At 51.2% G+C, this 57,001-nt stretch carries 57 protein-coding genes and 2 rRNA genes (1 of these 59 cut by a window edge); 30 read left to right on the top strand and 29 right to left on the bottom strand.

The annotated features are described in order from the left end of the window. The 6 genes from hisC to EK22_RS04365 form a co-directional block, all read left to right on the top strand. Nucleotides 1-597 carry the 3' portion of a histidinol-phosphate transaminase gene (gene hisC, locus EK22_RS04390; protein WP_020159311.1) on the top strand. 492 nt of this gene lie to the left of the window's left edge, so the window shows 597 of its 1,089 coding nt (coding positions 493-1,089); its start codon lies off the left edge, out of view; its stop codon occupies nt 595-597. Nucleotides 598-862: 265 nt separating this feature from the next. Further along, on the top strand, nt 863-1,465 hold the full coding sequence (gene petA, locus EK22_RS04385) for a ubiquinol-cytochrome c reductase iron-sulfur subunit (protein WP_020159310.1): 603 nt from the start codon (nt 863-865) through the stop codon (nt 1,463-1,465). Further along, on the top strand, nt 1,462-2,862 hold the full coding sequence (locus tag EK22_RS04380; protein ID WP_027147268.1) for a cytochrome b: 1,401 nt from the start codon (nt 1,462-1,464) through the stop codon (nt 2,860-2,862). Before petA ends, EK22_RS04380 begins: the two co-directional genes overlap by 4 nt. Before the next feature lies 1 nt (nt 2,863). Beyond that, nucleotides 2,864-3,586, top strand: coding sequence for a cytochrome c1 (locus EK22_RS04375; protein WP_020159308.1), 723 nt, complete (start codon nt 2,864-2,866; stop codon nt 3,584-3,586). Between the two features lie 171 nt (nt 3,587-3,757). Further along, nucleotides 3,758-4,363 (top strand): glutathione S-transferase N-terminal domain-containing protein, encoded by a 606-nt coding sequence (locus tag EK22_RS04370; protein ID WP_200882564.1) that lies wholly within the window; start codon nt 3,758-3,760, stop codon nt 4,361-4,363. Continuing rightward, nucleotides 4,360-4,737, top strand: coding sequence for a ClpXP protease specificity-enhancing factor (locus EK22_RS04365; RefSeq protein ID WP_020159306.1), 378 nt, complete (start codon nt 4,360-4,362; stop codon nt 4,735-4,737). Before EK22_RS04370 ends, EK22_RS04365 begins: the two co-directional genes overlap by 4 nt. Before the next feature lie 40 nt (nt 4,738-4,777). On the opposite strand, the gene EK22_RS04360 is transcribed toward EK22_RS04365, so the two are convergent. Together EK22_RS04360 and EK22_RS04355 are read right to left on the bottom strand one after the other, a co-directional pair. Then, a complete protein-coding gene (locus EK22_RS04360) occupies nt 4,778-5,110 on the bottom strand; it encodes a DUF1820 family protein (RefSeq protein ID WP_020159305.1) in 333 nt (110 codons plus the stop codon). A 103-nt stretch (nt 5,111-5,213) separates the two neighbouring features. Next, nucleotides 5,214-5,714 (bottom strand): NUDIX hydrolase, encoded by a 501-nt coding sequence (locus EK22_RS04355; protein WP_152565000.1) that lies wholly within the window; start codon nt 5,712-5,714, stop codon nt 5,214-5,216. A gap of 212 nt (nt 5,715-5,926) precedes the next feature. On the opposite strand from EK22_RS04355, the gene EK22_RS04350 reads away from it, so the two are divergent. Together EK22_RS04350 and EK22_RS04345 are read left to right on the top strand one after the other, a co-directional pair. Continuing rightward, nucleotides 5,927-6,436: a c-type cytochrome gene (locus tag EK22_RS04350; protein WP_020159303.1), complete on the top strand. Its 510-nt coding sequence runs from the start codon at nt 5,927-5,929 to the stop codon at nt 6,434-6,436. Nucleotides 6,437-6,970: 534 nt separating this feature from the next. Further along, nucleotides 6,971-9,214, top strand: coding sequence for a fused MFS/spermidine synthase (locus tag EK22_RS04345; RefSeq protein ID WP_051961672.1), 2,244 nt, complete (start codon nt 6,971-6,973; stop codon nt 9,212-9,214). 62 nt (nt 9,215-9,276) lie between these two features. Here the strand turns inward: EK22_RS04345 and EK22_RS04340 are convergent, their stop codons facing one another. The 11 genes from EK22_RS04340 to def all read right to left on the bottom strand — a co-directional run bounded on the left by EK22_RS04340 (nt 9,277) and on the right by def (nt 19,808). Then, on the bottom strand, nt 9,277-10,848 hold the full coding sequence (locus EK22_RS04340; RefSeq protein ID WP_235209216.1) for an ArnT family glycosyltransferase: 1,572 nt from the start codon (nt 10,846-10,848) through the stop codon (nt 9,277-9,279). 79 nt (nt 10,849-10,927) lie between these two features. Beyond that, complete coding sequence (locus tag EK22_RS04335) at nt 10,928-11,206, bottom strand: lipid-A-disaccharide synthase N-terminal domain-containing protein (RefSeq protein WP_020159298.1); 279 nt, start codon at nt 11,204-11,206, stop codon at nt 10,928-10,930. Continuing rightward, nucleotides 11,196-11,930, bottom strand: a complete 735-nt coding sequence (locus EK22_RS04330; RefSeq protein WP_036248426.1) for a glycosyltransferase family 2 protein — start codon at nt 11,928-11,930, stop codon at nt 11,196-11,198. Before EK22_RS04330 ends, EK22_RS04335 begins: the two co-directional genes overlap by 11 nt. Nucleotides 11,931-12,047: 117 nt before the next feature. Next, nucleotides 12,048-12,440, bottom strand: a complete 393-nt coding sequence (gene rpsI / locus EK22_RS04325) for a 30S ribosomal protein S9 (protein WP_020159296.1) — start codon at nt 12,438-12,440, stop codon at nt 12,048-12,050. Nucleotides 12,441-12,451: 11 nt separating this feature from the next. Further along, nucleotides 12,452-12,880 (bottom strand): 50S ribosomal protein L13, encoded by a 429-nt coding sequence (rplM, locus tag EK22_RS04320; RefSeq protein ID WP_020159295.1) that lies wholly within the window; start codon nt 12,878-12,880, stop codon nt 12,452-12,454. Between the two features lie 129 nt (nt 12,881-13,009). Continuing rightward, complete coding sequence (locus EK22_RS04315; RefSeq protein ID WP_036248423.1) at nt 13,010-14,371, bottom strand: sigma-54-dependent transcriptional regulator; 1,362 nt, start codon at nt 14,369-14,371, stop codon at nt 13,010-13,012. A gap of 23 nt (nt 14,372-14,394) precedes the next feature. Further along, nucleotides 14,395-16,536, bottom strand: coding sequence for a sensor histidine kinase (locus tag EK22_RS04310; RefSeq protein WP_020159293.1), 2,142 nt, complete (start codon nt 16,534-16,536; stop codon nt 14,395-14,397). After that, nucleotides 16,518-17,102: a DUF4390 domain-containing protein gene (locus EK22_RS04305; RefSeq protein WP_027147265.1), complete on the bottom strand. Its 585-nt coding sequence runs from the start codon at nt 17,100-17,102 to the stop codon at nt 16,518-16,520. Before EK22_RS04305 ends, EK22_RS04310 begins: the two co-directional genes overlap by 19 nt. Beyond that, on the bottom strand, nt 17,080-18,366 hold the full coding sequence (gene rsmB / locus EK22_RS04300; protein ID WP_036248420.1) for a 16S rRNA (cytosine(967)-C(5))-methyltransferase RsmB: 1,287 nt from the start codon (nt 18,364-18,366) through the stop codon (nt 17,080-17,082). The genes EK22_RS04305 and rsmB overlap by 23 nt, the downstream gene beginning before the upstream one ends. A 6-nt stretch (nt 18,367-18,372) precedes the next feature. Further along, entirely contained in the window at nt 18,373-19,299 is a 927-nt protein-coding gene (gene fmt, locus EK22_RS04295) for a methionyl-tRNA formyltransferase (protein WP_036248418.1), read from the bottom strand. A 2-nt stretch (nt 19,300-19,301) separates the two neighbouring features. Further along, a complete protein-coding gene (gene def, locus EK22_RS04290) occupies nt 19,302-19,808 on the bottom strand; it encodes a peptide deformylase (RefSeq protein ID WP_020159289.1) in 507 nt (168 codons plus the stop codon). Nucleotides 19,809-20,646: 838 nt separating this feature from the next. Here def and EK22_RS04285 point away from each other — a divergent pair. The 9 genes from EK22_RS04285 (at nt 20,647) to EK22_RS04240 (ending at nt 32,684) form a co-directional block, all read left to right on the top strand. Continuing rightward, complete coding sequence (locus tag EK22_RS04285) at nt 20,647-21,132, top strand: hypothetical protein (protein WP_020159288.1); 486 nt, start codon at nt 20,647-20,649, stop codon at nt 21,130-21,132. 10 nt (nt 21,133-21,142) lie between these two features. Continuing rightward, a complete protein-coding gene (locus EK22_RS04280; protein WP_051961670.1) occupies nt 21,143-22,369 on the top strand; it encodes a hypothetical protein in 1,227 nt (408 codons plus the stop codon). A 28-nt stretch (nt 22,370-22,397) separates the two neighbouring features. Further along, nucleotides 22,398-25,253, top strand: coding sequence for a bifunctional diguanylate cyclase/phosphodiesterase (locus EK22_RS04275; protein WP_081917761.1), 2,856 nt, complete (start codon nt 22,398-22,400; stop codon nt 25,251-25,253). 77 nt (nt 25,254-25,330) lie between these two features. Beyond that, nucleotides 25,331-26,302 (top strand): terpene synthase family protein, encoded by a 972-nt coding sequence (locus EK22_RS04270; RefSeq protein WP_051961668.1) that lies wholly within the window; start codon nt 25,331-25,333, stop codon nt 26,300-26,302. A 715-nt stretch (nt 26,303-27,017) separates the two neighbouring features. Beyond that, nucleotides 27,018-28,130 (top strand): LysM peptidoglycan-binding domain-containing protein, encoded by a 1,113-nt coding sequence (locus EK22_RS04260; protein WP_027147262.1) that lies wholly within the window; start codon nt 27,018-27,020, stop codon nt 28,128-28,130. 50 nt (nt 28,131-28,180) lie between these two features. After that, nucleotides 28,181-29,233: a DNA-processing protein DprA gene (dprA, locus tag EK22_RS04255; RefSeq protein WP_020159282.1), complete on the top strand. Its 1,053-nt coding sequence runs from the start codon at nt 28,181-28,183 to the stop codon at nt 29,231-29,233. Nucleotides 29,234-29,246: 13 nt separating this feature from the next. After that, the gene (locus tag EK22_RS04250) at nt 29,247-29,714 is read left to right on the top strand and encodes a Smg family protein (RefSeq protein WP_020159281.1); all 468 of its coding nucleotides are present in this window, start codon (nt 29,247-29,249) and stop codon (nt 29,712-29,714) included. A 26-nt stretch (nt 29,715-29,740) separates the two neighbouring features. Further along, nucleotides 29,741-32,062 (top strand): type I DNA topoisomerase, encoded by a 2,322-nt coding sequence (gene topA, locus EK22_RS04245; RefSeq protein WP_036248415.1) that lies wholly within the window; start codon nt 29,741-29,743, stop codon nt 32,060-32,062. 64 nt (nt 32,063-32,126) lie between these two features. Further along, nucleotides 32,127-32,684, top strand: coding sequence for an L-threonylcarbamoyladenylate synthase type 1 TsaC (locus tag EK22_RS04240; protein ID WP_020159279.1), 558 nt, complete (start codon nt 32,127-32,129; stop codon nt 32,682-32,684). Here the strand turns inward: EK22_RS04240 and EK22_RS04235 are convergent. The 3 genes from EK22_RS04235 to ggt are packed head-to-tail and all read right to left on the bottom strand — an operon-like array spanning nt 32,662 to nt 35,874. Further along, nucleotides 32,662-33,498: an alpha/beta fold hydrolase gene (locus EK22_RS04235; RefSeq protein WP_036248412.1), complete on the bottom strand. Its 837-nt coding sequence runs from the start codon at nt 33,496-33,498 to the stop codon at nt 32,662-32,664. The genes EK22_RS04240 and EK22_RS04235 overlap by 23 nt on opposite strands. A gap of 1 nt (nt 33,499) precedes the next feature. Then, the gene (locus EK22_RS04230; protein ID WP_036248409.1) at nt 33,500-34,192 is read right to left on the bottom strand and encodes a 4'-phosphopantetheinyl transferase family protein; all 693 of its coding nucleotides are present in this window, start codon (nt 34,190-34,192) and stop codon (nt 33,500-33,502) included. Nucleotides 34,193-34,197: 5 nt separating this feature from the next. Then, on the bottom strand, nt 34,198-35,874 hold the full coding sequence (ggt, locus tag EK22_RS04225; protein ID WP_051961667.1) for a gamma-glutamyltransferase: 1,677 nt from the start codon (nt 35,872-35,874) through the stop codon (nt 34,198-34,200). Between the two features lie 274 nt (nt 35,875-36,148). Between ggt and smbP the strand changes: the two genes are divergently transcribed. The 3 genes from smbP (at nt 36,149) to EK22_RS04210 (ending at nt 38,283) form a co-directional block, all read left to right on the top strand. Beyond that, a complete protein-coding gene (smbP, locus tag EK22_RS04220; protein WP_020159275.1) occupies nt 36,149-36,493 on the top strand; it encodes a small metal-binding protein SmbP in 345 nt (114 codons plus the stop codon). Nucleotides 36,494-36,608: 115 nt separating this feature from the next. Next, nucleotides 36,609-37,493 (top strand): NAD(P)-dependent oxidoreductase, encoded by an 885-nt coding sequence (locus EK22_RS04215; RefSeq protein ID WP_020159274.1) that lies wholly within the window; start codon nt 36,609-36,611, stop codon nt 37,491-37,493. Beyond that, nucleotides 37,486-38,283, top strand: a complete 798-nt coding sequence (locus EK22_RS04210; RefSeq protein ID WP_020159273.1) for a hydroxypyruvate isomerase family protein — start codon at nt 37,486-37,488, stop codon at nt 38,281-38,283. Before EK22_RS04215 ends, EK22_RS04210 begins: the two co-directional genes overlap by 8 nt. Nucleotides 38,284-38,304: 21 nt before the next feature. On the opposite strand, the gene EK22_RS23505 is transcribed toward EK22_RS04210, so the two are convergent. The 5 genes from EK22_RS23505 to EK22_RS04185 are packed head-to-tail and all read right to left on the bottom strand — an operon-like array spanning nt 38,305 to nt 42,313. Continuing rightward, nucleotides 38,305-38,550, bottom strand: a complete 246-nt coding sequence (locus EK22_RS23505) for a YfhL family 4Fe-4S dicluster ferredoxin (protein ID WP_081917760.1) — start codon at nt 38,548-38,550, stop codon at nt 38,305-38,307. An 8-nt stretch (nt 38,551-38,558) separates the two neighbouring features. After that, nucleotides 38,559-39,038 (bottom strand): pantetheine-phosphate adenylyltransferase, encoded by a 480-nt coding sequence (coaD, locus tag EK22_RS04200; RefSeq protein WP_020159271.1) that lies wholly within the window; start codon nt 39,036-39,038, stop codon nt 38,559-38,561. A 57-nt stretch (nt 39,039-39,095) separates the two neighbouring features. Beyond that, nucleotides 39,096-39,650: a 16S rRNA (guanine(966)-N(2))-methyltransferase RsmD gene (gene rsmD, locus EK22_RS04195; protein WP_020159270.1), complete on the bottom strand. Its 555-nt coding sequence runs from the start codon at nt 39,648-39,650 to the stop codon at nt 39,096-39,098. Continuing rightward, nucleotides 39,640-40,953 carry a M16 family metallopeptidase gene (locus tag EK22_RS04190; RefSeq protein WP_036248609.1) on the bottom strand — a complete coding sequence of 438 codons (1,314 nt, stop codon included), beginning with the start codon at nt 40,951-40,953 and terminating at the stop codon, nt 39,640-39,642. Before EK22_RS04190 ends, rsmD begins: the two co-directional genes overlap by 11 nt. Further along, nucleotides 40,943-42,313, bottom strand: a complete 1,371-nt coding sequence (locus tag EK22_RS04185; RefSeq protein ID WP_020159268.1) for a M16 family metallopeptidase — start codon at nt 42,311-42,313, stop codon at nt 40,943-40,945. The genes EK22_RS04190 and EK22_RS04185 overlap by 11 nt, the downstream gene beginning before the upstream one ends. 100 nt (nt 42,314-42,413) lie before the next feature. Here EK22_RS04185 and cyoE point away from each other — a divergent pair, with 100 nt between their 5' ends. Genes cyoE through EK22_RS04170 form a run of 3 tightly spaced genes read left to right on the top strand, consistent with a single transcriptional unit; the run spans nt 42,414 to nt 45,184 of the window. Further along, nucleotides 42,414-43,301 carry a heme o synthase gene (gene cyoE, locus EK22_RS04180; protein WP_027147260.1) on the top strand — a complete coding sequence of 296 codons (888 nt, stop codon included), beginning with the start codon at nt 42,414-42,416 and terminating at the stop codon, nt 43,299-43,301. Beyond that, a complete protein-coding gene (locus EK22_RS04175; protein ID WP_036248403.1) occupies nt 43,298-44,323 on the top strand; it encodes a glycosyl transferase family protein in 1,026 nt (341 codons plus the stop codon). Before cyoE ends, EK22_RS04175 begins: the two co-directional genes overlap by 4 nt. A 12-nt stretch (nt 44,324-44,335) precedes the next feature. Further along, nucleotides 44,336-45,184: an alpha/beta hydrolase gene (locus tag EK22_RS04170; protein ID WP_036248401.1), complete on the top strand. Its 849-nt coding sequence runs from the start codon at nt 44,336-44,338 to the stop codon at nt 45,182-45,184. Here EK22_RS04170 and EK22_RS04165 read toward each other — a convergent pair. After that, on the bottom strand, nt 45,128-45,736 hold the full coding sequence (locus EK22_RS04165; protein ID WP_036248398.1) for a PilZ domain-containing protein: 609 nt from the start codon (nt 45,734-45,736) through the stop codon (nt 45,128-45,130). The two genes, EK22_RS04170 and EK22_RS04165, sit on opposite strands and share 57 nt — an antisense overlap. A 147-nt stretch (nt 45,737-45,883) precedes the next feature. Between EK22_RS04165 and EK22_RS04160 the strand changes: the two genes are divergently transcribed. The 4 genes from EK22_RS04160 to EK22_RS04145 all read left to right on the top strand — a co-directional run bounded on the left by EK22_RS04160 (nt 45,884) and on the right by EK22_RS04145 (nt 49,599). After that, nucleotides 45,884-46,456, top strand: a complete 573-nt coding sequence (locus EK22_RS04160; protein ID WP_036248395.1) for a transglycosylase SLT domain-containing protein — start codon at nt 45,884-45,886, stop codon at nt 46,454-46,456. 126 nt (nt 46,457-46,582) lie between these two features. Continuing rightward, the gene (locus EK22_RS04155) at nt 46,583-47,002 is read left to right on the top strand and encodes an FKBP-type peptidyl-prolyl cis-trans isomerase (RefSeq protein ID WP_020159262.1); all 420 of its coding nucleotides are present in this window, start codon (nt 46,583-46,585) and stop codon (nt 47,000-47,002) included. Nucleotides 47,003-47,134: 132 nt separating this feature from the next. Further along, nucleotides 47,135-49,330 carry a bifunctional 23S rRNA (guanine(2069)-N(7))-methyltransferase RlmK/23S rRNA (guanine(2445)-N(2))-methyltransferase RlmL gene (gene rlmKL, locus EK22_RS04150; RefSeq protein ID WP_036248393.1) on the top strand — a complete coding sequence of 732 codons (2,196 nt, stop codon included), beginning with the start codon at nt 47,135-47,137 and terminating at the stop codon, nt 49,328-49,330. Then, nucleotides 49,327-49,599 carry an acylphosphatase gene (locus EK22_RS04145; RefSeq protein WP_036248391.1) on the top strand — a complete coding sequence of 91 codons (273 nt, stop codon included), beginning with the start codon at nt 49,327-49,329 and terminating at the stop codon, nt 49,597-49,599. Before rlmKL ends, EK22_RS04145 begins: the two co-directional genes overlap by 4 nt. A gap of 23 nt (nt 49,600-49,622) precedes the next feature. Here EK22_RS04145 and EK22_RS04140 read toward each other — a convergent pair whose 3' ends face one another. From EK22_RS04140 to EK22_RS04120, 5 genes are all read right to left on the bottom strand, one after another. Then, on the bottom strand, nt 49,623-50,249 hold the full coding sequence (locus EK22_RS04140; RefSeq protein WP_036248389.1) for a protein-methionine-sulfoxide reductase heme-binding subunit MsrQ: 627 nt from the start codon (nt 50,247-50,249) through the stop codon (nt 49,623-49,625). Further along, a complete protein-coding gene (gene msrP / locus EK22_RS04135) occupies nt 50,249-51,193 on the bottom strand; it encodes a protein-methionine-sulfoxide reductase catalytic subunit MsrP (protein ID WP_036248386.1) in 945 nt (314 codons plus the stop codon). The genes EK22_RS04140 and msrP overlap by 1 nt, the downstream gene beginning before the upstream one ends. Nucleotides 51,194-51,210: 17 nt before the next feature. Then, nucleotides 51,211-51,843, bottom strand: coding sequence for an HvfX family Cu-binding RiPP maturation protein (locus EK22_RS04130; RefSeq protein ID WP_020159257.1), 633 nt, complete (start codon nt 51,841-51,843; stop codon nt 51,211-51,213). Nucleotides 51,844-52,228: 385 nt separating this feature from the next. Then, entirely contained in the window at nt 52,229-52,453 is a 225-nt protein-coding gene (locus EK22_RS04125; RefSeq protein ID WP_036248383.1) for an RIO1 family protein, read from the bottom strand. Between the two features lie 45 nt (nt 52,454-52,498). After that, nucleotides 52,499-53,779, bottom strand: coding sequence for a TIGR03862 family flavoprotein (locus tag EK22_RS04120; RefSeq protein WP_036248380.1), 1,281 nt, complete (start codon nt 53,777-53,779; stop codon nt 52,499-52,501). A 218-nt stretch (nt 53,780-53,997) separates the two neighbouring features. Between EK22_RS04120 and EK22_RS04115 the strand changes: the two genes are divergently transcribed. From EK22_RS04115 to EK22_RS04105, 3 genes are all read left to right on the top strand, one after another. Further along, nucleotides 53,998-54,327, top strand: a complete 330-nt coding sequence (locus EK22_RS04115; protein ID WP_036248377.1) for a cupin domain-containing protein — start codon at nt 53,998-54,000, stop codon at nt 54,325-54,327. Between the two features lie 14 nt (nt 54,328-54,341). Next, nucleotides 54,342-55,619 carry a glycosyltransferase gene (locus EK22_RS04110; protein WP_036248375.1) on the top strand — a complete coding sequence of 426 codons (1,278 nt, stop codon included), beginning with the start codon at nt 54,342-54,344 and terminating at the stop codon, nt 55,617-55,619. Between the two features lie 252 nt (nt 55,620-55,871). Then, nucleotides 55,872-56,228, top strand: a complete 357-nt coding sequence (locus tag EK22_RS04105; protein WP_027147255.1) for a hypothetical protein — start codon at nt 55,872-55,874, stop codon at nt 56,226-56,228. Between the two features lie 468 nt (nt 56,229-56,696). On the opposite strand, the gene rrf is transcribed toward EK22_RS04105, so the two are convergent. Together rrf and EK22_RS04095 are read right to left on the bottom strand one after the other, a co-directional pair. Then, nucleotides 56,697-56,812: ribosomal RNA gene (gene rrf / locus EK22_RS04100) — 5S ribosomal RNA — on the bottom strand. Nucleotides 56,813-56,917: 105 nt separating this feature from the next. Next, nucleotides 56,918-57,001 (bottom strand): 23S ribosomal RNA (locus tag EK22_RS04095); the annotation flags it as partial.

Genomic DNA, 57,001 nt, shown 5'->3' with positions numbered 1-57,001 from the left:
AACCCGACCGGCAACCTGTTCAGCGAAGACGCGATGTTGGCCGTCATCAAGGCAGCCAAAGGGCTGGTGGTCATTGATGAGGCTTACGCGCCCTTTGCCGACGCCAGCTTTATGGGCCGGCTGGATCAATTCGATAACCTCCTGGTCATGCGTACCGTATCCAAACTGGGGCTGGCCGGCCTGCGCCTGGGTTATATTGCCGGCAACCGGGCCATTATCGAGCAACTCAACAAAATCCGCCTGCCTTATAACATCAACAGCCTCACACAGATCAGCGCCGACTTTGCCCTGTCCAATAAATCGCTGTTTGACAGCCAAACACGGCAAATCCGCGCCGAGCGGGCCGTTGTCTTTGAACAAATGAACAACATGGACGGCATTACCGCCTATCCGAGCGCGGCTAATTTCATTCTGTTCAGAACGCCGAAAAACCAGGCGAACAGCATTTTCGCTTCCTTGAAAGAACAAGGCATTTTGATAAAAAATCTGGCACCGCAAGGCGGCCTGTTAAGCGATTGCCTGCGTGTAACCATTGGAACTCCGGAGGAAAATAAAGCGTTTCTTGCCGCATTAAGAAATGGTCTGGCCGCTCAATAAGCTGATACAGGCTATCTGTCAAGCTGTTGACCCTACAAAAAATCACTGTCGAGCGAGATACAGCACGTTATGACAGGACAAATTATAAAGTCCATAGCTTTAAGCGGAGTATGTATTGTGCTTTTAAATCCAGTCAGGATGCCGGTTAGCGGGCAAGTGCGTTTAAACGCTTCAAAATAGATAAGTTGTAATGGTATATTGGCGACCATAAAAACTAGAAAACCATGTGCTTTTTAAAGCACAGACCCAATCAGGAGAGTTATAAATGAATAATGAAGGCGTCGATAAGTCCAAGCGCCAGTTTTTGACCACGGCGCTGACTGTGGTGGGGGCGGTCGGCACAGGCTATCTAGCGGTTCCTTTTTTGGCTCAAATGCAGCCCAGTGTCAAGGCGATGGCGGCCGGAGCACCGGTTGAAGTTGACATCAGCAAAATGGAGCCCGGCCAGTTGCTTAGAGTCGAGTGGCGCGGCAAGCCGGTCTGGATTCTGAATAGAACACCGGAAGTGCTTGAAACACTAAAAACACTGGATAACGAACTTCGGGACCCGCTCTCGCAGGAATCCATACAGCCCGCCTCGAGCAAGAACCCCGCGCGCTCCATCAAGCCAGAAATTTTCGTTGCCGTAGGCTTATGCACGCACCTGGGCTGCTCGCCTACCTTCCGCCCGGAAATTGCCCCTAATGACCTGGGCGACAAATGGAAAGGCGGCTTTTTTTGTCCTTGCCACGGCTCGTGGTTCGATCTGGCTGGTCGTGTTTATCGCGGCGTGCCGGCGCCTACCAATCTGGAGATTCCTCCCTACCGTTATATTACCGACACGTTAATCATCATCGGCGAAGAAACTACCACGGGGGCAAGCGCATGAAACCATCACGTCTAACGGCATGCGGCAACTGGGTCCTGGACCGCTTTCCACTGACAAAACTCTGGAATGACCACATGGCGCAATACTATGCGCCGAAAAATTTCAATTTCTGGTATTTCTTTGGCTCGTTGGCCTTGCTGGTGCTGGTCAACCAGTTCGTAACCGGCATTTTGCTGACCATGAACTACAAACCGGACGCCAAACTGGCCTTTGACTCCGTCGAATACATCATGCGCGATGTCAACTGGGGCTGGCTGGTGCGTTACATGCATTCCACCGGCGCTTCGGCCTTTTTCATCGTGGTCTATCTGCACATGTTCAGAGGCCTGCTGTACGGCTCGTTCAAGCAGCCCCGCGAACTGATCTGGATCTTCGGCATGCTGCTGTTTGTGGCGCTGATGGCCGAGGCGTTCATGGGTTACTTGCTGCCTTGGGGACAGATGTCCTACTGGGGCGCCCAGGTGATCATTTCACTGTTCAGCGCCATTCCCGTGATCGGCGATGAACTGTCGCTCTGGGTCCGCGGCGATTATGTCGTTTCCGATGCCACGCTGAACCGGTTCTTTGCCTTCCATGTCATCTCGGTGCCATTGGTCCTGGTATTGCTGGTTTTCCTGCATATCGTGGCGTTGCATGAAGTCGGTTCCAACAATCCGGACGGCATTGAAATCAAGAAAAACAAGGATGCTAATGGCATTCCGCTGGATGGCATCCCTTTTCATCCTTACTATACCGTCAAAGATATCGTCGGCGTCGGTGTATTCATGTTGTTTTTCGCGACCGTTATTTTCTACATGCCTGAAATGGGCGGTTATTTCCTGGAGCACGCCAACTTTATTCCGGCCGATCCGATGAAAACGCCCGAGCATATCGCGCCGGTCTGGTACTTCACGCCGTTTTATGCCATTTTGCGCGCTATCCCGGACAAATTTGCCGGTGTTATCGGCATGGGCGGTGCCATTGTCGTGATGTTCCTGCTGCCGTGGCTGGATCGCAGCGAAGTCAAATCGATCCGCTACCGCGGCGGCATTTACAAAAAAGCCCTGCTGCTCTTCGTCATCAGCTTTCTCGGTTTAGGCTATCTGGGCACGCAGCCTGCGACACCGGCCGCGACAACCGTTGCACGCATTTTTACGGCAATCTATTTCGGCTTTTTCCTGCTGATGCCTCTATATACGCGTTGGGAAAAATCGAAACCGCTGCCGACGCGCTTGACGGATCAGCCCAGCCTTGAAGACCGTATTCCGGCATTGATAGAAACCTATCATGAAATAACCCTGGTGAAACAGGTAACCAAAGAAGACGGCACTACAGTCCTGAAGAGAAGACCCAACCCTGCAGGCATTCTCAACGTCATCACTCGACTAGCAAAAAAACTAAAAAAGAGCCTCGATTGATATGAAAAAATTTATCACACTATTTTTATTGTTGATTCTGCCTTTAGGCGTCTCTGCCTCGGAAGGCATCGAACTGCAGGAGGCCGATATCGATCTTTCCGACAAGGTATCCCTTCAGCGCGGGGCCAAACATTTTGTAACCTATTGTTTGGGCTGTCATTCGGTCAAGCATATCCGTTATTTGCGCATCGCCCTTGATATGGGCGTTGATGAAAAGAAAGTCTTGAAAGACATTGCGCCGGAAGGCGCCGGTATTTACGACCAAATGCACAGCGCCATGAATGCCCATGACGCGGAAAAATGGTTTGGCATTCAACCGCCCGACTTATCATTAATCGCCCGCTCACGCGGCGCTGATTGGCTGTACAGCTATTTAAAAGGTTTTTATACCGATAAAAGCAAAATTCTGGGAACAAACAACGCGGTTTTCCCGGATGTCGGCATGCCCAACGTTTTATGGCAATTGCAAGGCGGACAGAAGCCTCTGTATAAAAAAGTGGACGGCAAACAGGTAATTGACAAACTCGTCACAGAGGAACCGGGCACCTTATCCCAGGCGGAATTCGACCGTGTCGTTAACGATCTGGTCAATTTTCTGGTCTATGTCGGAGAACCGGTACAACTGGAAAGGCAACGCATGGGCAAATATGTCCTGTTCTTTATTTTAATGTTTGTCGGCATCGCCTATCTGCTGAAACGGGAATACTGGAGAGATATTCACTAGTCTGCATGAATGAAAAACAGGGATGTTTTTCGTGCCGTGCGAGTCATTAATTCTGATGGTCTGCACCGGTCAAAAACCTGATCTTCCATGCTATAATGCCCATTTTTACCGCCCCACTCGTCCTAAATGAGGTTGTTATTCGTGGCAAATATTAATACACGCAAATCTGTAATGACGCTTTTTTCATCTCCGACATGTGCAATGAGCCACTGCGCCCGCTTTGTTTTACACGAAAAGGGCGTCGCCGCAGACATAGAATATTATGACCCGAATGATCCGCCCGAGGATTTGCTTGAACTGAACCCCACCGGCACATCGCCGACTTTGATAGAGCGGGATCTGGTGCTCTATGATTCTCGCATAATCATGGAATATCTTGACGAGCGCTTTCCACACCCGCCTTTACATCAGATGGATCCGGTTTCACGCGCTAATGCCAGAATGCTGATTAAACGTATAGACCAGGATTGGTATCAGTTACTGGATGAGATTTTATATTCGGGTGAGAAAAAATCAGCCCGGGCCAAAAAGATGCTTAAGGAAAGTTTATTGTCCGCCGCTCCTATCTTTGCCGCCCGCCCCTATTTTATGAGCGATGAATTTTCGCTGATTGATTGTGCCCTTGCACCTCTACTATGGCGCTTGCCGAGCATAGGTATCGATGTATCAACACCGAGCGAAGCGATTACCAATTATGCCCAGCGTATATTCAGAAGACCGGCATTCAAGCGCAGCCTCAGCGAAGCCGAAAAAGAAATGGCTGATTCACCAAAATGACTTCTTTAAAACCCTATTTAATCCGTTCAATCTATGAATGGATTATTGATAACAACCTGACCCCGCATTTACTGGTCGACGCTGAAAATAGCGATGCCATTCTGCCGCAGGAATTTATTGAAGACGGAAAAATCGTCTTGAATATACGCCCCGAAGCGATACAAGGGCTTTCCTTAGGCAATGAGGACATTCAATTTAATGCCCGATTTGGCGGCAAACCGATGCACATTGTCACGCCGATCGCAGCGGTAATGGCCATCTATGCCAAAGAAAACGGCAAGGGAATGATCTTCGATAGTGAAGATGGAGAGGGCGATGAGCCGCCTCCGGAAAAAAAGCCTCCCAATAAACCGAACTTACGCGTCGTCAAATAATTTCCTTGCCCAATCCGCCCGAAATGCGATTGGGCGGGCTTTATTTTTTATCGGGTGAGTAAAACGCGGACAGACGAGAGCGATCCCCTATCACATCATTGGGTATGGCTACAATTTTTGCAGTGCCACGTTTTTTTACCTGATCAATACGGATAATCTTGTGTACAGGAATAAATGAACGGTTAACCCCTTCAAACTCGGACCGGAGTTTCTCTTCCGTCGGATCGACGACAATTGAGGATTTCTCCCCAAAAACGAAATCCTCAATAATCACAAACCCATACAGATCTGCTTGATAAACCTTTTTAACGTAGACTTCATAGACCTGGTCCTGATTAATAAAAACAACCTTATAAATATGTTTTTCCGACATGTCGATTGGGTACCCGATAAAAATTGATCTTTGATAGTTTAATCGGATTCAGGCACTTATGCACTAAAGCAAACCGCCTTAAGCATAAATGATTTCGGAACATTTACAGCAAGGGAATATAATCTGTCCCTTTCGAATCGATGTCATACAAACCGGCCACACAATTCCCGCTATAGATGTTAAATGCACGCCGGATGATTTCCGCCAAGCCATCAACCAAATCATAATCATCGATATTTTCCAGATCAACCCATTTCGCATCGGCAATATCGCTCTGAGCGGTCGGTATCGAATTCCCTCCCTCATGTAACAGGGCCAAATAATCAATAATTACATAGTGGAAGTTCTCAATCCGTCTTTCCACTACCGCAACAATATTCTTTATTTCCGTTATCAGACCTGTTTCCTCCTGAATTTCCCGCTGACAAGCCGATACTAAAGATTCGCCTGCCTCCAGCTTGCCGCCGGGTATGGACCACAAGCCCATGGCGGGCGGCTGATTACGTTGTATCAGTAAAACCTGATTTTGAAGATTGAATACAATCCCGCCGACGCCAATAGCGGGCATGGGAAATACGCTTGCGGTATTATCAGGTATCGTCATTCTCAACCTCTGAACTTTTTTATTATTACTTAATCTTTTTAATTGTTATAGTAACTACGCCTAATAATAAAAAAAGACAGGCTCCTTCAATACCATTACTAACCCGTCTAATTTGATAATCATTATAAAACTCAACTCTTTTTGCGAGGTGAAACATGGTCTTACTAAAGCAAATCCTTACTCTATCCATACCTCTGCTCTGGTTTGGAACAATGCCGGTTTCAGCCGCCGATATTGCAGCCGGTGAACAAAAAGCAGAGACTTGCAGTGGTTGCCATGGCCCCAAAGGCAAAAGCAGCAACCCTCAATGGCCAAACCTTGCGGGGCAACAATCCAACTATATCATTAATCAACTGAATGCGTTTAAGGATGGCACCCGTAATAACCCGGTCATGCAACCGATGGCCGCCAACCTGAGCGATGAAGATATAGCAAACCTGGCCGCTTACTATTCAACACAAAAACCCGAGAGCGCCGGCGGTGATTCCGCCCTGATAAAAACGGGTCAGGCTAAAGCAAGTATGTGCCTGGGATGCCATGGTCCTTCGGCTGAAGGCAATGGCCAGTTTCCAAGACTTGCCGGGCAACATCCTGAATACCTGGTTCAGCAATTGAAAAGTTTCAAGGAGGGGTCACGCAAAGCCGGACCGATGCAGGCTATTACCGCCAATCTGTCCGAAGAAGATTTTCAGGCTTTGGCTGCTTATTTTGGTTCTTTGTAACGCGGTTATTTTTATATTTATCGCTCCCGATACTAACCTGAATATTTCATCACGAAGGACACGAAGGCTTTTCAATTCAAATACTTGCCCATGTTTCCGTATGAATGCATGAAATGACGGGAAGAAAATGACAATACCTTGATTTTCTTCGTGTTCTCGGCAACTGCTGAATCACAGGGATGTGGTGAATGTCGAAAACGCAGGAGCGGTTGCCGAGGAGCAAATATCTGTCCTTGGGGTCGTCTGTGGTTTTATGAAATATCCGGGCAAAAGCTTCATAGCCGAAAAAAAACAATTACGCCAGATTCTGGAATCAATCATATTCGATGACATACCCGATAATATCCGCCGGCATTCCAAGCGGGTTTCAGGCGATACTGGGGGCGAACAGCAATAATCAAAAAATTAACCCTTTCAAAAAGGCGGCATAACCGCCTTTTTTGTTGCCTTTGTTTATATTCAAATGCCTCGGGCAAGGTAAATGCTTTATCATTAGCGCATTTATAACAATAAGCCTAAAGGGCGATTCAAAAAATGCGTAACCACTCGGAAATAAAAACAGACCGTAATCTATCTCTGATATTTTTATTTGCAGTTACATTATTTACCAGTGCTTCACTGATGTTTGTTCTGCAACCCATGTTCGGGAAAATTTTGCTGCCTTTACTGGGTGGCTCTCCGGCAGTCTGGAACACCTGCATGGTGTTTTATCAAAGCATTTTATTTCTCGGCTACTTTTACGCTCACTATATTTCAACGCGCCAAAGCTTGCACCGACAAATTCTGATACATGCGGGGGTTATACTGATCAGTTTTCTGGCGCTGCCTCTGGCGTTATCTGAAAACGCCCAGCCGCCGACGGATAGCGACCCTACCTTCTGGTTGTTCTGGACACTGCTTCTGGCTATCGGCCTGCCTTTTTTCGTGGTATCGACCACGGCCCCGTTGATCCAAAAATGGTTTGCCAATATTGGCCATCATACCAGCCATGATCCTTACTATCTCTATGCCGCAAGCAATACCGGCAGTCTGATCGCCTTACTGAGCTATCCTTTTATTTTGGAACCGAACATAGGACTGGCCGAGCAAAAAACCTACTGGAGCATCGGCTACCTGCTGCTTTGCGCCCTTATCGCCGGATGCGCGTTTATTTTATGGCAAACCCGGCAAAAAGCCGAAACCACGCAGGAAAGCCTGCTTGACAGCAGCGACCTGAGCCCTTACACCCAACTGCACTGGCTGGTACTGGCGTTCGTTCCATCCAGTCTGCTGCTGGGTCTGACCAATTTCATCAGCACCGATATTGCATCGGTTCCGTTGCTGTGGATCATTCCGCTGACGTTATACCTGTTGTCCTTTATCATTGTTTTTTCCAAGTGGAACCCTGTTATCCATCCGTTAATGGTCAGGCTACAACCCATTGTATTGCTGCCGTTTATTGCCTATTCATTCATCAACCCGGCAGTTCTGCCCTACTGGATGGACCTGACGCTGCACCTGCTGGCCTTTTTTCTGGCCGTCATGGTCTGCCATGGCGAGCTGGCTAAAAACAGACCCCATACCCGGCATTTAACCACCTTCTATCTGATCATGTCGTTTGCGGGCATGCTGGGCGGGATGTTCAACACGTTCGTGGCGCCTTTTATTTTTGATGCGGTCTATGAGTATCCCATCATGATAGTCGCGGCATTGCTGCTGCGCCCTGGCCTGAAATCGTCAATAACCAAACACAACCTGGCCTGGGCGCGGCAACTGATATTACCGGCGGCACTAGTCATCATCGGCCTGATTGTTTACGCCAGCGGCGAAAATCTGCCTCAATACCTCGACACGATCGGTGTCGGCCTGATCTTGATAACCGGCCTGACCTTTGCTTTCAGACGGCAACCCATCACGCTTGCCCTGTTAACGGGGACTCTTATCTTTTTCACCCAGGGATTGCATGGATTAATGTCCAACACGCTTTATCAGGAACGCAGCTTTTTCGGCGTCCTTTCGGTTCGTGAGAGCGTATTAGCCGATGAGCAAAATCGTCCGGAAAAATATCACGAACTCTTTCATGGCACGACCAAGCATGGTGCACAACGCCTGACCGCCGCTCACATTCAAACGCCGTTGACTTACTATAGCCGTCCGGGACCGATGGGCCAGCTTTTTAAAGCCTATGATAACAACAACCAGAGCTGGCAGATCGGCATCGTAGGCCTTGGCGCAGGCGCCTTGACCTGCTATGCCAAACCTCAGCAGCAATGGACGCTGTACGAAATCGATCCGCTGGTCGTCGAAGTCGCCAGCAATCCGGCTTATTTCCGCTATCTTCAGCAATGCAGCCATAACGCAATCCTGCGTATAGGTGATGCCCGTTTATCCTTGAAAAAAGAGCCTGATCAACTGTTCGACTTATTGGTCATGGACGCCTTCAGCTCGGATGCGGTGCCCACCCATCTGCTGACCCAGGAAGCGCTTGAGCTTTACTTCAGGAAACTGAAGCCCGGGGGACTATTGGCGTTTCATATCACCAACCGCCATCTGGCGCTAAAAAAAGTATTGTCCGACCATGCCAAACAGCTGCAATTGTCCGCCTTGATCCAGGAATTCAAACCACAGCAGGAAATCCCGCTGGTCGTGGCGACGGATTGGGTGGTTCTGGCAAAGCGTCCCGAAGCGCTGGAGCCGCTGCGTATCAGCCGACTGGGCAACTGGCAGAAACTGCCTTTGTATTTCGATATGAAACCGTGGACGGATGATTTTACGAATATTGTCAGTATCTGGAAATAAGCCGGCCGGATCCGGCGCTCTCCGTTTTGGCTGAAGCGCCGGCCAGGTTAATCGCCGATAAATCAGGGCTTTAGAATGGCGCCGAGAGTTGGATTTTCAAGCAACGTCCTGGATGCCAGCAAAGCTATGTTCCGGCCTTTATAGGGATAGCGATCGCTGAATATCGATGCCGGCAATGATTCTGCATCCTTATAGCTAATAAGGATGTAACCGTCCTGATGCTGCCGGGCCCAGCGGTATAACACTTTCAAATTCGGCAATACCGTAATCGGCTGCTTAAGCCGCCCGCCAAAATGATACTGGCCATGATATTTGTTGCCATACAAGGCAATGGCTCGGTTTTCCTCCATTAAGCCGGCGATCTTCCGGGCCGCCGGTTTCGTATCGTAGTGGCTGGCCTTAATTTCGAAAAAACCGCACGATAACAGCAATGATGCCGCTAGCGAGGCAATACAGAGATAAAAAGCGGAATTTGGCGCATCCTTGGCCTTGGCCATTCCCAAAACTACCGCGACTGCCAGTAGCAACCCTCCCCATACCGGCGAAAGCAACGATAACTCAGCCCGCCAATGGTAATGATCATTCAAGCCGGGAAGGATCGTCAATATCACGCCAAGCAAGGCGAATAGACCCATCACAACGAGATGGGCGCGCTGCCAACGGCCACGCTCGGTTATTTCATCCGCCGACCGCGCTAGCATCAATGCAAAAGCGGGCAACAAGGGTAACAGATAATGAAGACGTTTGCCGCTGACCAGCGAAAAAGCGATAAAAACAGGCACCGCCCAGGCCAGGCAAAAGCGCATGCCGACATCATTAAAATTCACTCGCCTCAGCCCCGTCCATACAGGCGTCCATAACAGCCACGGCAACAACAATAACGGCAATAGCTCCAAGTACCACCACCACGGCAGCCGATGCGCAAAGGAGTCGACCAGTCGCCCGCCGGTCTGCCCGAAAAAAATGGCCTTTCTGTACGCTTCGCCACCGGCGATACCGGCAGGTATCGCCCAGCACAAGGCGATACCGACAGCTAGTAAAACAGCACCCAGAATACGATAATACCACTGCCGCCAGGAAAATCCGGCAGCCGGCAGCCACCAAGGCGCCAATAGCGCGACAGGCAACAAATGCAGCAAGATCACCGGGCCTTTTGTCAAAATTCCCGCGCCCATGGCAACGCCCAGCATTAGCCAATATCTGAAAGCCAGCCCCGAATAAGCGAGTTTTAGCAGACTGTAGATACCCAGCAAGGCGAAGAAGGCCAGCATCATGTCGAACATCGTCAGTGTGCTGAAGACAATCCAGAAAAAGCACCCTAGCAATATCAACGGCGTGAGCGCTTCGGTTTGCGTCCTATCCGGCCATAATATGCGCGCGACGGCCCGGGATAAAAATAAGGCGGCCAACGAGAATAACGGCCCGATTAGTCGTAGCGACCAATCGTTAACACCCAGCACGAACCAGCTTGATTGCATCAACCAGAATAACAGCGGGGGTTTGTGACTGTAAGTCTGGCCGTTTAAGTAAGGAACGAGAAAGTCCCCTCTGACCCACATTTCCCATGCGACAGCGGCATATCGAGTTTCATCGACCGGAATTAATGGGCGCGTGGAGAGATTAACCGCGATCAAGCCCGTCCAAAGAAGAAAAATCCAAAATCGAATGGGTAAGAGCTGATACATTGCTTACTACACAGAAAAGACGAGGAACTTATTCGGTTTTCAAAATCTTATGTTCGTAAATAACAAAATACAGATTCCGAAGATAAATGAATAATCCGGTTAATTGGCCGACTATGAAAACGGGATCCTGTCGATGCACTGCATACGCAAAAAGGGTAATCCCGCCAGCAATACTGAAATACCAGAACGCGACAGGAAAAACACTTTTTTTCTCACGTTCACTTTTCAGCCATTGCACGACGAAACGAGCCGAAAACAATCCCTGTCCCAAAAAACCGATAATCAGCCAAAGATTCTCAGTATCCATTTTCGCTCTCCTTTATTACGGGTAATTTCATCCGTCGCTTTAACCACATAACGCCTAACAAATCTGTAATGCCCACCCAGAGCCGGTCCAAAGTACCGTATTTTGAATAGCCGGCCATTCGTGGCCGGTGATTGACCGGTTCGGAGATGACCTGCCCTCCGGCCCGCAGGATTAAAGCCGGCAAAAAGCGATGCATGTGATCGAAATAAGGCAGCAGAAGGAATTTATCTCTTAAAAACAGTTTAAGGCCACATCCCGTATCGGGTGTATTATCGCCCAGCAGGCAAGACCGTACGGTATTGGCCGCCCTGGAGGAAAACAGTCGCCAGGCAGAATCATGACGTTTCCTACGCCACCCTACCACCATCCATAAGTTGCCCAGGCGTTTGCTTTGCCGCATGAATACTTCATACAAACGCGGAATATCAGCCGGGTCATTTTGGCCATCACCGTCCAAAGTCGCTATGCAGGAGTAATTCGCAGCCTTGACCCCTGTGTAAATGGCCGTGCTTTGGCCATAACTTCGCTCGTGCCGGATGACTCTTAGCGATTTGGTCTTTTGAAGCGCGTGCCGTAAAACTGTCGCCGTATTATCGTTACTGCCATCATCGACATAGATAATTTCATATGCTTGCGCAGCCCTCATGGCCTTAACGATCTCTTCAATTAAAAAGAGGATATTTTCCTCTTCATTATGTACAGGAACAATAACGGATATTTTCATATGATCCCCTGATTAGGAGATTCCAAAAAACTTAATAAAAAAAAAGGGCGGCACTCAAGGATGAATGCGACCCTTTCTTATCTGGATGTATAACCTCAGTTATACATAAGGTACATATTAGCGTTTTGAGTATTGTGGACGTTTTCTGGCTTTATGGAGGCCCACTTTCTTACGCTCTACCACACGTGAATCGCGTGTGACAAATCCTGCTTTTCTAAGGGCTGGACGCAATGCCTCATCGTATTCCATCAATGCACGCGTCAGACCGTGACGAATAGCACCAGCCTGACCGGAAGGGCCTCCGCCTTTAACAATCACGTTAACATCGAACTTACTTTCCATATCGACGCATTCCAGCGGCTGACGGGAAACCATCTGATCGGTTTTACGACCAAAGTATGTTTCGATGCTGACGTTGTTAATAGTGATTTTTCCAGTGCCTGTTGTTGCGTAAACGCGCGCTACTGCACTTTTACGACGGCCTGTTCCATAATACTGAGCTGCTGCCATGGTCTACCCGCTTATAATTCTAAAACTTTTGGCTGTTGAGCCTGATGATCGTGTTCGGGACCTGCATAAACTTTCAATTTCTTGAACATTGCACGACCCAGTGGATTGTTAGGTAACATTCCTTTAACCGCGGTATTGAGAATACGATCAGGGAAGGTTTTTCTTAATTTGCCTAGACTAACGGTTTTCAAATTACCGACATAACCCGTATGGTGTTGATACAACTTATCTTTTTCTTTATTGCCGGTAACGCCTATTTTTTCTGCATTGACTACAATAATGTAATCGCCGGTATCAACATGCGGTGTATATTCTGGTTTGTGTTTACCGCGAAGACGACGCGCAATTTCAGAAGCAAGACGTCCCAGCGTCTTCCCTTCCGCATCAACTACGTACCAATCGCGCTTAACTTCTGCTGGCTTTGCACTAAATGTTTTCATCGTTACTTAGTCTTTCTGTTAAAGGCTCAATAAAAGAGCGAGAATTCTACTAAACGCCAATAAACTTTTCAAGTTTATTTACTATTCCAAGCGTATTAACCACATATGATAACAAATCGTTGAGGTTACTCATAGTTTAATATTTAACGAATGCAATTTTCGATACAGATGCGTGCGCTCCATGCCCACGGCAGAGGCTAACTTTGCCACACTGCCGCCATTTTTTTCGAAATGATATTCCAAATAGGCCTTTTCAAAATGATCCCTGGCTTCTTTCAAAGGCAGGTTAAAAAATTCAGGAACTGATGAAGAGGTATAGACATCGCTGACCACAGAGCCCAGTGCCAGTTTGACCTCCTCCAGTTCTATGTCTTCCCCGACTCCCAGAATCATAAGCCGCTGTACCAGATTTTTCAATTCCCGGACATTGCCGCGCCAGCTGTAATTGCGCAGGAAATTCTGCGCGGCGATGGAAAACCGCCGAAACGGCAGTTTGTCCTGATTAACAAAATAATCGACATAGAAGCTCAACAATGCCGGCACATCCTCGCTGTGTTCGCGGAGCGGCGGAATCTCGAGCGTGACTTCATTGAGCAGATAATATAAATCCTGTCGAAAACGCCCCGCCTTAACCTCTTCATCCAGCGCAATCCGGGTAGAGGCAACCACTCTGACATCGACGCGAACCGCCTGACTGCCGCCTACCCGTAAAAACGAACTGGACTCCAGGGCGCTGAGCAGTCTGAGTTGCGTTTCCTTATCCATACCACCGATTTCGCCCAAAAACAGCGTCCCGTTATGGGCCCGTTCCAATAGCCCCGGATAAATTTTACCGGCATCTTCCTTGCCAAAAAACTCCACTGCCGAATTTTCCGGTGATATGCTGCCTACCGCCACATCAATAAAAGGCCCATGCCGATGGGCACTGTTATTGTGCAAATAGCGCGCATACATTTCCTTGCCGACGCCCGCCTCACCGACAAACAGCACGCGCGCCTCATGCTGCGCCAAGCGCTTTAGTTGATCCTTGGTCCTGGCCACGGCAGCGCTCTTGCCGACTGGCTCGATATCAGTGATCAACTGCTGCTTGAGCCCGGCATTTTCTTTTTGCAGGTTGCTGGCTTCCAGGGCTCTTTCGACAATCAGTAAAAGCTTTGCCAAAGACAACGGTTTTTCCAGAAAATCATAAGCGCCCAGGCGTGTTGCCTCGACCGCCGCCTCCACCGAACCGTGCCCGGACATCATGACCACGGGGCAAAGCGCCTCGTCCTCGACAACCCATTCTTTCAGCAGCGTAATGCCATCACTGTCCGGCATCCAGATATCAAGCAGAATCAGATTCGGATCGTTAATCTTTTTTAGCTCCCGGGCTTCGCTGGCGTTTTCGGCCATGGCGACCTGATAACCTTCATCTTCGAGAATTTCGCATACCAGCCGGCGAATATCCGGCTCGTCATCCACGACTAATATACGAGATATATTTGTATTCATATTGTTGAGACAGTCTAATATTTTTAATTAGCGGGCAACTGGATTATAAAACCCGCCCCGACTTTGCGACTGGCGTCGACCCATATGGCGCCGCCATGTTCTTCAATTATTTTTTTGACAATGGCCAACCCCAGGCCTGTTCCTTTGGCTTTAGTTGTCACATAGGGTTCAAAAATCTTCTCAATCTGATCATCCTTGATGCCGGGTCCATCATCATAGAGCGCAATTTCAATAAAATCGCTATTGTTCTTCCGCAACCGGTGCAGGCTTATGTCAACCTGGCCTTTTGCATCGATCGCTTCCAGGGCATTTTTTATCAGATTATGCAAGACCTGTCTGATATTGACCGGGTCGCCCTTAGTCATCAGTGAGCCCTGGTCATAATCGACGTTAAACTTGACGCCCGACTGAACCGCGTAAAGCGCCAGCACCTCCTGTACTAAACCGGATAAATCAATAACCGCCGTCTGCTTCTTGGAAGGCTTGGCATACTCCGAGAAATCATCCACCATTTCCTTCATCGCTTCAACCTGCTGCACGATGGTTCGCGTGGAACGCTGCAGCATATCCGCGTCAGCGGCGGCTAATTTGTCGGCCAGTTTATGCTGCAACCGTTCTGCCGACAACTGTATCGGCGTCAACGGATTCTTGATTTCATGCGCCAAGCGCCGGGCCACCTCGCCCCACGCCGCATTCTTCTGCGCCTGTATCAAATCGGTTACATCATCGAAAACCACAACCGCTCCCACCCGCCGGCCTTCCTGGGAAAAAAGAGGCGTGCCCCGGCATAATAGCTCCCGCCGGCCATTCTGACCTAAAAAGGCAATCCGGTGCTGCCAGATGTCATCCGCCTGCTCCAGAAAGCGCTGAATCACTTTTAAAGGCTCGGCCAGTTCGGCATAGCCGTGCGCGATATCCGATAAGGTCTGCCCGATAAAATAACTGACAGGAATATGAAAGATTCTGTAAGCGGCCTGATTGACCGTACGGATTTTATACCGCGCATCAAAACTGATGACGCCCGCCGTCAAATTTGCCAGAATCGTTTCCAGATAAGCCCGCTGATTTTCAACTTCGAGACTGGCCAGCCTGGTTTCATCCCTGGCCCTGGCAATGCGAAGGGTCATCTCATTGAACGACTCCACCAGAAACCCCAGATCATCCTGCACGATAACCGGCAATTGCTGGTCGTAGTGACCCGACGCCACAGCCTGCGTGCCTTTAACAAGTTCTTTTACCGGCGCGATAATATTACGGATGCTGATAAAGGCCACCCAGATAGCCGCCAGCAAACTCATCAGCAAAACCAGCGACAATGCCAGAGAGAAGCTTAATTTTAATGAATCCCTTAGAAAGTGCATTTCCTGATAACGCACAAAGGCAAATTCCACCGAATCGGCCAGATCGGCGATTCTGACCGGCACAGGATACAAGGCCTGCAGATATTGCGGATCTTCCGCCTGAACAGTGACAATAACACGGATCATTAACTGATCCTCATGCACCGGCGCCAAGGCGACATATTCCGTATGCTGCCTCAGCCGCAGCCAAACATGCTCATCCGGCAGGCTCGGCAAAATATCGCCGGGGTTAATGCTGCTCGAAGCAATAATCCTGCCTTGGCGAGAAAACAGCGTCATTTCGGATGCTTCCGAAAGCTCGCGCAGATTCTCTATTTCCAGTGTAGCCAGACTTTCCGAGGCATCTTTCAATCTGTCGGTCAATTGCTGCGTTTGCCTTAAATGCCATCGCATACGCTGGTCCAGCGAAGCCTGGCTAAGCTCCAGCGAATCCTCCATGGCCTTGTCGATTTCGACATTAAACCAGCTGTCTATGCCCTGATGCAGAAACTGCATGGAAAAATAAAACACGATGGCCGCAGGCACCAAGGACAACACCACAAACAGCGATACCATGCGGGTGGTCAGCCTTGAGCCCGCTTCGCGTTTTTTTAACTGCCGGGTCAACGAATAAATATTGGCTCCGACCAGCCCCAGCAACACCACTGATCCCAGGGCATTGACCAAAAGCAGCCAGGAATACATTTCGCTCAATTGCGATGATTCCTGGGTTGCCGAGCTCATCAGTTGCAGTGACAGCAGAATGAGGCCGAACAGGACTAGAACAGACAGACTGACAGGGGGTTTTATTCTTTCAGGGACCATAAATACCAGTCACTGGACAAATACCATTGAGGATTAATATAGGCGATCGGCCGTAGCGGCAAAGGCAGCGCGTCGCGATCGAAGATGACTTTCACGCCCCCGATATAATGGGCATCCTGAGCAAGATCCGCTTTATCCATGATCGGCACATTGCGTATTGCCGACATCATATCCAGGGCCGTGGACAATGTGGAAAAATTATAGACTGTCTTGCTGCTTTCGTTCCTGACCCGATACATATTCAATAAAGCATGGTACTGAATGCGATAACGGATCTCTTTCTCAAGCAGTTTTTTATTCCAGAGATAATCGCGGTGGCGCAGCACTTGCACCTGCACCGTCCAGAATAAAGGAATGCCATTTTGCAATGCTTCCCTGGCTCTATCGCTGAGCTGGTAGTCGATATCCGCTGATAAAAAATAGCGCTCGTCCCGCAAAACCATCTCTGCCTTTTTGACGCTTACCGCAAATTCATCGGCATCAGCAACGAACGGCCATAGCCATGTCAACAAGCACAACAGGCAGGCAAGCCACAAGCGGGATTTATTGCTTAACGATTCGGGCATAATAAAAACCGTCCATTGCAGATTCCCCGGTAAAAATCTGCCGTCCGAATTCCCTGGGAGAACCCCACCCCGCATCTATGGGCACCTGTGCCGCATCGCTGTGCTCGGCTAGAAAAGCTTGGATCTGCAGCTCATTTTCCCGTTTTAAGACAGAACAAGTGGCATAGAGCAATATCCCGCCGGTTGCTAAAAGCGGCCAAACCACGCTTAAAATATTTTTTTGCAGTGCCTGTAGCTGTGCAATATCCTCGTCCCTGCGCAACAGCTTAATATCAGGATGGCGACGGATAACGCCCAAGGCCGAACACGGAGCATCCAGCAAAATCCGATCAAACGGCATGCCGTCCCACCAGGTTTCGGGAGCTGCCGCATCCCCCACCAGCAATCTGGCTTCCAGTTTCAGCCGCTGTAGGTTTTCATTGACCCGCTGCATACGCGCTGCGTCGATATCAACAGCCACCAACTCGTTCAGCTGAGGCTGGCTTTCAAGAATATGCGCGGCTTTGCCGCCCGGTGCCGCGCACACATCAAGCACCCGCTGCCCCGCTCTGACATCGAGCAATTGAGCCGCTAATTGCGCGGCAGTGTCCTGCACCGAAACCAATCCCTGGTCGAAACCGGGCAACATGTCGACCGAAACCGGCTTATCGAGCATAATGGCCGATGCGCAGAATGCCACCGGTGTCGCGCCGATATCGTGCTCGGCCAATTGACGCAGGTACTGTTCGCGGCTGGTTCGCGCCTGATTGACGCGCAAGACCATCGGCGGCTGACGGTTGTTTTCGAGAAATAATTGCGCGGACTGCTGAGGCCAATCCTGCCGGATCTGGTCAATAAGCCAGCGAGGGTGGCTGACAGCCGCCGAAGGTTCCTGATCGGCTTGCTGCTCGATGCGCTCCTGCTCCCGCTGATAATTCCTGAGCACCGCATTGACCAATGACTTAGCCCATGGTTTTTTTCGCGCGGCGGCAACGGTTTCGGATACGGCGGCATGAGGTTTGACCCGCATGAACTGCAGCTGATACAAGCCGATCAAAATCAGTGACTTGACCTCAACATCCTTCAGCGGCTTATCGAGCAGCTGGCTCAAGATAAAATCCAGCCGATGATAGTAACGGCATACGCCGTAACAGAGCGCCTGCACGAACGCCCTATCCTTAACGGCGTCAACGGCGGGTACGACATTATCCAGCGCCGCCGTTAAGGACTGCCCGTTCTGCAATACCCGGGACAGCACCCGGGCGGCGACCAATCTAGAATTCACTGGCGATCAACCTAACTTCAATGCATCGACATCATGGGCATTCAGGAAAGCCTGAACGTCCATGCGCTTCCCGCCCGGCAACTGCACTTCATGCAACCGCAGCACGCCTTTGCCGGTAACGACATCCAGCGTCTTATTGACGCAACGCACGCGGCCTGGCTCTGCGCCGGCGGTATCGGCATTGATGGCTTCGGCCCGCCAGATACGCAACACTTCACCCCGGTAAAGGGTCTGCGCGACCGGCCAGGCATTCAAGCCTCGGACCTTCCTGGCCAAGTGCTCGGCCGGTTGCGTCCAGTCCAGGACCGCCTCGCTTTTTTCCAGTTTTTCGGCATACGTCACCAGGGCTTCATCCTGCTTTTCCGCGCGCACGGTCCCGCTCTTTATCTGCTCCAGCACTTTAGCCAGGCCGACTGCGCCCAACTGCGCCAGCTTGTCATGCAAATCGCTGGCCGTATCGCCAGGACCGATCAGGCATTCTTCCTTATGCAGCATATCGCCGGCATCGAGTTTTCGCACCATCCGCATGATCGTCACGCCGGTCTTTTCATCGCCCGCCATAATGGCACGCTGAATAGGCGCCGCCCCGCGCCAGCGCGGCAGCAATGAACCATGCACATTGATGCAACCCAGGTGCGGCACATCGAGCACAGCTTGCGTTAAAATCACGCCATAGGCGACAACAACCATAAGATCGGCGTTAAATGAGGTAATTTGGCGCAAATCCTCGTCAGTCTTCAGTGTATTCGGCTGAAAAACCGGAACACCGGCTTTTAGGGCCAGCTCCTTGACAGGGCTCGGGTGCAATTTGCGTCCTCTGCCGGCGGGACGGTCGGGCTGCGTATAAACGGCGCAAACCTCATGCTCCGAGTCCAACAGCATCTGCAGGGTTGGCACGGCAAACTCGGGCGTACCGGCAAAAATAATCTTCATGATCAGCTAAGTTCCATTTTATGTATTTTCTCAAGCTTTTTCTTGATGCGCTGCCGCTTTAGCGGCGAAATATAATCGACAAACAGTTTGCCATCCAAGTGATCCAGTTCATGCTGTACGCATACGGCCAGCAAATCCCTGGCTTCAAACTCAAACTGCTGACCGTCCCGGTTCAAGGCTCTTACCCGGATATGCTCGGCCCGTTTTACTTTTTCAAAAAAGCCGGGCACGGAAAGGCAGCCTTCTTCGGACTCCTCTACGCCATCTTTTTCAATAATTTCTGGATTAATGAGAAATAGCGGCTGATTCTTTTCTTCACTGACATCAATAACGACAATCCGCTGATGCACGTTCACCTGGGTAGCGGCCAGACCCACGCCATGTGACTCATACATCGTCTCAAGCATATCATCGACTATTTTTTTGATCTGATCGTCGACCGTTTTGACAGCGACGGCTTTCTTGCGTAGCCGCTCATCCGGAAACTCGAGGATAGTTAAAATACTCAACAAACTCTCCACACTATAATAATTTAACGCTGGAATTCTATATGATTTTACATAGAATCAAAACGCCCTTTTTTATCCATTGATTACCGGCGAACCTTATAGATTCCTCTTGGCTCCCCATGGGGCTGCATACCCTGTTGCAGTTTAGAAGATTTGTAAGGTCGGAACAGCATCAGCTATATGAAGCAGAAACCCGCCACTTTACACGCGCTTGATTGCGCCTGACAACAGCCCTACAAGATCACTTCCGGAATAAGCTATCTTATTGACTGATAGCCGAAAATTCTTCTTAGAGGAAATAAAGGCTTATCAAGTTCAATTTGAAAATAACTGACGGCCTTAATCTATTAATGACCTTATAGACAAACAAGCACACAGCGTCCGGCCGTCGGTTCATTTACAGCGCACATCAAACTATATTTCAACAAAGCATCAAGCTGAGCTAGAATTACAAGAAACAGTGTAAATTGCTTACACTGGATAATAATTATAAGAGCTTACGCTAAATGCTAAGACACAGCCTGCAAAGGCATGAAGTGGAGATAAAAACCCCGTCATGGCCACTCAATATTTACCTCCGGCAAGACCGCTTGCCTGGCAAATACTGCCAAAAATCATCCCTGATCAAAAGCTGCTGTTTCCCATGAGGTTTAATCAGTCCGCATGCATCCCAAGTCCAGCCGACATCGAAACCCGCACCTGCGCCAGATCCCTATCGCTTACATGGCGCCGGCCTGGATTCGCTCTGCACATATCGCTGGAATCGGCACCCTCCATCCAATCAATCGGGACATCGAATGATCAACTTTGCCAGCCACTGTGAAATCCATCCGCCAAAATGGAATTCGAGCCAGTCTTAACTATTTATAAAATGCTAAATATCCGGCTATTCTCAATTTTCAAGCATCGGCCACAGAGCTGTTATCGTGCGCTGACATATCTGGCAGCATGGTTTACCTTCGCAGCGGTGCTCATGCCATGGTCGGGCTCGGCCTATGCCGCGAATCCAGCTATCGTCCCTTACAGCATGACCCATCAAGATACCCAACTCACCCGTGATGAGCTACGGGAAATATTTTTCGGGCGTCAAACTCGATGGCGCGATGGTTCCCCTCTCAGAGCCTTTGTACTGCCTGACCAACATCCCATGCACATCCGTTTTTCCAAGGAGGTATTAGGCGTTTACCCGTATCAATTACGCTCCGCTTGGGACCGGATGATCTACTCGGGAACCGGAACGCCCCCTTCGGTGGTGGAATCTCTCGAACAAATGAAAACACTTATCAAGGAGACGCCCGGTGCTATCGGTTATATCGAAAAATAGGAGACTATACTTGTCTATTCAAAGCACAGCCTTACGTTGCCGCGAAATCGTAATCGGTGTTATAACCCTGCTATTTGGGTTCCCGCAATACGCGTCCGCACTGGAACTTGGCGTCGGTGACTGGCAGGCGCATGGTTTTGTGAGCCAAGGCTATACGTTGACTTCCGACTATAACTTCTTTGGCAATAGCCGAGGCGACGGAAGTCTCGACTTTACCGAAATCGGCGTCAACTTCTCGGGACATATTCAGCCCAACCTCCTGCTGGCGGCTCAAGGGCTTTATCGAAATACCGGCGGCTCGGACCGAGAAGACTTTCGTCTGGATTTTGCCAACCTGGACTACCATATTCCGCTAGGCGAACGGGCAACCCTGGGCATTCGAGCAGGCCGCGTCAAAAATCCATTCGGCTTATATAATGAAGCTCGGGACGTCGTCTGGACCCGACCTGTAGTGCTCTTGCCCCAATCGGTTTATCTGGACTCATTGGCGTTGCGCCAGGCCATGATTGCTTCGGACGGCGGAATTCTCTATGGCCGCTATGCCGCCGGAGACCATGCGTTGACGACTGAGTTCCTGGTTTCCGAGCCCCTGGATAATACCGGCGGAGCGGCTGAATTCCTGGCCGGCATCCCGAATGTGCGCGGAGAATTTGAAGGCCGCCCCTTGCTCGTGGGACGCATGGGCTATGAATGGCAGGAAGGACGCTTCCGTCTGATGTTCAGCGCCGTGGATCTTGACCGCGACTTCAAATCCACCACGCCCGGCGTGTCATCCGGAAACATCCAAACCTTTTACCCGCTCGCTTCGGCGCAGCTGAACCTGGAGTCGTGGAGCTTCACCGGAGAATATGGCCGCATCACCAGCAAACGCAGTGGCTTTACACCAAACGGAGCAGTGTTGGAGAATACCTCGGAAAACTTTTATGTTCAGGCCCAGTACCGGTTTAAATCCGACTGGTCAGCCCTGCTGCGTTTCGACAGCTTTACAGCCGATGTCAATGACAGGAGCGGCCGGTACAATGCGGCAATAACCGGCCTGCCCAAGCACAACTTCTATGCCCGCGATCTAACCGCCGGCCTTCGCTGGGAATTTCAGCGCAACTGGCTCATGGCCGCGGAATATCATTCGGTTTGGGGCACCGCGTTGCTATCGCCGGTCGATAATCCCGGCTTAATGCAGAAAAACGGTCCGGAACGCTGGGATATGTTAACCATGATGATTTCCTACCGCTTTTAATATAAGGAAAACCGGCCAATCTACAGCCATGCACGGAACAGAACCTGAGTCAAGCAATCGACGGTTTATCGGCCTTCAGTGGAAGAGCTTTCTATGGTTAAGCATTCTTCTGTTAAGTCTGAGCACGGCGTTTTACGCTCTGAATTATTACTCCCTGGTCTCCCAATTCCGGGCCCAACGCCAGGCCGAAGTGACTTCTCTGCGCCATCATATCCGGGGGTTATTCACCGGTAACTCTGACCGGCTCATCCGCCTTGGAGGGGCATTGGCCTCGGTCGCCAATCTGGGAGACGCGCTTTACCGACGCAACCCCAAACATATTGCCGCGGCAGTCGCTGACTATGCCAGTCTCAGATATGAGCTGGATTTACGGCAGATTGAACTCTATACCATCGATGCGAATCTTGTAGGCAGCTGGGTCCAGTCGGGAGCCGAAAAGCTGCCTGATGAATATGTCCGGCGCGCGATCAAGACAGTCAGAAAAGAAGAAAGGCCGTTATCGCTGCTATACTGCCAGCCCACATGCCTGATCTATGCATTCGTGCCAATTCTGTCTTCAGGCGAAAATGTCGGCGTTGTCGCGCTCGGGCAATCGATTGCGGATTTCGTTATCGACTTCCATTTGATTACCGGCACGGATATCGCCTTGGCGGTCCCGGCCAATGCCAATGTCGGATCCGAGTTGCCTCAGTGGGACGTAAAGATGGCGGCACTGACCGATGCCACCAGACTCACCGCCCTGCTGCAACATCTTTCCACGCTCTATCCCAATCCCTCGGAATTGGATCACGGTCGATTAGTCACATGGAATAACGCGCACTATGACGTAAATCGGGTGCTATTGAATGAAATCATACCCGACCAATCCGGCTTCGTGGTTCTGATTTCTGATGTGAGCCAACGTCTGAATGATATTAGAACGGCGCTTCATGATGACATGTTGATCGCGATAGCCAGCATCCTGGCCGCAGAATTGATTCTGCTTTATCTGATAAGAGTGCCCCTGTGGCGTCTGGGCAAACTGACCCAGACCCTGCCGCTTCTCGCGCAGGGTGCCTATGATCAGGCTCGGAACCGTTTTTCCAGCCATCGAAGAAAAGCACGATTCCGCGATGAAATCGATTTTTTATATGACAGCGCCATTACCCTGTCTCATCAGCTTGAGGAAAACAGCCTCGCTTTAGCCGCAAAAAACAGTGAGCTCGCCAAAGAACGCGACTTTATCCAGGGCCTTCTGGCTTCAGCACAAGTTCTGGTCGTGACCCAGACACGGCACGGCATTATCCGGGACGGAAATCACTTCGCCGCCATGCTTACCGGGTACACTCCCCAGCAACTGTATGGCCGGCCCTTTGTCGATTTAATTGCCGATGATGATGCAAAGCAGGAAGTGCTCAAGAAGCTGGAAGCGCTCTGCAACAATGGTCTGCGAAGGATGGAACATGAACACGAACTGGTCTGCAAGGATAGGAAAAGACGCCGCATCGTCTGGGTGCATACCCTTCTACATCAAGAATATATCGACGGCACCGTGGTCCTTTCCGTCGGCCTGGATGTCAGCGAGCGGGTGCAGGCGGAGACCCGTATGCGCTGGCTGGCCAATCATGACCCGCTGACTTCCCTAGCCAACCGGCATCGATTTATCGAGGATTTGACGCGCGCTTATGAGGAAACCGTGCGTACCGGAGACACAGCGGCGCTTTTGGTTTTCGATCTGGACCACTTCAAGGAAGTCAATGATACCAGCGGCCATGCCGCCGGCGACGCATTGCTCTGCATGGTCGCCGATGAATTGCGGACCAGAGCGCGCAGCTCGGACATCATCGCCCGACTGGGAGGCGACGAATTTGCCATGTTGATGCCGCAAACGGATAGTTACGGCGCCGAAACTTTTGCCATACATCTGAACAAACGCCTCACGAGCACGCCATTTGTTTTCGGCGACAAGCGCTACAGGATAGGCGCCAGTATCGGCATTGCCTTATTACCCCAACACGGCACAAATATTCAGGAAGTCATCGCCAATGCCGATTTGGCCATGTTTGAAGCCAAAAGAGCGGGGCGTTCCTGTGCCCGCATTTTTGCGGATGATCAGAAACAATTGCAAATGCTCACGCAAAATGTCTATTGGAAGGATGTTCTCATCCAGGCCATGGCAAATGAACACTTGTTTTTTTATTACCAGCCGGTGGTAGAGGCTGCAACGGGAAAAACCGTGCACCACGAAGCGTTGCTTCGGTTGAAAATGGCGGATGGAAGAATTGCCTTGCCGGACGAGTTCCTTCCGTCCGCTGAACGAGCCGGATTCAATTATGACATAGACTGTTATGTAGTCCGGGCCACCCTGAAAATACTCTTAAGCGATTCAAAAAAACGCCTGTCCATCAACCTTTCGACCGCCGCGTTAAACCATTCGGGCTGGACGGAGATGCTGGCCCAGGCAGTTAACCACCAACACTTGGCGCCTGACCGGCTGATTTTCGAAATCACCGAAACCGCTGTGATCACCGATATGGAAAAAGCCCGGCAAATTACCGATGCAGTAACCTCTCTAGGGTTTCGGTTCGCGGTTGACGATTTTGGCTCGGGTTTCAGCTCACTGTATTACCTGAAGCACCTGCCGGTGGATTATGTAAAGATTGACCGATCGCTGATAAAGGATATTGTCACCGACAAAGGGGACCGAGACTTTGTCCGGGCGATTACGTCGATGATCCATGCCTATGGCAAGAAGATTGTCGGCGAAGGGGTTGAAGATGGCGAGACACTCGCACTACTCAGGGATATGGGGGTGGACCTGATCCAAGGGTTCTATATCAGCCATCCCCGCAAGGACTGCAGCGCCTCCTTGGTAAAAGCGCTACCTGACTGTACCCATGGTTAAGCACACAGCATCAGCGATCCGCAACCGCGGCTGTTTACTGACCAACCTTTAAGAATCACCATAACTATGGATATTTTATGATGCAAAATTTCACTATTCCCAGTATTTATTGTCCTTTTCCTTCTGCCATCAGTCCCCATGCAGAATCGATACACAGACATACTCTCGACTGGGTGCGGCAATTTGATCTGGTGACCAACGACAAGGCATTTAAACGTCTGCGGGCGTCCAAATTCGGATGGTTGGCCGCGCGCGCCTATCCGAATGCGCCACAGGATCGGCTTGAAATCATTTCGGATTGGAACACCTGGCTATTTATCATCGATGATCAATGCGATGAATGGGGCCTGGGCAAGAATCCGGAACAACTCGCGGCCTTGCATGCCAGATGCCTGGAAATACTTTCCGGCCGCAATCCCGGCAGCGAGGAAGCGGCGCTGGTTTATGCATTACATGATATCCATGCGCGCATCAGTGCAATAATGCCATTGTCATGGCGGACACGCTTTGTTCAGAGTGCGGCTGAGTATTTCGAATCCACCGTCTGGGAAGCCCGAAACAGGTCTCAAAGTCTCTGGCCCGATGCCTCGACTTATATATTGATGCGTCCCTATACGGGCGGGCTTTATACGGATATCGATTTAATCGATCTGACAGAAGGCATCACCCTGCCCCTGGCGGTCCGAAAGCACCCCCGCATCATGGAGCTTGCGGTGATGACCAATAATGTGGTCTGCTGGTCCAATGATATTATTTCACTGCAAAAGGAATTCAATCACCAAGACATGCACAATCTGGCCTTGATTTTCCATCACCATCAGGCCATTGATCTTCAAGAGGCCATTGATCAAGTGTCCAGGCTGATTGAAAACGAAGTACGCCAATTTATCGCCTTGGAAAAATCCCTGCCCAGTTTCGGTGCCGATCTCGACCGCGACGTAAATAGATTCATAGCCGTCATGCGCGCCTGGATGCGCGGCAACCTGGACTGGTCCTTTGAGTCCGGCCGCTATCTGCCGGCCAAGGAAACCGAACCCTTGTTAACTTAGGAACGGGAATGAAACAGGACCCGCGTGAGGCAGGATTTCTGTTCCTGTTCAACGACTGCATGAACAGGAAATGATCCCGTCATTTCTCTGCATTCACCCCATCCATGGGGCTCATGCAGTCGTGCTCACGCCCCTTGCCTACATCCCTGTAGGCAACGCTGAAGAGGGGGCGAAAAGCCCCGTCAGCTACGAGCGTTATAAAATTCACGTTCCTTAATACCTGTTCAGAAATGCCTTTGCTCCCCGTCGAAGGCGATAATTGCATGAACCATGCCGCCCGGCATTAGGGCTTTAACGGAAACTGCATGATGGCACTAGTGCTTAGTCAGTCTTGATCTGACGAGTAAAATTTGCAGAGTATTCATAGAGTGTGAATAGTGCGAATAAATTCGTACCTACAATTTACCCGCCATAATTAAATTGACTGACTACTAGTCGGGCCTGTGACGCGTCCTGATACATACCTGTAACCTACCCTGGAAATGATAAGGCGGCCTGATGATGCCCTCCGCAATCGCACAGTCCCTTAATCATCATTACAAAGCCCCTATCCCTAAAACTGGCCGCTCGGCACACTTTCGAGGCTCAATAAACACATTGAAAGCGGAATCAGGCGTCTTAAAAAAATCAACAGCTTAGGTTTTGCCTAGATTTCTATATGAATTCATCTAAACTTTGGATTCAGACCGACTTAAAAGACCTTTCAGGAATCAATATGGCTTTTCGAACACTTTTTGGATGTATAGTCACTCTCTCCATCAGCCTGAGCGCATGGGCCGACGAGATAAAAATAAACCCGTCTCACCCTGACCAATACACGGTGGTCAAGGGGGATACGTTATGGGATATATCCGGTAAATTTTTGGCGCATCCCTGGCAATGGCCCGAGCTGTGGAGTTACAACTCCCAGATCCAGAATCCGCATTTGATTTATCCTGGTGACACGGTTTATTTTTCCATGGTCAACGGCAGACCACAGCTCAGCCTGTCCAGACCAAGTGATTTCGGTACGCAACAACAATCACCGTGCGTATTGCAAGAACAGGCGATTAAAAACGGACGCCGGGACTTTGCGGTTTCCGGCAATGGAAAACTGGCGCCCTGCATTCGCGAAACCGATCAGGAACAGGCGATCAAATTATTACCGATGGATGTCATAGCCCCATTTTTAACCTCTCCACGGGTGGTCAGCGAAAAAGAACTGGTTGAGGCGCCTTACGTCGTTGATTTCGCCGGCGAGCATTTACTGGCGGGCACCGGCGACAGGCTTTATGTTCGCGCGATCCCGGAGCCTGAAACGCTGTCATATACCGTTTACAGAAAAGGAGATGTTTATATAAGCCCCGAAACAGGCGAGCTTTTAGGTTATGAAGCGAAATACATCGCCGATGCCACCTTGCAGCAAGAAGGCGATCCTGCTACGCTATTAATCAATAAAGTGGCCAGCGAGATTCGCATGGGTGACCGGCTGATGTCCAATCCAGAAGAGGAACTTACCTTAACCTATTTTCCCCGGCCGCCCGAAGACAGTATAAAAGGCAGCATTATCAGCGTGCTCGACGGTGTGTCTCAAATTGGACGCTATAACGTTGTGGTGATTGACAAGGGGACGGCTGACGGTCTTCTGCCCGGTCACGAACTGGATATCTATCAAAAAGGCAGAATTACTCTGGATCCGTTCAGCGCCATCCAAAACGACGCCGTTAAACTGCCCGATGAGATTGCCGGCACACTCATGGTTTTCCGTCCTTTTGAGCGCATCAGTTATGCGCTGGTCATGAGGGCCACACGTAACATTCATGTTCTAGATAAAGTCCAAACCCCCTGAATACGCCTACTTGCCAAACTGACAATGCTATCAAATACTGGCTTGCGCTTTTGCGCACGCCAGGCGTTGGCTGCAGAACATTTCTAAAGCTGCTCAAAACGCATAAGCCCGAGCAGCTGTTTGCGGAATCCTCATCGACACTTGCGGCTTTAGGGTTAAAAAACGCCATTATCGAGTCCATAAGAAATCCGGACTGGACGGCTATCGACTACGACCTGGCATGGCTGGAACAAGCCGATAGCCATGCCATTACCCTGGATGACGCACGCTACCCCGCTTCCTTAAAGGAAATCGCCGATCCGCCGCCTATCCTGTTTGTGCGTGGCAACCCCGAGCTTTTATCACTGCCGCAGATCGCCATGGTCGGCAGCCGCAATCCCTCCGTTTCAGGGCTGGAAACAGCCAGAGGCTTTGCCAGAACGCTGAGCCGGCACGGCTTTATCATTACCAGCGGCCTGGCTTTGGGCATCGACGCCGCCAGTCACCGCGGCGCACTTGATGCATATGGTTTTACTATTGCTGTAGCAGGCACCGGGCTGGATCGCGTCTATCCGGCCAGGCATAAGGATTTAGCAACCGAAATCGTCAAAACCGGCGCCATGGTTTCAGAGTTCCCGCCGGGCACTTTGGCCAAGGCCGACCATTTTCCCCGGCGTAACCGCATCATCAGCGGGTTATGCCAGGGACTGTTGGTCGTGGAAGCGGCCAGACAAAGCGGTTCATTGATCACGGCCAGAATGGCGCTGGAGCAGAACCGCGAGGTGTTTGCCATTCCAGGCTCCATTCACAATCCGCTGGCCCGGGGCTGCAATGCGCTGATCCGCGAGGGGGCAAAACTTGTCGAAACCACGCAGGATATTCTGGAAGAATTACATCAATACAATCAACAAGATGACCACTCGACACCGGCACCCATGCAAACAACACTTGACCTGGAGCAGCAAACATTATTGAATCTCGTCATGTTCAGCCCAACTTCTATCGATATGCTGGTTGAAAATACCGGGCACTCCGTTGAAGTCATTTCATCAATGCTACTGGTTTTGGAACTGCAAGGTTATATAGAGGCGACTGCTGGTGGTTGCTATACACGCATAAAATAAACAGCACATACCTATGAAAGAAAATATTTTTGATGTCCTGATGTACTTATTTGAAAACTATATGGAAGATGAGATCGAAATTCTTCCGGACAGCGATATCATCAGAACCGAATTAATGGAAGCGGGTTTCGAACAGGTCGAGGTTAACAAAGCGTTCGACTGGCTTGAATCGCTCAGTCTCCAGCGCGCCATTCAATCGACCACCTCGCCCGCTTTCCGTATCTTCTGCAGCGAGGAACAGGAAAAGCTCGACCTGGAATGCCGCAATCTGCTCATGTTTCTGGAACATAACGGCATTTTGAATTCGACTAATCGCGAGATAGTCATTGACCGAGCCATGGCACTGGAAAATGAAGAAATATCGCTGGAAAAACTGAAATGGATAGTGTTGATGATATTGTTAAGTCAACCGGATGAAGAACTGGCCTTCTCCAGAATGGAGGATATCGTCTATGATCTCGTCCCGACTTATTTACATTAACACTGACCCGCTCGCATTATTATTAAATGAGTAAAAATCTTGTCATTGTAGAATCGCCTGCAAAAGCCAAAACCATCGAAAAATATTTAGGTAAAGATTTCCAGGTACTCGCCTCGTATGGGCATGTAAGGGACCTCGTCCCCAAGGAAGGCGCCGTCGACCCCAGCCACGACTTCGCCATGAAATACGAAGTCATCGAGCGCAATCTACGCCATGTCCAGGCCATCAGTAAAGCCCTTAAAACCGCCGATGCCTTATATCTTGCGACCGACCCGGACCGGGAAGGAGAAGCGATCTCCTGGCATTTGCTCGAGCTGCTGAAAGACAAAAAACTGCTGAAAGACAAGCCGGTGCACCGGGTCGTTTTTCATGAAATCACTAAAAAGGCCGTTACCGACGCCATCGCCCATCCCGAGCAGCTGGCCACCAACCTGATCAATGCCCAGCAGGCCCGCCGCGCGCTTGATTATCTGGTCGGCTTTAAGCTGTCGCCGCTGCTGTGGAAGAAAATCCGCCGCGGCTTATCGGCGGGCCGCGTGCAAAGCCCGGCCTTACGCATGATCGTCGAGCGCGAGCAGGAAATCGAAGCCTTCAAATCGCGTGAATATTGGACCGTTGACGCCCTGCTGACCGCGCACGAGCAGGCCTTCAAGGCCAAATTGACGCATTTTGCCGGCGAAAAGCTGAGCCAGTTCAGCATCGATAACGAAACGCGTGCCGAACAAGTCAAACAGGCGCTGCTCGGTGCGGCGGACGGACAATTGCTGGTTGCCAAGCTGGAAAAGAAGCAGCGCAAACGCAACCCGGCACCGCCCTTCATCACCTCGACGCTGCAACAGGAAGCGGCCCGCAAACTGGGATTCACGACCAAGCGTACCATGATGGTCGCGCAACAGCTCTATGAAGGCATTGATATCGGCGGCGAAACGGCCGGCCTGATCACTTACATGCGTACCGACTCGGTGAATCTGTCGCTGGAAGCGGTCGATGAGATTCGCGCGCTGATCGCGGAAAATTACGGTGCCAATAACGTGCCCAAGGAACCGCGCCAGTTCAAGACCAAATCGAAAAACGCGCAGGAAGCGCACGAAGCCATACGCCCGACCTCCGCGCGCCATCTGCCCAATCAGATAAAAAACTATTTAAGCGCCGAACAGTACAAACTCTACGACCTGATCTGGAAACGCACCATCGCCTGCCAGATGATCCATGCGACCATCAACATGGTCGCGGTCGATTTGAGCTGCGGCGACGGCCAGCACATTTTCAGGGCAACCGGCTCCACGATCGCCAGCCCCGGCTTCATGTCCGTTTATCTGGAGGGCATGGACGACACAACCGAAGGCGATGACCAGGAAAGCTACCTGCCGCCGCTGGAAGAAGGCCGCCCCGTGCCGCTAAACGATATCATCGCCGCGCAACACTTTACCGAGCCGCCGCCGCGCTATGGCGAGGCCAGCCTGGTCAAGGCGCTGGAAGAGCATGGCATCGGCCGGCCGTCGACCTATGCTTCGATCATTTCGACGCTGCAAAACCGCGAGTACGTCACGCTGGAAAACAAACGTTTCCATCCGACCGATGTCGGCCGTATCGTCAACAAGTTTCTGACCGAACATTTCACCAAGTACGTCGATTATGACTTTACGGCCCGGCTGGAAGATGATCTCGATGCCGTGTCGCGCGGCGAAAAAGACTGGATTCCTTTGATGCATGCCTTCTGGGATCCCTTCAACACGCTCATTCATGAGAAAGAGGAAAGCGTCCAGCGCAAAGACGTCACGCAGGAGGCCATCGACGAGAAATGCCCCGAATGCGGCAGTCCCCTGTCGATCCGGCTGGGCCGGAACGGCCGGTTTATCGGTTGCACGAACTATCCGACCTGTTCTTATACACGCAATCTGAATGACGACAAGGCACCTGACGAGCCTGAAGTCATAGAAGGCCGTACCTGCCCTAAATGCGGCCTGCCGCTGGTGATCAAATCGGGCCGCTATGGCAAATTCATCGGTTGCAGCGGCTATCCCAAATGCCGCCATATCGAACCGTTGGAAAAGCCTTTGGACACGGGCGTTGAATGCCCTAAATGCAAAAAAGGCAACATCCTTAAACGCAAATCCAAAAACAACAAGGTATTCTATTCCTGCTCGGAATACCCGAAATGCGATTACGCCTTATGGAACGCGCCGATCGCGGAAAGCTGCCCCGAATGCAATTGGCCGATTCTGACCGTCAAAGTCACGAAACGGCACGGCGCGGAAAAAGTCTGTCCGCAAAAAGATTGTAAATATGCAACGCCTTATGAAGGCGATCCGGCCGATGCCGAGGGGCCTAAGGAAGGCAAACCATAATGATAAGACGCCGAGAGCCAGGCTGAGTTGACGCTCGGCAAAACCCGACCTGCCGCCAATTCCCATGCCTTATCACTCCGACTTTAAAATCAGAAACGCCGTCCGCCACATCAAAGCCGGAGAGGTCATCGCCTACCCGACGGAAGCGGTTTACGGCCTGGGCTGCGATCCGCTCAACGAAAGCGCGGTCCTGTCCTTGCTCGCCATAAAACAGCGCCCTGTCGACAAAGGCCTGATCCTTATCGCTTCCTCATTAGCGCAACTGCAACCCTATCTGGCCTTGGATCAGGCGATGCTCGATCGCATCGCACCGACCTGGCCGGGCCCTGTCACCTGGGTAGTTCCGATCCAACCCTGGGTGCCCGCCTGGCTGACCGGAGCGCATGATTCGCTGGCGGTCCGGGTCACCGCCCATCCGATTGCCCGCCGGCTGTGCGCCTGCCATGGCGGCCCCATTGTCTCGACCAGTGCCAATGCCAGTACCAAACCTGCCATCAGACAGGCCCGCAAGCTGGTGCGGGCTTTTTCAGGCAGCGGCATTTTCATCCTGCAAGGCCCCATAGGCGGCCTGCAACAGGAAACGGCTATTTATGACGCCGTCAGCGGAAACCGTCTGCGATAAACGCCCTGCTGCCAGCTGAAATTTTGTTCAGGATTGCAGGCCACGCCTCAACCCAGCAGCACTGATGATTAAAATCGTCATAGACGATGACTTGCGCGCCATTGCGGGCTTTGACGAATGCTGCGCTGATAAACGGCGGCACATTATCATCCTTGCCACCGGCCAGATGGAATTGACGGATGTCCGGCGACAGCGCGGGCTCGACTGCCGGATTTAACGAATCGCTGATCGGCAGATAACCGTGGAATTCGCTCCAGGCCTTGATATCGAGATTGGCCGCCACCGTCACGACGGCCTTGACCTTCTCAACATAAGGCGCAATCAGCACAGCCAGCGTGCCGCCGCCGCTGTAGCCGATCAGTACGACTTCGGTAAAACCGGAGGTTTCAAGCCAGCGATTCAAGGCCGCCGCCATGCTTGCAACGACCGGTCTTGCATAGCGGTGCGAGGTCCAGAATTTATTGGAGCAGGCATCCGTCTGGCTAAAACCGTGATAACAGGGCCGGCCCAACAGGATGGAGGGCGCGCTATCCTGCGCCATCAGTTTCAGAATCATCGGATTGCGCGCTGTCGGGTCCTCCGCGATCCAGCGCTTTTGAAGCCAGGGAGTGCCGTCGCCGTCCAGATAAACATGCAAGGTTTTATTTGCCGCACCTTCACCGACACCGGCATGGCTATAGATGCGATGCGCGAACCGTTCGGTTCTGATCGTCAGCTCATCAAACCCCAGGCCGCGTGCCACACCGGCAAAACGCTCGGAGGGCGTCGCACAAGCGCTTAACAAGAGCATAGACAGCCAGACAATACGGCGCATGTTATACGGCCAGATCTCTGATTCTGATATGGGTCAGGTCTTTATTGTTTGCCACCAGGGCGGCGCAGCGATCCTGTCCCAGGTCAATATCACGCACACGCCATGCCGAAACGGGGCCATATTCCTCAGGCAGGCTTAAAAACGCTACCGGATGCACGGGATTAATGACGCACCTACTCAAGCCCAGCCCCAGTCCCCGCCCTGTCGCCTTGACAAACGCTTCCTTGCGGGTCCAGAAACGGTAAAATTCGCGTGTCTTCATGGCTTCGGGCAATGCATGCCAATAAGCCGCTTCTTCATCGGCCAGGCATTTGTGAACCAGATCGGTCAAACTGGGCCTGTCTTTACAGATTTCGATATCGATGCCCAATTGACAATTCCAGCCCAGAGCCACGACCAGATACGGACCTGAATGGGACAGATTGAATGCCAGTTGCGGATAATCGATCAGATAAGGCTTGCCGTGCTCGCCCTTGCCGATCCGGACAGTTGCCGGATTTTCACGCAGATAATCCGCCAGCAACAGCCTTGTGCGCCCATGCACTTCGACATAGCGTCGATGTACGGCAGGGTTTTTTATACTATCGGCATGCGCCTGCTCGGCCTCATCCAATAAAGGGAGATAGCACTGATAGTACCGCTCATCCGTGGAAATAAGTCCCTGCCAAATATCGACAGTGTCCGTATTCGACATGCCGGCTATCTCAAACTGAAAACACTGGCACGCCCCTCACCGCGCGGATCGCTGGCCGCCGTCAGCGTATGCGTGGTTTTATCCTGCATCACGGCCTGCATATTGCCGTAGCGATAACGCGCTTCCTCCAACTGATGGCCACGCTCCGACAGGCTCTTGATCTCATCGGCGGTCATGGCCTCTTTTTCGTATTGAATCACGTCGGGAATAAACTGGTGATGAAAGCGCGGCACGCGAACCCACGAATCCGGGCCATTGCCGTCGGCAAAATCCAACGCGCCCAGCAACACCATCGAGATAATGCGGCTGCCGCCCGGCGTGCCGAGCACGGCGATGCGCCGCCCGTCCTCCAGGAACACCGGCGTCATGCTGGACAGCATGCGTTTGCCCGGCGCGATGGCATTAGCCAGGCCGCCGACCAGCCCATACACGTTCATGGCGCCCGGCAGACTGACGAAATCGTCCATTTCATCATTCAGCACCACGCCGGTGCCGGCCGCAACCATTCCGGCGCCGAACGGGAAATTAACGCTGAGCGTGGCCGCAACGCGGTTGCCTTCGGCATCGATGATGGAAAAATGTGTGGTATGCGGGCCATCAGGCGCCTCCGCCATATGCCCGGACAGCATCGCGCTCGGCAGTGCCTTATCGGGGCGCAGGCTGCTTCTTAATCCGGCCGCGTAATCTTCGTTCAGTAAGCGCCGGATGGGCATGTCGACAAAATCCGCATCACCCAGATACAGGGCCCGGTCATGATAAGCCCGGCGCATGGCCTCGGCTATCAAATGCTTGCGCGTGACGCTGTCCACCTGCTTCAAATCATAGCCGGACAGAATGTTCAAGGCCTCGATCAACCCGATCCCGCCCGCTGAAGGCGGCGCCGCGCCGGTGATTTTTATGCCGCGATACCAGCCTCTGACCGGCTCCCGCTCGACCACTTGAAAATCGGCCAGATCCTGCAATGTCCAGATACCGCCGGCCTTTCTGACGCTGCCTACCAGTTTTTCGGCTACCTCACCGTCGTAGAACCCCTCCCGGCCGTCTTCGGCCAGACGGCTCAAAGTATTAGCCAGATCAGGCTGGCGCAACATCGATTTATAGGCCGGCACAGCGCCGTTATCGAGAAACAACCGGGCCGCTTCCGGGTCTTTTTTCATTACCTCGATTCTGAATTTGAGCAACTTGCGGTGTCTCTCGCCGATGGCAAAGCCATCGCGCGCGTAGCGAATTGCCGGTGCCAGGCTTTGCGCCAGCGGCAGGCGCCCGTATTTTTCCGACAGATGCGCCAGCGCCGCCGGCATGCCGGGTATGGCGGCCGCCAGTGCGCCGTCGACCGATAATCGCGATATCACTTTGCCGCTGTTATCGAGAAACATGTCGCGATGGGCCGCCAGCGGCGCTTTTTCGCGCCCGTCTATCATTGTCTCAAAGCCGTCATCGGCTCTGTGCAACAACCAGAAACCGCCGCCCCCCAACCCCGAACCGGACGGCTCGACCACGGCCAGCGCGGCACTGACCGCGACTGCCGCATCGAACACATTGCCCCCCTGGTTAAGAATTTCAAAACCGGCCTCGGTTGCCAAAGGGTGTGCACTGGCAATGGCGGCCTTGCCGTCGGCATAAACCTGCTTTCCCCAAAAAACCGCCATTAAAACCAACGTTGCACAACTGTTTTTTAACATCTTTTCCCCTGATCGAATTGTAATTGATGAATGAAATGACTTATTTTTTTGATTAAACCACAGGGCATCCCCAGGTCACAGTAATAAATCAGCTTAGTCCATGGCCCTTCGAAACCCGACGACTGGACGGTCTGTCTTCATTGCATCGACTGAATGCGCGTTTGCTCATATTGTGCCGTAACTACCATGTGTGTTATACATTAAGGTGCCTTAATTTTTTAATCAAAATGAGGCAGTAATAATTCTAAACATAAACATACAAGGATCTGCTGTTATGAAATTGAAATATACTACTGTTTTAGTTGGCGCTTTTGCTCTTTGCCTGAGCGCTCAATCCAATGCGACGGAACATCATACAGCGCAAGCGCTGGAACATTCCGCAATGGCAACCGCGCATGGACAGGATGGTCATCCGGACCAGCTGCTCAAGCATGCCGAAGAAGGTTTGAAGCACGCTGAAGCCGCGGAAAAAGAACACGCCGAAGCCCATAAACATATGACCGAAGCGGTTAAACATTTAAAAGAATCCATAGAGCATGCCAAGAAAGGTCATGCCGATGTAGGTACCAAACATGCCGAAGAAGCGATGGTGCATATGCGTCAATCCATTGGCCAATAAGAAAACCCAGCAATGGTGAAAGCGGGTGCAATCCAGTTATTGCACCCGCTTTTTTGTCTGTCCTTATAAATTCTGCTGGTTACCAACACCTGCCTGATAAAAAGCTTATTTCTCTATGTCAGATAAAAAATATACGCTCGGCTTTATCGGTATCGGCTTGATGGGCAAGCCGATGACTTTACGTCTGCTCGATGCCGGCTTTAAGGTCAACGTCTGGAACCGCAGCCCCGAGAAGCTGGTCCCGGTCACCGAAGCCGGCGCACTGGCCCAGGACACAATCGCTGACCTGGTCCAGGCCTCCGATGTCATCATCCTGTGCCTGGCCGATACGGCCGCGGTCGAATCCGTTGTTAACAACGCTATTCTGGCCAGCGGTTCGGCCGGCAAATTACTGATAGACCTGTCCAGCATTCATCCCGAAACGACACGGCAGCTGGCTGCGGCAGTGCATGAAACCTGCGGCATGGGTTGGGTCGATGCGCCAGTCTCGGGCGGTGTCGCCGGCGCCCAGCAAGGCAATCTCGCAATCATGGCCGGCGGCAGCGCTGAAAATATTGAAATTGCGCATTATGTGCTGGCGCCGCTGTGTCAGCAGTTGACGCATATGGGCGATGTCGGCAGCGGCCAGATGACCAAAATATGCAATCAGATGATCGTCAGCTGCAATGTCATGGTCATCGCCGAAATGATGGCGCTGGCGAAACAGGCCGGCGTCGACGCCGAAAAAATCCCGGCCGCGCTGGCCGGCGGCTTTGCCGACTCCAAACCGTTGCAGATCGTCGGCCCGGAAATGGCGGCCGGGACGTTTGAGCCCGTTAAATGGCGCGTCAAAACGTTGCTGAAAGACCTGAACATGGCGGTCGACGTCTCGACCCGGCAAGGCAATGCCGTGCCGATGTCGGCCCTGGCCGCGCAACTGATGCAATTGCATGGGCGGCAGGGTTTTCTTGAGCAGGACCCGTCCACGTTAATCAAGCTGTTCGACAAAGCCGATGCTTAACTTTACCGCCAACCTGAGCCTGTTGTTTACCGAAGCCGAACTGGTCGATCGCTTTGAGGCGGCCAGACAACAAGGCTTTTCCGCCGTCGAGATCCAGTTTCCGTATGGGCTGGAGGCAGAAACGCTGCAAAAGGCGCTGACTGAGGCCGGACAAAAGCTGGTGCTGTTCAATGTCGATGCCGATGATCTGTTACAGGGTGGCGAAGGACTGGCCTGCGTGCCGGAAAAACAGACTCGGTTCCGGCAGGCGATCGCGCAAACGCTCGCTTATGCCAAGGTGCTGAAGCCGGTCGCGATCAATGTGCTGCCGGGGCGCTGCCTTAATCAAAGCCGGTTGTCGGAGTATCTGCAAACCTTTAGGGAAAATCTGTGTTTTGCCGCCGATGCCTTTGCACCGTTGGGCATCAAAACGGTTTTTGAAGCGATCAACACGCACGACATGCCCGGCTTTATTATCCATAGCAGTGCGCAGATGCTGGCTGTGCTGGATGAACTGAACCGCCCCGACCTGCTCATGCAGTACGACATTTATCACATGCGGATGATGGGCGAAGAGCCGGCCGGATTTATTGCCGAGCATGCGGGCAAAATTGGCCATATCCAGTTCGCCGACTGTCCCGGACGGGCTCAGCCCGGCACTGGAGGGATCGATTTTGAACCGATTTTTTCGGCGATTGAAAATTCGGGCTATCGGGGCTGGGTAGGCGCCGAATACAAGCCGACAGGGACGACTGCGGACAGCCTAGACTGGTTTTTAAGAGGTGAAGATCACGCCGATAAAACAGCGTGATCTTCGCGATGGATACGAATCTTATTGTGTCAGTTTTAAATATTTCTGGTACAGACTGTCTTTATCCTCGACATGCTTGGGATCTTTGTCGATGCAGTCGACCGGACACACCTCTATGCATTGCGGCACATCGTGATGGCCTACGCATTCGGTGCACATTTCAGGATTGATGACGTAGATGTCCTCGCCCTGGGAAATAGCGCCGTTTGGGCACTCGGGTTCACAGACATCGCAATTGATGCATTCATCACTAATAATAAGGGACATACTTACTCCTAACTAAACTTCCCAATTAAATGTTGTAACACAAGTTCAGGGACAAAACTCGACACATCGCCTTTCAGCTGCGCGATCTCTCTGATCATGCTTGAAGAAATAAATTCATATTGTTCGGCCGGTGTTAAAAAAACCGTTTCAAGATCCGGCGCCAGACGCCGGTTCATGCCGGCCAGCTGAAATTCATATTCGAAGTCGGAAACCGCGCGCAAGCCTCTTAAAATCACATGCGCACCCTGCTGTTTGGCGCATTCGACCAATAGATTGTCAAACCCGATCACCTCGACATTCGCATATTCGGTCGTCACGCCTTGCGCCAGCGCGACGCGCTCTTCAATCGAAAACAACGGCGATTTGCCGCGGTTGACGGCGACTGCGACGATGATTTTGCCATAAAGCTTGGAGGCCCTGGCAATTAGATCCAGATGGCCGTTGGTGATGGGATCGAATGTGCCGGGATAGATCGCGGTAATATTCATATGACAGCTGTAAAAAACTGCCCATTTTATATCAAGATCATGCCTTGAAAAAATAAATCAGCCTAATCGTTCGAATAAATGATAGCCGACCTCGCCCGCGGCTTTGCTTTTCAGGCACTGCCAGTTAGCCGGCATGCCGGTAAGATCGAGCTTGCGCTCCGTTTCGACATAGATTTTGGCATGGGCTGACAGCCAGCCTTTTTCCTCCAGCCACTGACAGGTTTGTACCGCCAGCCCCTTGGCGAACGGCGGATCCATGAACACGATATCGAATGCTTCGGCATCGCCGGCCAGATAGCGCAAGACATCCATTTGCACAATCCTGATCTGGCCGGCGGCCAGCGCGACTGCGTTCTCCTTTAAGCTGCGGCAGGCCTGGGCGTTATCTTCCACCTGTATAACCGAGGCGGCACCCCTGGACGCCGCCTCGAATCCCAGCGCGCCGCTGCCCGCATATAAATCCAGGCAGCGTTTGCCGATGATCTCGCCTTGCAGCCAGTTGAACAGCGTTTCCCGAACTCTTGCCGGTGTCGGCCTTAAGCCGGGTTGGTCGACGAAGTTTAATTGCCGGCTACGCCATTCTCCTCCGATGATTCTGAGCTTATTTTTCACTTTTCGCCTGATTTCCGCCCACCGTAACGGTTTGCAGCAATTGCGGATCGATGCGGCGTTTAAACGCATCACGGATCGAAGCGGCTGTCACCTGCTCAACTTTTTGCTGGAACGTATCCAGATAATCCAGCGGTAGCTCATAAAAACCGATCATGGCTACATAATTGACCAGTTCCTTGTTGGTATCGAAACGCATCGCGAAACCGCCGGTGATATTTTTCTGGGCAGCCGTCAGCTCGGTTTCTGTCGGCCCCTTCTCGATGAAGTCCTGCAGAGTTTTATTGAGCACTTCCAGCGCTTCCTGGGTCTGGTCATTACGTGTTTGCAGGCTCATTACAAACGGCCCCTTTCTGAACATCGGCATGAATGAGCTGGATGCGCTGTAGGCCAGCCCCCGTTTTTCCCTGATTTCATTAAAAAGCCTGGACACCAGAACGGCTCCGCCCAGAATATGATTGCCGACAAACAGGTCGAAATAATCGTCATCCTTGCGGTAAGTGCCGGGCATGCCCGCCAGCACATGCGTTTGCGAGGAAGGAAAGTCGGTATGCCGTTGCGTCGCTTTCAGCGGCATCGTCACTTCTGGCAGCGGCTCGGGTTTTTGTCCTGCCGGCAGATCGGCAACCAGTCTTTCCGCCGTTTGTTCCGCCTGCTTTCTGTTCAAATCGCCGACTATCACGACAATGGCGTTGGCAGCCACATAGTATTTCCGGTAAAACTCGCGCAGATCATCGGCATTAAAACCGCTCACGGTTTCAATGATTCCATCACTGGGATGCGCATAAGGGTGATCCCCGTAGATAGCCTTGTAAAAGGCGATACGCGCTATTTGAGCCGGTGATTCTTCGCGTTGTTTCAGCGCGGCCAGGGTTCGGCTTTTTTCACGTTGAAAATCAGCTTCGTTGAAAGCCGGTCTGGTTAGAATGGCCTGCAGCGTTTCCAGCGCTTTATCGAATAGTTTTTGATCGGTCAATGTGCGCAGCGATACCCAGGCCATGTCATCGGAAATGCCCGATCCTACAACCGCGCCGACGCTTTCAAAACGTTGCGCGATTTCATCGGCATTCCAGTCGCCGGCCCCGGTATCCAGTAACGCCGATGTCAGCGCCGCAATACCCAACTGGGCGCCGTCGCGCGCGCTGCCGGCATCAAAGGCAACCTGAATATCGGCCATCGGCAAGCCTTCGGTTTGGACATAATAAACCCGGCTTCCCTGGGCCGTTTGCCAGTGTTCTATCTTGGCCGCCGACCAGACCGTCTGACTGAACAATAAAAAAACGAGACTTATCAAACTAGCGCGCATCATGCTCTCCTTGGGTTGTTGGGCTGACTTTGTTTTCGTTGATTGGCTGAGGTTCCAGGTAAGCGATATTCAGCCGGTCTTTAATCAGATATTTACGGGCGACCTCACGCACCTGCTCCGCCGTCACCTGATTGACCTTATCGACATATTCGTCCACTTTCTGCCAACCTAGTCCGACCGTTTCGGTCATGCCCAACTGCATGGCCTGGTAGAACATCGAATCACGCTCGTAAACGTCGCTGGCCAATACCTGCGCCTTGATGCGCTGCAGTTCTTCTTTACTGATCAATTCGTTTTGCAGTTTGGTTACTTCCTCCATCAACGCCGACTCCAGGTCTTCCACCGTCTTACCTTGGGCCGGGGTCGCCTCCAGTACGAACAGGTCCGATAACCGGGATGTCAGATCATACCCGGCGCCGGCCGAAACCGCGATTTGCTTGCCGCGCACCAACTCTGACGCCAGCCGGGCACTATTGCCACCATCCAGCACGCCGGCCAGAACTTCCAGCGCATAGGCCTCCCACTCCTGTTCCGCGGTTTTCAGGCTGGGTACTTTATAGCCCATGATGATGTAAGGCAGTTTTGCCGGCAGTTTGATCGTCATCCGCCTGACGCCGATCTGTTCGACTTCGGTCCGCGGCTTCAGCGGTTTGATCTCGCTGGGCTTCAGCGGGGCGAAGTATTTCTCGGCCAGTTTGAAGACCGCCTTCGGTTCGACATCGCCGACAACGACCAGCGTCGCATTGTTCGGCGCATACCAGCGCTGGTACCAGGCCTGAAGATCCTCCACGGTGTAACTGGCGATATCGGCGGGCCAGCCGATCACGGGGTTCTTGTAAGGGCTGTTGGTATGCGCCATGGCCATAAAGTATTCCTGCATTTTGGCCCGCGGCTTGTCGTCGGTACGCATCCTGCGTTCTTCGGTTACCACTTGCAGTTCTTTCTTCAGTTCTTCATCGAGCAAATTCAGGTTGCGCATTCTATCCGCTTCCAGTTCAAAACTGACTTCCAGCCGGGATTTCTCCATGGTCTGGAAATAGGCCGTGTAATCCTGGCCGGTAAAGGCATTTTCATCGCCGCCATTTTCGGCGATGATGCGCGAGAATTCACCGGGCGGATGCTTGTCCGTGCCTTTGAACATCATATGTTCAAGCATATGAGAGATGCCGGTAATGCCGCCCGGCTCGTAACTGGATCCGACTTTGTACCAGACCTGGGAAACCACGACCGGAGATCGATGGTCTTCCTTGACCAGAACTTTTAATCCATTCCCTAAAACCCGCTCGGAGACCTTTGTCTCGGCGCTGCTGGCAAAGACCGGCAGGCATAACAATATGGCAAACAGTAATCGATTCTTCATAACTCCCTCTTTATGTAAATGGTAGCGCTTCCGACTATTTCAATAATTAATAGTTCACGGTATTCTATACAATAATGAAAAAGTTGGAATTTATTAAATAATGACAAGCGACTCTACCCTGCTCTCCTGGCGAAACTATCTTGAGCTGTGCAAACCGAAGGTGGTTGCGCTGATCGTGTTTACCGCGGTTGTCGGCATGTTGCTGGCGGTGCCAGGCATGCCGCCCCTGGACACGCTTATTTACAGCACTGTAGGCATCGCGCTGGCGGCCTCTTCGGCGGCGGCCATCAATCATTTCATCGATCAGAAAGCTGATGCGGAGATGAAGCGCACGCAAAACCGGCCCTTGCCGAAAGGCGAATTGAGTTCCAGGAATGTCATTATTTTCGCCCTGGTCCTAGGCGTAATTGCGATGGCGCTGTTGATTTTCATGGTCAACCCGCTGACGGCGGTGCTGACTTTTCTGTCATTGATCGGCTATGCCATTATCTATACCGTCTACCTGAAAAGAATGACACCGCAGAACATCGTGATCGGCGGCGCCGCCGGTGCGGCGCCGCCCCTGCTTGGCTGGTGCGCCATGACCGGCGAATTACATCCTTATGCGCTGCTGCTGTTTTTGATCATTTTCGTCTGGACACCACCGCATTTCTGGGCGCTGGCCATTGCCCGCCGCGAAGAATATGCCAAAGTTGAAATCCCGATGCTGCCGGTTACGCACGGCCCGGAATTTACCCGGTTGCATATTCTGCTCTATACCGTACTATTGTTGATCGTGACGTTACTGCCTTATCTGACTGGCATGAGCGGACTGATCTATGTGGCGACTGCCGTACCGTTAGGCCTCGGCTTTATTTATTTCGCCATTTTGATGATGCGCCGGAAAGATGACAGAACCGCCATGCGAACTTTCGGCTATTCGATTATTTATTTAATGGTTATGTTTGCCGCCCTATTAATCGACCATTATGTGGTATTAACCTTATGAAATTGACACATCACGAGCAGACGCCGCATCCGGAACATCCGTTCGCCGAATACATACGTATTCTCGGCAAGGGCAAGAAAGGTTCAAGGCCGCTGACGCAGGATGAAGCCTATCAGGCCATGAAAATGATTCTGGCGGAAGAAGTGCAGCCGATTCAGCTGGGCGCTTTTTTGATGCTGATGCGGGTTAAGGAGGAAACGCCGGAAGAATTGGCGGGCTTTGCCCAAGCAGCCCGGGAATCATTTGATCTTGTCGGCCCTGCCGCCACCGTCGATCTGGACTGGTCTTCGTATGCCGGCAAACGCCGCCATCTGCCCTGGTTTCTGCTATCTGCCCTGCTACTGGCCGAAAATGGCATCAAGGTTTTCATGCATGGCGCGGAAGGCCATACGGCCGGCAGGATCTACACACAGGATGTGCTCAAGTTTTTAGGCATTCAGCACGCCCATTCCATGGCCGAAGCCGCACAACAAATCGAGCAAAATCATTTCAGTTACCTGTCGCTGGAACATTTCTGTCCGAAACTGCATGAGATTATAGAACTGCGTCCGATACTGGGCTTGCGCTCACCGGTTCATACACTGGTCCGGCTTTTGAATCCTTTTAATGCCGACTACAGTATTCAGGGCATCTTCCATCCCGGCTACCGACCGGTTCACCAGCAAGCCGCCGCCTTGTTGAATCAACCGCATATGGCCGTGTTGAAAGGCGAAGGCGGCGAGACCGAACGTAATCCCGACATGGACTGTCTGGTACAAAGCGTCCACGAAGGGCAATTATCGGACGAAAACTGGCCGGCTTTATTCACTCACCGCCATGTCAAACCGGAATTACTCGACCCGCGACAGCTGGCTTTGATCTGGCGGGGCAAAATCGATGACGAATTTGCCGAAGCCGCCATCATAGGCACGGCGGCAATTGCGCTGAAACTGTTAGGCAAGGCCGAAACCCAGCAGCAGGCGCACGAACTGGCCGCGGCTTACTGGACAGGCAGGGATAAGCAAAAGTACGCAGGTTCTTAATCCGCTCTATCCATGGCCGCCAAGCGCATGTTGTCGCTGCTATTGCTTTATTTGCTCCTGTTGCTGGTCGTTTTTCTGTTTCAGCGAAAAATGATCTACTTCCCCGCTCAGCACGCGCCAGAACGGCAACAGGAACTGGCCCGGCAATTGAACCTCAAACTCTGGCCAACGAATGATGATTATCTCGGACTGATCTCGCAAACACCCCCGGAAACTGACAGAGGTACGGTCATCGTTTTCCACGGTAACGCCGGCTCGGCAATCAATCGTATTTATTATTCGCAAGCCCTGGAACCGCTCGGTTATCGCGTCATCCTAGCCGAATACCCGGGCTATGGAGCCCGAACGGGCAAGCCTTCGGAAACAGTCTTGATTTCAAATGGCATTGAAACGGCTAAACAGGCTTTGCATGACTTTGGCGGCCCGCTGTTTCTCTGGGGCGAATCGCTCGGCAGCGGCATCGTTTCAGGCATTGTGGCCAGCGGCGAAGTGGCGGTGAAAGGCATTGTGTTAATCACGCCGTTTGACAGCATGGCTAATGTCGCCCACCATCATTACCGGTTTTTGCTGGCCAAATGGCTAATCCGGGATCGGTACGACAACAGCAAAAATCTGCAGGACTACATGGGAAGCACGGCGGTTGTTCTGGCCGAAGCCGATGAAATCATTCCCGTTAAATACGGCGACAGGCTGTTCGATTCACTGCGGCACCGCAAGAAGCGCTGGCGCTTTAAGGGCTCCAACCACAACGATCTGCCATTGGCTCCCGGCATGCCTTGGTGGCAAGAGGTTATGCAATTTGTTTCAGATCAAGAAGGGAGCGCCGTTCACAGCCGTATTGACGATATACAGATACTTTAACCCGATCACTATCCCGGCATCGGCGGCGTCAACCGACAGGATTTGAACCTCTCCTTCCAGTTCCAGCTGCTCAAATTCAAACTGGGCTTTCATGCCTGCTTCGACGGCTATGGCTTCAGACAGACGAATCATTAAACCGCCCGCCGAAACATTGACGGTGGTAAATTCCAAATATTCGTCATTTAACCGGATACGCCCCGGCGCCGCCATGTATTTACTGTAAAAATTTTTCTTATACGGCTGATCATCAACATCATGGCAAATACGCTTAAACTCCATGGCAATAAAAGTATGTTCGTCATCCATGTCGACTCTGACGATCTCCGCATTGCCAACTAAACACATTTCCGGAAAGCGTACATCTATCATTGTCGACGCCGAAATGACCTCGTAAATAGCCTCAGCACTTTCATAACCCTGCCTGCAGTTCAATTCGGCAAGCGCCCCGGTTATGGATAAGTTTCTAACGGTAATTTCCCGCGCTTCCCCCCCCATATAAATCAAACCATGCGATGTTAAATTTTTACGGTAAGGTCGTTTTACATAGTACATCTGAGGTTTCCTTGCTTGATTATCAGTTTATGGCAGCTTGCTTGCTGTACAAGACTATGACATGTCATTATATTGCTGAGTTCGTATTATCGGTTGTTTTTTCTAACTCTGTCTATAGTCTTCAGTTTTTCAATTCCGTGCTTTATCATGAAGAAACCGCTCATTCTGCCCCTGCTACTTTCTCTAACAGCCTGCATGGCTATGCCCCCTAAAAACAGCGACAATATCTGCGCGACTTTCAAGGAAAAAGATAACTGGTATGACCATGCCAGAAAGTCATTTGAGCGATGGGGCGTGCCTGTTCATGTCCAGATGGCCATCATGCATCAGGAGTCGCATTTTGTCGCCGATGCACGGCCGCCCCGCCCCTGGCTGCTGGGTATTATTCCCTGGTTCAGAGCCAACAGTGCCTATGGCTATGCGCAGGCGAAAGACGAAACCTGGGACAGCTATATCAATAACGCCGGCAGTTGGTGGGCTGATCGCGACGAATTTGACGATGCCGCTGATTTCATCGGCTGGTACTGCAATATCAGTTACAAGAAGCTGGGCATACCAAAATGGGACACAAGAAATTTATACCTCGCCTACCACGAGGGCCACGGCGGTTATCAACGCAAAAACTATTTGAAGAAGCCCTGGTTAATGCAGGTCGCCAACAAAGTAGCCAGGCGGGCGCAAATATTTCAAAACCAATTAAGTACCTGTAACAAGAATTAAACGGCAACAGCCGGTTTTTTTGGTAAACTACCTGCTTCACATTAACGCCATAAAAGGGGGAAAACCGTGAGAAAACTTCAAACTCGAATTCTTTCTGTTATCACCATCATTCTTATAGGAATCACTATGTTTTCAATGGCTAACGCCACTACACCCGAAGAAAATAAAGCCGCTGGCGAAGCATTTCTGGCGGAAAACGCCAAGAAACCCAATATCATCACAACCGCGAGCGGCCTGCAATACGAAATCCTGAAAAAAGGCGAGGGCGCGACGCCTTCGGCCACCGATAATGTCACGGTACATTACAAAGGCACAACGATTGACGGTGAAGAGTTTGACAGTTCCTACAGCAGGGGCGAGCCTGCCACATTCCCCTTAAACCGGGTCATCGCCGGCTGGACCGAAGGCGTTCAATTAATGCAGGAAGGCGCTAAATACCGCTTTTACATCCCTTCGGACTTAGCTTATGGCGCTCATGGCGCAGGCCGCGCAATCGGTCCGAACGCCGCTTTGATCTTTGACGTTGAACTGATCAAAGTTCAATAAACAAAGCTAACATCCAAAACACCTGCGTGGCGCATAATCCGCCAGTTTAAAACCTTGCCTTATAGGGGCTATCGGCCGAGAAGCCATGCTAAAGCCGATAGCCAACCGATATTTCCCCAGCCTTGTTTGACCATGCCTACTTATCAATTATTTGCCACGACACCCAAAGCAATGGAGACTATTCTTACCGAAGAACTCCAGGCTCTCGGCATCAAGAATACCAAGCCAACCATGGCGGGCGTCGCATTTGAAGGCAGCCTGGAAACAGCTTACCGGGCTTGTTTATGGTCCAGAACGGCAAACCGGGTTTTACTGGTCCTGAGCTCTTTTGAAGTGAAAACCCAGGACGACCTGTACTACGGCGTCAAGAAAATCAACTGGTTTGAGCATTTACGGCCGGAAGGCAGCTTCGCTGTCTCGTTCAGCGCCAAGAACTCGCCAGTCATTAACAATACGCATTTTGGTGCCTTAAAAGTTAAGGATGCGATTGTCGACCAGATGCGCGCCAAATTTCAAAAGCGCCCGAGCATCAATACCGAACAGCCCGATATCCGCATCAATGTTTATTTGCATGGAACCACGGCACAACTCAGCCTGGACCTTTCCGGCGAAAGCCTGCATCGGCGCGGATATCGCGATATCAACATCAAGGCTCCAATCAAGGAAAACCTGGCCGCTGCCATGCTGTTGCGGAGCGGCTGGCCTGAAATCGCCCGGCGACAGGGATCACTGATCGACCCGATGTGCGGCTCGGGCACCTTGTTGTTGGAAGGTGCGATGATCGCCGCCGATTATGCGCCGGGTCTGCTGCGTGATTATTTCGGATTTATAGGCTGGAAAAAACACGATGCCGAAAGCTGGAAGAAACTGCGCGCGGAAGCCGAACAGCGTAAAATAACCGGGCTTGAAAACATGCCTGTCATCGTTGGTTTCGATCAGAACCGCCACACGATCAATGCCGCCTTAACGCATATCACCAATGCCGGTCTGCAACATAAAATCCATGTCGAGCGTCGTGATATCGGCGATGCTCAGCCAGCGGAAAGCTGGAAGCCTGGACTGGTCATCTGTAATCCGCCTTATGGCGAACGGCTCGGCAGCGAAGAGGATACGGCCGCGTTGTATAAGCGCTTCGGCGATATCCTGAAAGCGCATTTTACCGGCTGGAAAGCCGCCATGATCATCAGCAACCCGGAGTTGGGCTTTCGCTTGGGGATACGTTCGCAAAAACCAATTACGCTGTTCAACGGCGCGCTCGAATGCAAGCTTCTGCGCTTTACCGTTGAAGACAACGCTTTTTTTACGCCTAAAGCCAAAACGCAGGAAGAACGGCTGAGCCAAATCACCGAGACCAGCAAGAAACAGTCCGCCGATGCCGGTGCCGACATGTTTTCCAACCGGCTTAAAAAGAACCTTAAAAAGCTTTCCAAATGGGCCAGGCAAAACCGGATCAGCTGCTATCGCGTTTATGACGCCGATTTACCGGAGTATGCGGTCGCTGTTGATATTTATCAGGGCGAGCAAACCTGGGTCAACGTACAGGAATACGAACCACCCAAAAGTATTGATCAGCACAAGGCCGATCAGCGCCTGGCCGGCGTGCTGGCGGAAATACCACGCGTACTGCAGATCAGTCCGAACCAGGTGTTCCTGAAAATCCGCCGCAAGCAAAAAAGTACCGAGCAGTATGAAAAACACAGCGACTCCGGCGTTTTTTATATCATCGAAGAGGGCGGTTGCAAATTACAGGTCAATTTTGAAGATTATCTGGATACCGGCTTGTTTCTGGATCACCGGCCTATTCGCCTGATGATCCAGAAACAAGCCCGAGGCAAACGCTTCTTGAATCTGTTTGCCTATACCGGCAGCGCGACCGTACATGCCGCCGTCGGCGGCGCCCGATCGACCACAACAGTCGATATGTCCCATACCTATCTGAACTGGGCAAAAAAGAATCTGCAATTGAATAACGTACAGGGCGACCATGAATTCATCCAGGCCGACTGCCTGGAATGGCTGGCAACTGAAGCCAAACAACCTTATTGCCGGCAATATGATTTGATTTTTCTCGACCCGCCGACTTTTTCCAATTCAAAACGCATGGATGACGTGTTTGATGTGCAAACCGATCATGTGTCTTTGATCAAGCATGCCATGTCACTGCTGGCGCCGGACGGCATTTTATACTTCTCGACTAATTTCAGGCGTTTTAAACTCGACAGGCCCGCCTTGTCCGGGCTAATGATCGAGGATATTACCGCAGCCACTATCCCCGAGGATTTTGCCCGCAATCCGAAAATCCATTATTGCTGGAGGATACAGGCATGATGCGTAAAGTGAAGATTCTGGTTTCCGGCCGGGTTCAGGGCGTTTATTTTCGCGCCTTTACCCAGAACAAGGCCAGGCAGTTGAATGTGAAGGGCTACGCCCGTAACTTGCCGGATGGACGAGTTGAGATTATTGCCGAAGCGGATAACTCGATCCTGGAAGAGTTCATCAAATGGTGTGGTAAAGGGCCGTTAACGGCCCGCGTCGATCACATTGAAATGACAGAATTACAACCTGATGAACAATTAACATCTTTCGACATCAGATAAGCCTGCCCCGTCCCGCTGCTGGTTTACTCACTGGCCCAAGCAGACTGGATCTTGTTTATTTTTTTCCCGAAAAACAGCAGCATGCGAAACCCCAGCAGCACAAAAATAATCAATGCATAGATAAGTGGCTGGGTGTAATCGGCTTTTACCAGCCAGAAAAAATGGATTAGCGCGGTAATGGCAATGATATAGACGAGTCTGTGCAGTTTTCTCCAGTTTGCGGCCAAGCGTTTTTGCATCGCTTTTGTCGAGGTAACGGCCAACGGGATCATCAGGAAAAAAGTCAGCAATCCCATTAGAATATACGGACTGTCGGGCACCTCGTCCTTAAATGCGGACCACGATCCAGACAAATCAAGAATGACATAAACCAGAAAATGCAACGTAGCATAAAAAAAGGCGAACAGTCCCATCATGCGCCTGAACCGGATTGGCCAGCTTTGGCCGGTTATTTTTCTGTAGGGTGTCAGTCCCAGTCCCAGGCATAAAAACCGCAATGCCCAATCCCCGCATCCGTGATGCAACGCCTCTACTGGGTTAGCGCCGAGCTGGTCCTGGATGGCTGCTTTAAGTAATAATACAAAAGGCAACAGGCTCAGCAGAAAAACACAGGCTTTGATGGCCGTCCAGTATTTTTTATCAAGCGCCATCAATAATATTTTTTTAAGTCCATACCGGAATAAAGTGACGCCACTTGTTCGCCGTAACCATTGAATTTTTCGGTGTTCCGTTTGGCCGCGAAAATACTGCTGCCCAGTACCCGCTCACGTTTTTGGCTCCAACGCGGATGGGAAACCTCTGGATTGACATTGGCGTAAAAACCATACTCTCTCGGCGCGCTTTTATTCCAGGCTGTATCGGGCATATTTTCCAGCAGCCGGATTTTTACGACCGCCTTGATATTCTTGAAGCCGTATTTCCACGGCACGATCAAGCGCAGCGGGGCACCGTTCTGCTTGGGCAGTTCATCATCATACATGCCGGTGGCCATAATCGTTAGAGGATGCATGGCCTCATCGATTCTTAATCCCTCCGTGTAAGGCCATTCCAAAACGCCGGAGCGCTGGCCAATCATAACGTCCGGGTTATAAATCGTCGTGAACTCGACAAATTTCGCGTTTGAGGTTGGCTCAAACCGTTTAAGCATCTGGCCCAGAGGAAAACCGATCCATGGCACGATCATAGACCAGGCTTCCACGCAGCGAAAACGGTAAATGCGCTCCTCCAGCGGATTATCTTTCAATATATCTTCCAGATCGTAAATGCCGGGCCTGGCTACCTCGCCTTCTACCGTTACGCTCCACGGCCGGGTTTTTAACGCCTGCGCCAATCGAGAAGAATCCTTTTTATTGGTGGAAAACTCATAATAATTCGTATAGCTGGTGACATCCTCGTAATCCGTCGGCGACAAAGGCGCCGAATAAGGCCCCGTGAGTACATCGGCATATATGCCATTTTCAGCTTCAGCCAGTGTCGGCAGCATCAGAGCCGCAGAGCCGGCGGCCGCGGCTTTAATAAACCGCCGGCGTGATTCAAAAACCGCCCGATCGGTAATTTCGCTAGTCAAAATATTTGCTTTGCGTTTGATCAACATATCTACACCTCATGCGCTCAATAATATTTACGGGTTAGCCAATAATCGGCACTGACGTAACGGCCGCCGCCCATGAAGAACAGTACCAGCAACATAATGAAATAAGTCGCGGCAAACTCAATGCCGTTGTTGAGCACGACAAAATTACCTTTTTCGGTCAACCAGTTATAATCGCCATATTGCTGCAGTATGGCTTTTGCCTGCTCAAGGCGCTCCATTGCCGCCATGGTTCTGTCGGTGGCAAATAAGCCGCTGTCTCCGGCAATTGCCAGCCAGCCGTATTGCCAATGCACAGTAATGGCAGCAACGACCATCACGACCATGAGCGGAAGGGAAATTAAACGCACACCGAATCCAAACAGCAAAAACAAAGCGCCTAGAATCTCAACCATTATCGTTAATAAAACCATCAGCCAGGGCAACGGCATGCCCAAGCCCCAGTCGGTATTACCGAACCAGTCGACAGTACTGCTAAAGTTGACGATTTTTTTGGTGCCGGCCATCCATAAAACCGGTGCGAGATAAAGCCTTAGCAATAACGGCGCAAGAAAATCCAGCCCTTTAACCTTATCTAGCCATCTCGAAATCTTCCGGCATAAAACAACACCTTTATCGATTAAAGCGGCAAAGTCAATGTCTCTAATATTCATGGTAAGCCATTCTCCTTATCAATCTAATCGCTATAAAAACACAGTCTCAATTCTAAGATAACTCAAATATGAAATCTGTGCCTTGACTATTTCCGATAAGAAGGCTCAAGATTTTGGTTAGACTTGCGGAAAGCTTTGATAGGAACAATACAAAAGCTAAAAAACACTGGAAATGCTATAAACCTGCGGCAGATAACGCTTTTTTCATTTTATAGTTTCCAAATCCCTATCAGTTCGACTGATAGAGATTTGGTCGTCAATAATGTCCCTGTTTAACATAGGATGTGCCGACACCAGGGGGGCGCATCGTTCGCGAGCGATGCGTTTAACCGCGTCGCCTGGAGCGCCTGCTTTTGGCCGGCACATCCTATGCAAGATGCTAATTTCAGGCAGTCATTTTTAGCCAAATCCTTAACGGCCGGCTAACTCGTTTGACGGCTGCAGAACCGCTCTGGCAGAGCGTCCAGATTTGCTTGCCGTAAGGTGTGGTATGCCATTCAGGCGCAAAGTGACCCAAATAATTAGCTAAATTGACGGCATCGCGCTCCAGCATTGGATCGACATTGTTATTAGCCGGGGCGTCAACCGCTTGCGGCAGATCGATGACCATAGATCCGTTTAGCTGTGTCCTGTGGGGGTAAGGTTATCCGATAGATCAATCCGGACGCGTTAATCCAGAAATCCTGCCTCTGGCTTTCAGCCAGTTCAGTACACCAATCCCGGCCATATGTCCGCTGGCAAAGCACGCTGTGAGTAAATATCCGCCTGTCGGTGCTTCCCAATCCAGCATTTCGCCGGCGCAGAACACGCCCGGCATGGAACGCAACATTAATTGATCGTCCAATGCCTCGAAGACAACTCCTCCGGCGCTGCTGATCGCTTCATCTAAAGGCCTGGTAGCCTTGAGCTTAATCGGCAGCGCCTTGATAGCCGAGCAAAGCCGAACAGGATCCGCAAAGTCTTGCGCCGATACAATCTCGCGCAGTAAACCGGCTTTTACACCATCGATACCTAAACGTTTGCGGAGATGATTCGCCATGGAAAGTTTGCCGCGCGGCCAAGACACGCGCTCGATTAAAAACGGCAACGCTTTATCTGGCATAAGGTCAAGGTGTATCACTGCGCCACCCGTCGCGGCAATCTGCTCACGCACAGGCGCCGATACGGCATAAATCAAGCCGCCTTCAATGCCGTAATCCGTCACGACGCATTCGCCCGATTGATGGAACGGGCCCCCTTCCGCATCCATGAAAGTCAACCTTACTGCCTTCAGGGGCTGCCCCGCGTATCGGTCACGAAAATGCTCGCTCCAATCAACGGTAAATCCGCAGTTTGACGGGCGCAACGGTTCAACTGCAATTCCGCGATCAGTAAGCACTGGTACCCAGGCACCGGTTGCCCCCAAGCGTGACCAACTGCCTCCGCCCAATGCCAGCACTATGGCATCGGCTTTTATCTTGCAAACACCTGCAGGTGTGGAAAAACACAGCACATCATGCCTGCCGTCAGCCCAACCTGACCATTGATGGCGCATATGAAAATTCACGCCGGCCAGGCGTAGTCTCTGCATCCATTTGCGTAATAAAGGGGCAGCCTTCATATCAGTCGGAAAAACCCGTCCCGATGTCCCGATAAAAGTATCAATGCCGAGTTCATGCAGCCATTTCCGCAGCGCTTCCGGGCCGAAGGCTGCAAGCATCGGTTCAATGTGGTTTCTTCGCGAGTTGTAACGGGAGAGAAATTGGTCAAACGGCTCTGAATGAGTAATATTCATGCCGCCTTTGCCGGCCATCAGAAATTTTCTCCCAACGGAGGGCATTGCATCGTAAAGATCGACTTTTACGCCGGCCCCGGTTAAAACATCCGCAGCCATCAACCCTGCAGGACCGCCGCCGATAACAGCGACCGATACGGATACATTGCTGTTTGATATCATTGATTGTACAGGCTCACTTTTTGTATGGAATCACCGCTGACAATGTTCAGCAATAATGTCCGAAATAATGCCCCATTATACAAGATCATGGTTTTCTATTATTGGATTTACGGTTAGATCCTGAAATAGATTAAAGACCGCGAAATGATTAATAGCCATTGTCAAATATTTTGCCAGCCTATATTGTTATCGCATCTATCGTTTTCGCCCTATAAAAGATGAAACCTGATTGCTCCAATATTTTTAGCAATATTCCCTCGCAACTACCTGAAGAACTGTTTGAATGTCTGCTCGAGCGGGATAACGTGCATATCGAACGTATCGTTTCCAGAAGTCATGTCACACCTGAAGGCTATTGGTACGATCAAGCCTTTGATGAATGGGTCATGCTGCTTCAAGGACAGGCGGTTATTTGTTATGAACGAGATCAGGCCCGCATTGCATTAAAAGCCGGGGACTATCTGTTGATCCCCGCCCATACCAGACATCGCGTCGAATGGACAGCGCCGGATACTGACTGCGTCTGGCTGGCTATTCATCTGCTTTGAATGGTGTGCAAATCATGAAAATAGGCATACAAACATGGGGATCCAACGGCGATGCTCGGCCGTTACTCGCTTTGTCCGAAGCATTACAGAAAGCAGGGCATCAGGTAACCTTGGCAGTCACCAGTATCGATAACAATAGCTATGCGGATATTTGTCAGCGATTGGCTATTCGCTATCGGCAAATACCGGCACATATCGAGTTTGATATGCCCGCCTTTGCCCAGAACACCTTCAGAATGAACACATTGCAATGGCTTAATGCTTTACTCGAAGCTGTTTTTTTTCCTTACGAGCAGTCCATCTACGAAGCTTCCAAGCAATTGGTAGAAGAAAATGATTGCGTTATCGGACACCACTTCCTGTATCCTTTGAAATTAGCGGCTAGCAAACAAAATAAGCCGCATTTCAGTGTAACATTTTGTCATGGTGCAATTGCCATGACTGATCACCCTCCCTTCAAGTTTCCTGACTTGGGTGCTTTAATTAACCGCTTTCAATGGCGTATCCTGGATTATATCTTTGATTTCGCCTTAAAAGACAAACTAAGCATACTATGGCTTAGCGAAGGCATGCCAAGCTTTAAACATGTTTTTCCAGAATTGCTGAATTCGAATTGTCTTAATCTGGTAGCTGTTGATCCGTTATTTTGCCCTTACCAGGCCCAATGGCATCAAACACACCAAGTCTGTGGTTTTTTAAATCTATCCGATGAGGCTGAAACCTGGTTAATCCCTAAGAGTCTGAAACAGTTTCTTGATCAGGGAGAAAAACCTGTTTATATGACATTCGGCAGCCTCCAACAAGCCGTACCTGAATGGAGCATGCATTTGTTTATTCAGGCATCTTTACAGGCAAATTGCCGTGCAATCATTCAAACCAGTTCGGACAGATATCCGCCCGACACACAGTTAGGTAACATTTATTTTGTCGGCAGACACCCCCACCAGATTGTATTCAAGTATTGCGCCGCCGTTGTTCATCACGGCGGCGCCGGAACCACTCATTCTGCCACACTCAGCGGTTGCCCCTCAATCGTAGTACCCTTCATGGACGAACAACTATTTTGGGCTTGCCAACTTCAACATTTAGGCTTGGCTCCGACGCCTCTACCGGCAAAAAACGCTACCGCAGCAACATTATCAGAAAGAATAAAAACGGTATTACAATCAACCGACCTGCAAGTAAATGCACTTAATGCGAAAGATAAGATGGATTCCGTACAAGGTACAAAAAAAGCTGTTGGTTTGATTGAAGCGACATTCGACCAGCTCAATATAAATAACCAAACTTAGAGCCGACATTCGCTGGATGGCACCAAGACCAAAGCTATAATACTTCAATACTTCTAAGCACAATGCCTTGCCCCATGGTCACATCGAAAAGCCGGAAGCGCAACTGCGCGAGAAGTTCAAGCCTCGCTGAAAAAGGCGACGGAAATAGCGCGCCGGGCAGATCGCCTGAAAGCTCTGGCGGAGCCCAAGGCGCCTGAAACCGGTCTACAAGCCAAGGACCAGATCAAACTGACCGATGCAGAACCTCAGATCATGACGAGCGTCAACGTCTTCGTGCCCCTCGCCAACGACAAGCGGCAAGTTGAGCCGATGCTGAAGGCGCTGCAAGCCCAGCCAGACTGTTTCGGCAAACCGAAAACGCGGCAGGTCGACAACGGCTGCTTCAGTAAGGATAATATCCAGACCTGTATGGATGAAAAGATTGCTCCGCTCATCGCCTTGGGCATGAAAACCCATCATCTGCCGCTAGCAGAACGCCTGGTGAAGGATGAGACGGAACATGAAACCAATGACGCCGGCCAAAAGAGCCGAAAATTCACGGCCGTGAACTTTACGGCAAACGCAAAAGCACGGTCGAGCCTGTGTTTGGGATCATCAAACAGTTGCTGAGCTTCCGCTAATTCTTGCCGAAAGGCGTTGAGGCGGCAGCGGGTAAGTGGAAACTGGTGACCCTAGCCTTCAATTTAAAACGAATGCATGTGCTGGCAACGGGATAACGGGGAGGAATGCCTCGAGGATCCTCCCTCCTGACGCGACGGAACCGGGATAGCCATAGGCCATTTCCCGATGTGATTCCGGCAATCGCTCAACAAAGCGAATCAAAGTCGTCAAAAATCCGGTTGAATATGACCCGAAAACCGATCCCATCCGATAGGATCCAAGCGTATATTCATCCATCAAGGATGGCGTATAGTCAGAGTAGTCCAATTTCACTCATTAGCATCCTGCAATTTGCATTGAAAGTGTATAAAACCCGAGCCGCGTAAGCCGGGCCCGGGCCAGTCGCCCGATGCGGGGGCGGCTTGGCGGGCAAAAAAAAACCCAGGCCTGTCGTCAGGTCTGGGTTTTCGGTAAGGCGCTTGGCAATTCCCTACTTTCGCATGGCAAATCGCCACACTATCATCGGCGCTAAGCGGTTTCACTTCCGAGTTCGGGATGGGATCGGGTGGGTCACGCTCGCTATGGTCACCAAGCAAACTGGTCTGACAAGCCGGCTGTTGCCGCCTGCCGCGTTGGAAATCTGTAACTCTCGCTGAATCAGCGTGTCAGTCTGTCAACCCAAACTGATTGGGTGTTATATGGTCAAGCCTCACGGGCAATTAGTATCAGTTAGCTTCAACCATTACTGGCCTTCCACACCTGACCTATCAACCTTGTCGTCT

The sequence above is a fragment of the Methylobacter sp. BBA5.1 genome (assembly GCF_000746145.1).
Taxonomy (GTDB): Bacteria; Pseudomonadota; Gammaproteobacteria; order Methylococcales; family Methylomonadaceae; genus Methylobacter; species Methylobacter marinus.
Note: the sequence above shows the minus strand (reverse complement) of the source record. Positions and strands in the feature narration are given on the sequence as shown.

What these genes read in the sequence shown, in the direction of transcription:
- EK22_RS04355 (WP_152565000.1), bottom strand. Translation starts at nt 5,714, where the DNA reads ATGACGATACCTGATAATACCGCAAGCGTATTTCCCATGCCCGCTATT.
- EK22_RS04375 (WP_020159308.1), top strand. Translation starts at nt 2,864, where the DNA reads ATGAAAAAATTTATCACACTATTTTTATTGTTGATTCTGCCTTTAGGC.
- EK22_RS04115 (WP_036248377.1), top strand. Translation starts at nt 53,998, where the DNA reads ATGAAACCTGATTGCTCCAATATTTTTAGCAATATTCCCTCGCAACTA.
- EK22_RS04185 (WP_020159268.1), bottom strand. Translation starts at nt 42,313, where the DNA reads ATGAAGAATCGATTACTGTTTGCCATATTGTTATGCCTGCCGGTCTTT.
- EK22_RS04260 (WP_027147262.1), top strand. Translation starts at nt 27,018, where the DNA reads ATGGCTTTTCGAACACTTTTTGGATGTATAGTCACTCTCTCCATCAGC.
- EK22_RS04250 (WP_020159281.1), top strand. Translation starts at nt 29,247, where the DNA reads ATGAAAGAAAATATTTTTGATGTCCTGATGTACTTATTTGAAAACTAT.
- rpsI (WP_020159296.1), bottom strand. Translation starts at nt 12,440, where the DNA reads ATGGCAGCAGCTCAGTATTATGGAACAGGCCGTCGTAAAAGTGCAGTA.
- EK22_RS04305 (WP_027147265.1), bottom strand. Translation starts at nt 17,102, where the DNA reads ATGCCCGAATCGTTAAGCAATAAATCCCGCTTGTGGCTTGCCTGCCTG.
- ggt (WP_051961667.1), bottom strand. Translation starts at nt 35,874, where the DNA reads ATGTTAAAAAACAGTTGTGCAACGTTGGTTTTAATGGCGGTTTTTTGG.
- msrP (WP_036248386.1), bottom strand. Translation starts at nt 51,193, where the DNA reads ATGTTGATCAAACGCAAAGCAAATATTTTGACTAGCGAAATTACCGAT.
- coaD (WP_020159271.1), bottom strand. Translation starts at nt 39,038, where the DNA reads ATGAATATTACCGCGATCTATCCCGGCACATTCGATCCCATCACCAAC.
- EK22_RS04210 (WP_020159273.1), top strand. Translation starts at nt 37,486, where the DNA reads ATGCTTAACTTTACCGCCAACCTGAGCCTGTTGTTTACCGAAGCCGAA.
- EK22_RS04130 (WP_020159257.1), bottom strand. Translation starts at nt 51,843, where the DNA reads ATGAATATTAGAGACATTGACTTTGCCGCTTTAATCGATAAAGGTGTT.
- EK22_RS04240 (WP_020159279.1), top strand. Translation starts at nt 32,127, where the DNA reads ATGCCTTATCACTCCGACTTTAAAATCAGAAACGCCGTCCGCCACATC.
- EK22_RS04310 (WP_020159293.1), bottom strand. Translation starts at nt 16,536, where the DNA reads ATGGTCCCTGAAAGAATAAAACCCCCTGTCAGTCTGTCTGTTCTAGTC.
- rplM (WP_020159295.1), bottom strand. Translation starts at nt 12,880, where the DNA reads ATGAAAACATTTAGTGCAAAGCCAGCAGAAGTTAAGCGCGATTGGTAC.
- EK22_RS04275 (WP_081917761.1), top strand. Translation starts at nt 22,398, where the DNA reads ATGCACGGAACAGAACCTGAGTCAAGCAATCGACGGTTTATCGGCCTT.
- EK22_RS04360 (WP_020159305.1), bottom strand. Translation starts at nt 5,110, where the DNA reads ATGTCGGAAAAACATATTTATAAGGTTGTTTTTATTAATCAGGACCAG.
- EK22_RS04170 (WP_036248401.1), top strand. Translation starts at nt 44,336, where the DNA reads ATGGCCGCCAAGCGCATGTTGTCGCTGCTATTGCTTTATTTGCTCCTG.
- EK22_RS04285 (WP_020159288.1), top strand. Translation starts at nt 20,647, where the DNA reads ATGGAATTCGAGCCAGTCTTAACTATTTATAAAATGCTAAATATCCGG.
- EK22_RS04335 (WP_020159298.1), bottom strand. Translation starts at nt 11,206, where the DNA reads ATGGATACTGAGAATCTTTGGCTGATTATCGGTTTTTTGGGACAGGGA.
- EK22_RS04215 (WP_020159274.1), top strand. Translation starts at nt 36,609, where the DNA reads ATGTCAGATAAAAAATATACGCTCGGCTTTATCGGTATCGGCTTGATG.
- EK22_RS04230 (WP_036248409.1), bottom strand. Translation starts at nt 34,192, where the DNA reads ATGTCGAATACGGACACTGTCGATATTTGGCAGGGACTTATTTCCACG.
- topA (WP_036248415.1), top strand. Translation starts at nt 29,741, where the DNA reads ATGAGTAAAAATCTTGTCATTGTAGAATCGCCTGCAAAAGCCAAAACC.
- cyoE (WP_027147260.1), top strand. Translation starts at nt 42,414, where the DNA reads ATGACAAGCGACTCTACCCTGCTCTCCTGGCGAAACTATCTTGAGCTG.
- EK22_RS04350 (WP_020159303.1), top strand. Translation starts at nt 5,927, where the DNA reads ATGCCGGTTTCAGCCGCCGATATTGCAGCCGGTGAACAAAAAGCAGAG.
- EK22_RS04345 (WP_051961672.1), top strand. Translation starts at nt 6,971, where the DNA reads ATGCGTAACCACTCGGAAATAAAAACAGACCGTAATCTATCTCTGATA.
- EK22_RS04190 (WP_036248609.1), bottom strand. Translation starts at nt 40,953, where the DNA reads ATGCGCGCTAGTTTGATAAGTCTCGTTTTTTTATTGTTCAGTCAGACG.
- EK22_RS04330 (WP_036248426.1), bottom strand. Translation starts at nt 11,930, where the DNA reads ATGAAAATATCCGTTATTGTTCCTGTACATAATGAAGAGGAAAATATC.
- EK22_RS04315 (WP_036248423.1), bottom strand. Translation starts at nt 14,371, where the DNA reads ATGAATACAAATATATCTCGTATATTAGTCGTGGATGACGAGCCGGAT.
- EK22_RS04370 (WP_200882564.1), top strand. Translation starts at nt 3,758, where the DNA reads ATGACGCTTTTTTCATCTCCGACATGTGCAATGAGCCACTGCGCCCGC.
- EK22_RS04140 (WP_036248389.1), bottom strand. Translation starts at nt 50,249, where the DNA reads ATGGCGCTTGATAAAAAATACTGGACGGCCATCAAAGCCTGTGTTTTT.
- EK22_RS04120 (WP_036248380.1), bottom strand. Translation starts at nt 53,779, where the DNA reads ATGATATCAAACAGCAATGTATCCGTATCGGTCGCTGTTATCGGCGGC.
- EK22_RS23505 (WP_081917760.1), bottom strand. Translation starts at nt 38,550, where the DNA reads ATGTCCCTTATTATTAGTGATGAATGCATCAATTGCGATGTCTGTGAA.
- EK22_RS04165 (WP_036248398.1), bottom strand. Translation starts at nt 45,736, where the DNA reads ATGTACTATGTAAAACGACCTTACCGTAAAAATTTAACATCGCATGGT.
- EK22_RS04145 (WP_036248391.1), top strand. Translation starts at nt 49,327, where the DNA reads ATGATGCGTAAAGTGAAGATTCTGGTTTCCGGCCGGGTTCAGGGCGTT.
- rlmKL (WP_036248393.1), top strand. Translation starts at nt 47,135, where the DNA reads ATGCCTACTTATCAATTATTTGCCACGACACCCAAAGCAATGGAGACT.
- EK22_RS04105 (WP_027147255.1), top strand. Translation starts at nt 55,872, where the DNA reads ATGACGAGCGTCAACGTCTTCGTGCCCCTCGCCAACGACAAGCGGCAA.
- EK22_RS04235 (WP_036248412.1), bottom strand. Translation starts at nt 33,498, where the DNA reads ATGCGCCGTATTGTCTGGCTGTCTATGCTCTTGTTAAGCGCTTGTGCG.
- EK22_RS04270 (WP_051961668.1), top strand. Translation starts at nt 25,331, where the DNA reads ATGATGCAAAATTTCACTATTCCCAGTATTTATTGTCCTTTTCCTTCT.
- EK22_RS04155 (WP_020159262.1), top strand. Translation starts at nt 46,583, where the DNA reads ATGTTTTCAATGGCTAACGCCACTACACCCGAAGAAAATAAAGCCGCT.
- EK22_RS04175 (WP_036248403.1), top strand. Translation starts at nt 43,298, where the DNA reads ATGAAATTGACACATCACGAGCAGACGCCGCATCCGGAACATCCGTTC.
- EK22_RS04125 (WP_036248383.1), bottom strand. Translation starts at nt 52,453, where the DNA reads ATGGTCATCGATCTGCCGCAAGCGGTTGACGCCCCGGCTAATAACAAT.
- EK22_RS04365 (WP_020159306.1), top strand. Translation starts at nt 4,360, where the DNA reads ATGACTTCTTTAAAACCCTATTTAATCCGTTCAATCTATGAATGGATT.
- petA (WP_020159310.1), top strand. Translation starts at nt 863, where the DNA reads ATGAATAATGAAGGCGTCGATAAGTCCAAGCGCCAGTTTTTGACCACG.
- smbP (WP_020159275.1), top strand. Translation starts at nt 36,149, where the DNA reads ATGAAATTGAAATATACTACTGTTTTAGTTGGCGCTTTTGCTCTTTGC.
- EK22_RS04160 (WP_036248395.1), top strand. Translation starts at nt 45,884, where the DNA reads ATGAAGAAACCGCTCATTCTGCCCCTGCTACTTTCTCTAACAGCCTGC.
- EK22_RS04380 (WP_027147268.1), top strand. Translation starts at nt 1,462, where the DNA reads ATGAAACCATCACGTCTAACGGCATGCGGCAACTGGGTCCTGGACCGC.
- fmt (WP_036248418.1), bottom strand. Translation starts at nt 19,299, where the DNA reads ATGAAGATTATTTTTGCCGGTACGCCCGAGTTTGCCGTGCCAACCCTG.
- EK22_RS04110 (WP_036248375.1), top strand. Translation starts at nt 54,342, where the DNA reads ATGAAAATAGGCATACAAACATGGGGATCCAACGGCGATGCTCGGCCG.